The organism is Streptomyces sp. NC-S4, from assembly GCF_054353315.1.
Genome location: NZ_CM135937.1, coordinates 6,282,336 through 6,340,006 on the forward strand (window position 1 = coordinate 6,282,336; position 57,671 = coordinate 6,340,006).

Here is a 57,671-nt window from a genome sequence, read left to right on the forward strand (position 1 = left end):
AAACGGTGCGGACGGCGCGGACGGCGGGTGTGATGCCACGGCGGCGGGCGTGGCCGCTGCCGCTGCCGAGGGCGATCCGGTCGCGCTGGCGGCCTTCGACCGGGCGGGCCGCGCGCTGGCCGCCGCCATCGCGGCCACGGCGACCCTCGTGGAGACGGACATCGCGGTCATCGGCGGCGGAGTGGCCGCCGCCGGGGACACCCTCTTCGCCCCGATCCGCAGCCATCTCGCGGCCTACGCCACGCTCTCGTTCGTCAGGGACATCCAGGTGGTGCCGGCGATGCTGGGAACCCATGCGGGGCTGATCGGCGCGGCCGCGGCGGCGACCATGCTGCTGCCTTCGGAGCCGTCCCCTTCGTGAACCACGGGACGCCCCGGGGTTCGAAGGCTCAGGGTTTGACGGACCGGTAGTAGCGGCGCGCGCCCTCGTGCAGGTCCAGGGGGTCGGTGTAGATCGCCGTCCGCAGGTCCACGAGCTGCGCCGCGTGCACCTGGCTCCCGACGAGGTCACGGCTGAGGATCACCGTCCGCGTGAGCTGCTCGGTGAGCTGCGGGTCGGTCCCCGCCGTGGTCACCAGCAGGTTCGGCACGGCCAGGGTCGACACCGAGCTGGTGTTGCGCGCCCGTGTGTAGGCGTCCTGGGGCATCACGGCCGTCCGGTAGTAGCGCGCCGGGTTGCCGCTCTCCTGCAGCTGGTCCAACAGGTCGCCGAGCGGCACGAGCCGGATGTCGAAGCGCTCCGACAGCTCGCGCACGGCGTTCGTCGGCAGGCCGCCGGACCAGAAGAACGCGTCGATCCGGCCGGCCTCCAGCTCGCCCGGCATGGTGTCGATGCCGATGGACACCGGTGTGACGTCCAGCACCGGGTCGATCTTGGCCGCCCTCAGCAGCCGCTCCGACACCAGCCGTACGCCGGACCCCGGCTGGCCGATCGCGACCCGCTTGCCCTTGAGGTCACGGGCCGACTGCACCGGGGAGCCGGCCGGGACCACCAGCTGCACGTAGTCGTCGTAGAGCCGTGCGACCCCGCGCAGCCGGTCCGCGCCGGGCTTCCCGTCGAGCTGGTACTTGGCGACCGCGTCCGCCGTCGCCACCGTGAAGTCCGCCTCGCCGGTGGCCAGCCGCTTCAGGTTCTCCTGCGAGCCCTCGCTGGTCTCCAGCCGCACGTCGATCCCGGGCATGTCCCGCCCGAGCGCCTGCTCCAGCAGCTGCCCGTACCGGTGGTAGACCCCGGTCCGCGCGCCCGTGCTGAAGGTCAGCTCACCCTCCAGATCCGGCTCCCCGAAGGGCTTCAGCCACCACGTCAGGACGCCGAGCACGGCGAGTACGGCCACCAGGACCCGCAGGGCATGGCGCCTGCTGATCCGGGGCGGTACGAGAGGCATGGCCGCGATCCTGCCACTCGTCCGCCGTCCTGTCACGGCGCGGGCCGTCCCGGGGCTCCGGACCGGAGCCTTCCGAGCAGCTTGCGCGCGGCCGGCCCGGACGGTCCGTCCGTGCGCCAGGCCAGTGCGACCCTTCCGGTCAGCTCCGGATCGGTGATCCGCAGCGCGCACAGTCTGCCGCTGCCGCTGCCGCTGCCGCTGCCGCTGCCGCTGCCGCTGCCGCTGCCCGTGTCCGGGCCGCTGCCGCTGCCGCTGCCCGTGTCCGGGCCGCTGCCGCTGCCGCTGCCCGTGTCCGCGCCGCTGCCCGCGCCGACGCCGACCCCCGGCCCGGCCGCCGACTCCGCCCCGGACGGCACCACCGCCACCCCCAGGCCCCGCGCGGCCAGCCGGACCAGCACGGCGGGCGCCGCCGCCTCGAAGTCCACCCGCGGCGCGAAGCCCGCCTGCGCGCACGCCCGCTCCAGCACCCCGCGCAGCCCGGTCCCGCGGGGCAGGCCGATCAGGGCCCGCCCGCGCAGGGCGGTCAGCGGGATCCTGCCGTTCACGGCCGCCGCCACCAGCGGATCGTCCGCCCGCACCGCGGCGACCAGGGGTTCGTCGAGCACCACCTGGCAGGAGACGCCCGGCGGCGGCTCCCCCGCGAGGCCGACCACCGCCAGGTCCAGCTCCCCGCGCAGCAGCGACGCCAGCATCCGCTCCGAGGTGTCCTCGGAGAGCGCGATCTCCACCCCGGGGTGCTCGTCGTGGAAGGCCCCGAGCACCTCCACCACGTCGAACCCGTCCACCGCCGCCCCCGCCGCCCCCGGGACCAGCCCGAGGGCCACCCGCCCCCGCAGCAGGCCGGAGAACTCCTCGGCCGTCCGCCGCACGCCCTCCACCGCCGCCAGCGCGGCCCGCGCGTACGAGAGCACCGCCCGGCCCGCCTCCGTCGGGGTCACCCGCCGCCCGGACCGGTCGAGCAGCCGCTGCCCGAGCTCGCGTTCCAGCTGCGCGACCTGTGCGCTCACCCCGGGTTGTGACACGTGCAGCCGCGCCCCCGCCCGTGTGAAGCCGCCCTCTTCCACCACGGCCACGAAATAGCGCAGCTGAGCCAGTTCCATAAGTCTGGATTCTAGATCTCAGAAGTACCCACTCTTGGACTTATGCCAAGTGCCGCCCCGACCCTGGAGCCATGAGCCGATCCGCCTCCTCCGCCCCCGCGCACCGCCGGACGATCGCCGCGGCCGTCGCCGCCGAACGCCGCGAGCTGGCCGACGTACTGGACGCCCTCGCCCCTGACCGGTGGGACGCCCCCTCCCTCTGCGCCGGCTGGCGCGTCCGCGAGGTCGCCGCCCACCTGTCCCTGGGCTTCCGCACCACCCTTCCCGGGTTCGCCGCCGAACTGCTGCGGGCCCGCGGCAGCCTGCACCGGATGACCGACCGCACGGCCCGCCGCGACGCCGCCGCCTTCACCCCGCGCGAGCTCGCCGAGCTGCTCCGCGAGCACGCCGGCCATCCCTGGAAACCACCCGCCGGCGGCCCCACCGGAGCCCTCGCCCACGACGTGGTCCACGGCCTCGACATCACCGTCGCCCTCGGCCACCCGCGCCGCGTCCCCGAGGACCGGCTGCGGCTCCTCCTCGACGCGGCCGGTCCCCGGTCCCTGCGCTTCTTCGGCGCGGACCTGACCGGTGTCCGGCTGTGCGCGCAGGACCTGGACTGGTCCTACGGCGAGGGAACCCCCGTGTACGGGGAAGCCCAGGACCTGCTGCTCCTCCTCTTCGGCCGCCGCCTTCCCCCGGGTCGGCTGAACGGGGGACCGGAGGGCCACCGGGTACCGCCTACCCTTGTTGCATGACCAGCAGCGACCGGAGCCAGGCAGTGGACGTGAAGCGAAGCTACGAGGTGCGCACCTACGGGTGCCAGATGAACGTGCACGACTCGGAGCGGCTCTCCGGTCTGCTGGAGGACGCCGGCTACGTCCGGGCGCCCGAAGGCGCCGACGGCGACGCCGACGTCGTGGTCTTCAACACCTGCGCGGTCCGCGAGAACGCCGACAACAAGCTGTACGGCAACCTCGGCCGACTCGCCCCGATGAAGACCAAGCGCCCCGGCATGCAGATCGCCGTCGGCGGCTGCCTCGCCCAGAAGGACCGCGACACGATCGTCAAGCGGGCTCCCTGGGTCGACGTCGTCTTCGGTACGCACAACATCGGCAAGCTGCCCGTGCTGCTGGAGCGCGCCCGCATCCAGGAGGAAGCGCAGGTCGAGATCGCCGAGTCGCTGGAGGCCTTCCCCTCCACGCTGCCGACCCGCCGCGAGTCCGCCTACGCCGCCTGGGTCTCGATCTCCGTCGGCTGCAACAACACCTGCACCTTCTGCATCGTTCCGGCCCTGCGCGGCAAGGAGGAGGACCGCCGCCCCGGCGACATCCTCGCCGAGGTGGAGGCCCTGGTCGCCGAGGGCGTCTCGGAGATCACCCTGCTCGGCCAGAACGTGAACGCGTACGGCTCGGACCTGGGCGACCGCGAGGCCTTCAGCAAGCTGCTGCGCGCCTGCGGCCAGATCGAGGGCCTGGAGCGGGTCCGCTTCACCTCCCCGCACCCGCGCGACTTCACCGACGACGTGATCGCGGCGATGGCCGAGACCCCGAACGTGATGCCGCAGCTGCACATGCCGATGCAGTCCGGATCGGACACGATCCTGCGGGCGATGCGCCGCTCGTACCGGCAGGAGCGCTTCCTCGGCATCATCGAGAAGGTCCGCGCCGCGATCCCGCACGCCGCGATCTCCACCGACATCATCGTGGGCTTCCCCGGCGAGACTGAGGAGGACTTCCAGCAGACGATGCACGCGGTGCGCGAGGCCCGGTTCGCGAACGCCTTCACCTTCCAGTACTCCAAGCGGCCCGGCACCCCCGCCGCCGACATGGACGGGCAGATCCCCAAGGAGGTCGTCCAGGAGCGGTACATGCGCCTGGTCGCCCTCCAGGAGGAGATCTCCTGGGACGAGAACAAGAAGCAGGTCGGCCGCACGCTGGAGGTCATGGTCGCGGAGGGCGAGGGCCGCAAGGACGGCGCCACGCACCGCCTCTCCGGCCGCGCGCCCGACAACCGCCTGGTCCACTTCACGAAGCCGGAGGCGGAGGTCCGCCCCGGTGACGTGGTCACCGTGGACATCACCTACGCGGCCCCGCACCACCTGCTGGCCGAGGGCCCGACGCTGACCGTGCGCCGCACGCGCGCCGGCGACGCCTGGGAGAAGCGCAACGCCGCCCCCGCCCAGCCGGCGGGCGTCATGCTCGGAATCCCGAAGCTGGGCGTCCCGGCGCCCCTGCCGGCCGTCACCTCCGGCTGCTCGGTGCCCGCCTCCTCCTGAGCGGCACGGGTCCCCCGCCGACGGCTAGGCTGCGGATCATGCTCGTAGCCGCCGCTGTCTGTCCCGCCCCGCCCCTGCTCGTGCCGGAGGTCGCCGCGGGGGCCGCCGCCGAACTCGGCGACGCCCGCACCGCCTGCTCCGACGCGCTGGCGGTGCTCGCCGCGTCCCGGCCCGACCTGCTGGTCGTGGTCGGGGCCGCCGCCGAGGGCGGCGGATACGACCAGGGCACCCCCGGAAGCTTCGCCGGGTTCGGCGTGGACCTGACCGTCACCCTGGGGCCCGACCTGGGCGAACCGCCGAGCGGCCATGCCACCGGGACCACCCTCCCGACCTCTCTCGCGGTGGCCGGCTGGCTCCTCGGCCAGGCCCGCTGGGCGGCCGCCCCGGTCGCCGGAGTGGCCGTCGCCGCGGACCTCGCCCCGAGCGGCTGCGGGCTCCTCGGCGCGGACCTGGGCGGTTCCGCCGAACGCGTGGCCATGCTGGTTCTGGGGGACGGCAGTGCCTGCCGCACCCTCAAGGCCCCCGGTTACCTCGACGAGCGCGCCGCCGCCTTCGACGCGGAGGCCGCCCGCGCGCTGGGCGCCGCCGACGTGGCCGCGCTGGCCGGGATCGACGCCGCTCTCGCGGCCGAGCTCCAGGCCGCCGGGCGGGCCCCCTGGCAGGTGCTGGCCGGCGCCGCCGGGGGCGCGCAGCTGTCCGGGCGCCTGCTGTACGAGGACGCCCCGTACGGCGTGGGGTACTTCGTCGCCGCCTGGTCGTAGCCGCCCGGAACGGCGAAGGGGCGCGGGACCGGCAGCAGCCGGTCCCGCGCCCCTTTCCCGGACCGCGTCAGGAGGCGGCCGGCGGCGTCGGCCCGCCGGGAGCGTCCTTGTGCGCGATCTTCCCCAGGGCGTCCTTCGCCTTGCCCGTTCCGCTCGTGATCTGGCCGCTGTACTTGCCCTTGGTCTTGGAGTCCATGGCCTTGGCGACCTTGTCCAGACTCTCGCCGATCCTGCCCTCGTGCTGCAGGGCGAGATCGCCGACCTTGTCCTTCGCCGGAGCGAGCTTGGCCTTGAGATTGTCCAGCAGGCCCATGGGTCACCTTCCGTTGGCGGTCGCTACGTGCGGGCGCCCTCGCCGGTCTCGCTGTCCGCGGCCACCGGGGCCGCCAGCTGCTTCGGAATCTCCACGACTCCCGCCTCCGGAGACTTCTCGGCAACAGGCTCGGCCTCCTCGGCCGCACCGGACTCCGCCGTCAGGTCCTCCGCCGCGACCACCTCGGTCACAACTTCGTCCTTACGGCGAAAAAACCGATCAAAAACGCCCATGTCTACTCCCGTAACGTTACTCGTGTGAGTGAAGTTCCGCGTCGACCGGACCGGCCTGCGCCGGGCGTACGCAGGGCGTATGCCCGGCCGGAACCTCGCCAGGGCAACGACCCCGACCTCACCCCGTCACGCCACTCGATCGGGTACATGGCCGCGCCTTGACCAGGGGCTGAGAGACTGGGGCGGTGAGGAAAGCAGCCCCCGCCCCGCGGGTCATCGCCGTAGTAGGTCCCACCGCGGCAGGAAAGTCCGACCTGGGCGTCGCCCTGGCCCGCCATTTCGACGGCGAAGTCGTCAACGCCGACTCCATGCAGCTGTACCGGGGGATGGACATCGGCACCGCCAAACTGACGACGGAGGAGCGCGGCGGTGTCCCGCACCACCTGCTCGACATCTGGGACGTCACCGACACGGCCAATGTCGCCGACTACCAGCGGCTGGCCCGCCTGGAGATCGACAAACTGCTCGCCGAGGGCCGCACCCCCGTCCTCGTCGGCGGATCCGGCCTGTACGTGCGCGGCGCCCTGGACGTGATGGAGTTCCCCGGCACCGACCCCGAGGTGCGGGCCCGCCTGGAGGAGGAGCTGGCCCTGCGCGGCTCCGGCGCCCTGCACGCCCGGCTCGCCGCCGCCGACCCGGCCGCCGCGCAGGCCATCCTGCCCAGCAACGGCCGCCGCATCGTCCGCGCGCTCGAAGTGATCGAGATCACCGGCCGCCCCTTCACCGCCAATCTGCCCGGTCACGATTCCGTCTACGACACCGTGCAGATCGGCGTCGACGTGGCCCGCCCGGAGCTCGACGAGCGCATCGCGCTGCGGGTCGACCGGATGTGGGAGGCCGGTCTGGTGGACGAGGTCCGCGCGCTGGAGGCCCGCGGGCTGCGCGACGGAATCACCGCCTCCAGGGCGCTGGGCTACCAGCAGGTCCTGGCCGCGCTCGCCGGTGAGTGCACCGAGGACGAGGCCCGGGCCGAGACCGTCCGGGCGACCAAGCGGTTCGCCCGCCGCCAGGACTCCTGGTTCCGCCGCGACCCGCGCGTGCACTGGCTCAGCGGGGCCGTCGCCGACCGGGGGGAACTCCCCGGACTCGCGCAGTCGTTGGTCGAACGAGCGGTCACAGCCTGATCACGTGATGGCATCGGGACGCCTCACGCGCCAGTAGCGGGGCCGAGGGCGTGCCATCATCAAACTCGAGCAGGTGCGATCACCTGCGATGAACGGCAGCGCACTGAGTCCGAGTGGGGAGGGCGCGTGGCAATGGAGGCCGGCCCTCGCGACACCGGGCAGGACGACACCCGGAGGGAAGCGGACCCGATGCTTCTGGACGGGACCGACGGGACGGACGGGCCCGCAGGGCTCGGGCTGCCCGCCGATCCGGCGCGACTGACCCCGGACGGTCCGGACACCCCGGACTCCGCCGAGGCGGAGGCCGCCGCCGGGCCCGAGTTCGAGGTGGAACTGCGCCCGCAGCGCCGCCTGCGCCTGTGGCAGATCGCCCCCATCGCGATGCTCGCCGCGACCGGTTCGCTGATGTTCGCCTTCCCGCTCGCCTTCGAGTTCGGCGACGGCGGTGCGGTGGTCGCCATGCTCGGCTTCCTGATCAGCTGCTGCGCCGGAGGCTGGGGAATGATGGCCGCCCGGCGGGTCGGCTACACGTGGCCCGGTCTCCCGGTCCGCGGGAGCGGCCGCCGACCGGACTGGCGCATGGCCGCGCTGTACGCCGTCGTCGCGCTGGCCGTCGTAGGCCTCGCCGTGTACCGGGTCGCCAGGCTCCGCTGACCGCCCGGCCGGTTCCGCCCCTCGGACGGTGCGGCCCCTCTGAGCTGGGGCTCGGTACCATGGGCGGGTGACGCAGACCACCCTCTCCTTCCTCAAGGGCCACGGCACCGAGAACGACTTCGTGATCGTCCCGGACCCGGACAACGCCATCGAGCTGCCCGCGTCCGCCGTCGCGAAGCTGTGCGACCGGCGCGCCGGGATCGGCGCGGACGGCGTCCTGCACGTCGTCCGGTCCGCCGCGCACCCCGAGGCCGCTCACCTGGCCGACGAGGCGGAGTGGTTCATGGACTACCGCAACAGCGACGGCTCCATCGCCGAGATGTGCGGCAACGGCGTGCGCGTCTTCGCCCGCTACCTCCAGTACGCCGGACACGTCGAGCCCGGCGACCTGGCCGTCGCCACCCGTGGAGGCGTCAAGCGGGTGCACCTCGACAAGACGGGCGACGTCACCGTCTCCATGGGCCGCGCCGAGCTGCCCGCCGGCGAGGTCACGGTCAGCGTCGACGCCCGCAGCTGGACCGCGCGGAACGTGAACATGGGCAACCCGCACGCGGTGGCCTTCGTCGAGAGCCTCGACCACGCGGGGAACCTGTTCGCCGCGCCCGCGTTCAGCCCCGCGTCCGCCTACCCGGCCGGGGTCAACGTCGAGTTCGTCGTCGACCGCGGCCCCCGGCACGTCGCCATGCGCGTCCACGAGCGCGGATCCGGCGAGACCCGCTCCTGCGGAACCGGCGCCTGCGCCGTCGCCGTGGCCGCCATCCGCCGCGACGGCGTTGACCCGGCCGCCACCGGCGAACCGGTCGCGTACACCGTCGACCTCCCCGGCGGTACCCTGATCATCACCGAACACCCCGACGGGCAGATCGACATGACCGGACCGGCCGTGATCGTGGCTGCAGGGGAGTTCGACGGGTCCTGGCTCGCCGAAACGGCTTTCGCCTGAAGCTTCCCTCTAACGGGTGATCCGTTTCACGCTGAGCGAGAGGTGGACTGCGCCACGTGGTGGGGTCGGTAACATCAGGCACCGGCCCTGAGGGCTCACCCCATGCCCACCACCGCCGGTCGAAGCCGCCGGAGGTGCCCATGAGTGCAGAGGCCACGAACCCCGAAGCACACCCCGAAGCGCGCCCTGAGCTCCGCAGACGGGGGCGGACCAGGCTCGATCTGCGCCGGCTCGGGCGCGCGGCCCTGCTCGGGCCGACGTCACGGGACCGGCTTCCGGACGCGATCGGCCACGTTGCCGAGGCGCACCGCGCCCACCACCCGGACGCCGATTTGTCCATTCTGCGCCGCGCGTACCTCCTCGCGGAGACCTCGCACCGCGGCCAGATGCGAAAAAGTGGTGAGCCGTACATCACACATCCACTCGCCGTCACCCTGATCCTCGCCGAACTCGGCGCCGAGACCACGACCTTGACGGCCTCTCTGCTCCACGACACGGTCGAGGACACCGACGTGACCCTCGAACAGGTCCGGGCGGAGTTCGGTGACGAGGTGTGCTTCATCGTCGACGGCGTCACCAAGGTGGAGAAGATCGACTACGGCGCCGCCGCCGAGCCCGAGACCTTCCGCAAGATGCTCGTCGCCACCGGCAACGACGTCCGCGTCATGTCCATCAAACTCGCCGACCGGCTGCACAACATGCGCACCCTGGGCGTGATGCGCCCCGAGAAGCAGGCCCGCATCGCCAAGGTCACCCGCGACGTCCTGATCCCGCTGGCCGAACGGCTCGGCGTCCAGGCCCTCAAGACCGAGCTGGAAGACCTCGTCTTCGCGATCCTGCACCCCGAGGAGTACGAGAGCACCCGCGCGCTCATCGCCGCCCACGCGGGGGAACGCGACCCGCTGCCCGCCATCGCCGACTCCGTGCGCGGTGTCCTGCGCGACGCCGGCATCGCCGCCGAAGTGGAGGTCCGGCCGCGGCACTTCGTCTCCGTGCACCGCATCTCCCGCACGCGCGGAGAACTGCGCGGCTCCGACTTCGGCCGCATCCTCGTCCTCGTCGGCGAGAACGCCGACTGCTACGCGGTGCTCGGCGAGCTGCACACCTGCTTCACGCCGGTCGTCTCGGAGTTCAAGGACTTCATCGCCACCCCGAAGTTCAACCTCTACCAGTCGCTGCACACCGCCTTCGCCACGCCCGAGGGCTACGTGGCCGAGGTCATCGTGCGGACCCGGCAGATGCACCGGGTCGCCGAGGCCGGCGTGGTCGCCCTCGGCAATCCGTACGCCACCGCGACGCCCGACGCCGCCGCCACCGATCCGGACGAGGAGCGCGTGGACCCCACGCGGCCCGGCTGGCTGTCCCGGCTGCTCGACTGGCAGCAGTCCGCACCCGACCCCGACACCTTCTGGACCGTGCTCCGGGCGGAGCTCGCCCAGGACCGGGAGATCACCGTGTTCCGGGCCGACGGGGGCACGCTGGGCCTGCCGGCCGGGGCCAGCTGTATCGACGCCGCCTACGCGCAGCACGGCGAGGCGGCCCACGGCTGTATCGGCGCCCGCGTCAACGGGCGCCTCACCTCCCTGTCCTCCTCCCTGTCCGACGGGGACACCGTCCAGCTGCTGCTCGCACAGGACGCCTCCTCCGGACCCGCAGCCGAGTGGCTGGACCACGCGCGGACCCCCGCCGCCCGGATCGCCATCAGCAGCTGGCTCGAATCCCATCCCGACCGGGCCCTGGCCACCACCTCGGCCGCCCGGGCGCCGCTCTCGGTGGTCGGGGCCCGCGGCGGCGGGGCCAACGCCGTCGCCGACCTGCCGGACGCCACCGTGCGGCTGGCCGGGTGCTGCACCCCGGTACCGCCGGACGCCGTCGCCGGGTTCCTGGTCCGCGGCGGTGCCGTCACCGTGCACCGCATCCACTGCGCGGCGGTGGCGCAGATGCGCGCCGTGGGGCGCACCTCCGTCGCCGTGCACTGGCGGGCCACGGCGGACTGCCGGGTCACCCTGCGCGCTGAATCGTTCGGCCGCCCGCACCTGCTGGCCGACCTGACCGAGGCCATCGCCCGCGAGGGGGTCGAGGTGGTTTCCGCGACCGTGGAGCCGCCGGTCGAGCAGCGGGTCCGGCACAGCTACACCCTGCAGCTGCCCGACGCGGCCGGGCTGCCCGCGCTGATGCGGGCGATGCGGGACGTGCCGGGCGTGTACGACGTCAGCCGGGTGTAGACGCCGCCCGGGCGCGGGCGTAGGCCGGAACGGCTCCGGAAGGTCCCGTTCGGGTGGAACCGTCGCGCGCCGTGCACGGCCGTGCGGTGGGCGCTGGTAAGCGGTAGTGGATGCAGCTCTCCTCCCCGCGCCTGCGCGCCGCCCTGCTCGCCGCGGCCTCCCTCACCCTCGTCGCCGCCGTCCTGCCCCCGCCGACGCCGCTGGGCATCGGCGACCGGCTCTTCCCGGAGCTCGGGAACCCCGGGTACGACGTGCTCTCGTACGACCTGTCCTTCGACTACAAGGACAACCTGAGCCCGCTCGACGCGGTCACCGTCATCGACGCCCGCGCCCTGGAGCGGCTGGAGCGCATCAATCTGGACTTCACCCACGGCAAGGTGGCGTCCGCCGAGGTCAACGGGGAGCCGGCGCGGTTCGAGAGCGTGGCGGAGGACCTGGTCCTCACCCCCGCGCGCCCGGTGGCGCAGAACATGCCGCTGCGCATCACCGTCCGGCACACCAGCGATCCGCGCGGCCGCGGCGACGGCGGCTGGGTGCCCACGGCGGACGGCTTGGCCATGGCCAACCAGGCCGACGCGGCGCACCGCGTCTTCCCCTGCAACGACCACCCCGCCGACAAGGCGTTCTTCACCTTCCGGATCACCGCCCCGGCCGGTCTCACGGCCGTCGCCAACGGGGAGCCGGTGGCCCCGGCGCTGCGGCTCGGCCCCACGACGACCTGGACGTACCGGACCCGGCACCCGATGGCCACCGAGCTGGCCCAGGTCTCGGTGGGCAGCTCCGAGGTCGTGCACGGCACCGGACCGCACGGACTGCCGCTGCGCGACGTGGTGCCCGCGGCCGACCGGCAGCGGCTCGACCCCTGGCTCAAGAAGACCGCCGGCCACATCGAGTGGATGGAGGAGCGGGTCGGCCGCTACCCCTTCGAGAACTACGGGGTGCTGATCGCGCGGGCCACCACCGGCTTCGAGCTGGAGACGCAGACCCTCTCGCTCTTCGAGAGCAACCTGTTCGCGGGCGAGGGCTACCCCGACTGGTACGTCGAGTCGGTGATGGTCCACGAGCTCGCCCACCAGTGGTTCGGCGACAGCGTCACCCCGCGGACCTGGTCCGACCTGTGGCTCAACGAGGGACACGCCACCTGGTACGAGGCCCTGTACGCGGACGGGCTCGGCAAGTACTCCCTGGAGCGGCGCATGCGCGAGGCGTACCAGCGCTCCGACCAGTGGCGGGCGGCGGGCGGCCCGCCGGCCGCCCCGAAGGCCGCCGCACCCGGCCAGAAGATCGGGCTGTTCCGGCCGGTGGTCTACGACGGGTCCGCGCTGATCCTCTACGCCCTGCGGCAGGAGATCGGCACCGAGGCCTTCGAGAGGATCGAGCGGCGCTGGGTCGCGGACAACCGGGACGGGATCGCGGGGACGTCCGACTTCGTACGGCTGGCCTCGCAGGAGGCGGGCCGCGACCTCGCGGCCTTCCTGGAGCCCTGGCTGTACGGGGCCACGACCCCGCCGATGCCGGGGCACCCGGAGTGGAGCGGCACGGCGGCCCCGGGCACGGCGGGCAAGACGGGCAAGGCGGGCTCCGGCAAGGCGGGCTCCGGTGGGGCCGCGGCGGACGGGAACGCCCGATAAAAGGGTGTGACCGGCGAGGAACGGGCATGTCACCATCGACGGGGCCGTGCGGGGAATCCCCCGGCGGTGTGACACGTTGGACGTGACAGTTAACGTCACAGTCAACGTGACACTGCTATTCGAAACGACGTAAGGATCCAATGACCTCCTCTTCTTCCCCTTCCCAGGACGCGCGGGACGCACAGGACGTGCGGGACCCGCAGAGCTTCACCGAGAGCCTTCGGGCCGATGCCCTGATGGAAGAGGACGTCGCCTGGAGCCACGAGATCGACGGAGACCGGGACGGCGAGCAGTTCGAACGCTCGGAGCGCGCGGCCCTGCGCCGCGTGGCCGGCCTCTCCACCGAGCTCGAAGACGTCACCGAGGTCGAGTACCGGCAGCTGCGCCTGGAGCGCGTCGTCCTCGTCGGTGTCTGGACCTCCGGCACGGTGCAGGACGCGGAGAACTCCCTCGCGGAGCTCGCCGCCCTCGCCGAGACGGCGGGTGCGCTCGTGCTCGACGGTGTGATCCAGCGCCGTGACAAGCCCGACCCGGCCACCTTCATCGGCTCGGGCAAGGCGCGCGAGCTGCGTGACATCGTCATGGAGAGCGGCGCCGACACCGTCGTGTGCGACGGCGAGCTCAGCCCCGGCCAGCTCATCGCCCTCGAGGACGTCGTCAAGGTGAAGGTGGTCGACCGGACCGCCCTGATCCTCGACATCTTCGCCCAGCACGCCAAGTCCCGAGAGGGCAAGGCGCAGGTTGCGCTCGCGCAGATGCAGTACATGCTGCCGCGACTGCGCGGCTGGGGTGCCTCGCTGTCCCGGCAGATGGGTGGCGGCGGCGGTGGCGGCATGGCCACCCGAGGCCCCGGTGAGACCAAGATCGAGACCGACCGGCGACGGATCCGCGAGAAGATGGCGAAGATGCGCCGGGAGATCGCGGAGATGAAGACCGGCCGTGACATCAAGCGGCAGGAACGGCGCCGCAACAAGGTGCCCTCGGTCGCCATCGCCGGATACACCAACGCGGGCAAGTCCTCGCTGCTCAACCGCCTCACGGGCGCGGGCGTACTGGTGGAGAACGCACTGTTCGCCACCCTCGACCCGACCGTGCGCCGGGCCGAGACGCCGAGCGGCCGGGTCTACACCCTGGCCGACACGGTCGGCTTCGTCCGGCACCTGCCCCACCACCTGGTCGAGGCGTTCCGCTCCACGATGGAGGAGGTCGGGGACTCCGACCTGATCCTGCACATCGTGGACGGCTCGCACCCGGCTCCGGAGGAGCAGCTGGCGGCGGTGCGCGAGGTGATCCGCGAGGTCGGCGCGGTGAACGTGCCGGAGATCGTGGTGATCAACAAGGCCGACGCCGCGGATCCGCTCGTCCTGCAGCGGCTGCTGCGGATCGAGCGGCACTCGATCGCCGTTTCGGCGCGGACGGGCATGGGCATCGAGGAACTCCTCGCGCTCATCGACTCCGAGCTGCCGCGGCCCGAGGTCGAGGTGGAGGCCCTGGTGCCGTACACGCGCGGCTCGCTGGTCGCCAAGGCGCACGCCGAGGGCGAGGTGATCTCCGAGGAGCACACCCCGGACGGCACCCTGCTCAAGGCGCGGGTCCACCAGGAACTGGCGGCGGACCTGGCGCCGTACGCGCTCGCGAAGCGCTGAGCCTGCCGGACGGCTCGACGGTCTGACGGTTTGACGGCTGAGGCCCCCTGCACGTGCAGGGGGCCTCAGCCGTTTCGGTCGAACCGGGTCCGGGGCTGCCCGGACCCGCTCGGACGACCGGACTACTTGAACTTGCGGCTGACGGCGTCGAAGATGCCCTTCGCCTCCGGGCCCAGCCGGGGTCCGGCCAGCCAGCCCGCCTTGGCCGGGCCGATCGAGGTGTTCGACACCAGCGCCGGCTTGCCGTCCGAGCCCGCCGAGACCCAGCCGCCACCGGAGGAGCCGCCGGTCATCGTGCAGCCGATGCGGTACATCACCGGGTCGTTCGCGTTCAGGGACAGCCGGCCCGGCCGGTCCGTGCACTGGAAGGCGCGCTGGCCGTCGAACGGAGCCGCAGCCGGGTAGCCCGTCGCCGTGATGCTCGCGACCTTCGGCACGGCCTGCGCGTTGAACTCCACCGGGAGCGCCGAACCGACCGTCTCCTCCAGGGACTTGGTGCTGCCCTTCTCGGGCGCCACGTGCAGTACCGCGAAGTCGTACGGGGCACCCGCGCCGCCGGTCGGACCGCCGCTGGCGATCCACTGGTCGGAGGTCTGCGCCCAGTCGCTCCACCACACGCCGAACGGGGCCACCGTCTCGCGGGGCGCGCCCTTGAGCTGAGCCGCCGGCTTGCCGCCGTTGTTGTAGGACGGGACGAAGGCGATGTTGCGGTACCAGCCGCCGGCCTTGCCCGCGTGGACGCAGTGACCCGCGGTCCAGACCATGTTCGACTTGCCGGGGTGCGCCGGGTCCTTGACCACGGTCGCCGAGCAGACCATCGAGCCCTCGGGGCCGTCGAAGAACACCTTGCCGGAGGACGGAACGCTCGTGTGGTAGGGCGGGGCGGCCTGCTTGGCCGCCACCGGTGCCGGGGTCGGGTCGGTGACGCCCTGGTCCTTGCCCGCGTCGGGGTCGACGGCCGGACGCTGCGGCTGCTCGGCGTCACGCATGCGGTCCGGGTCCCACAGGCCCTCGATGACCGGGTTGATGTAGTCGCCCGCCTCGCGGAGCCAGTCCTCCTTCTTCCAGTTCTTCCACTCACCCCCCTTCCACTTCTCCAGGTCTATCCCGTGTTCCTTGAGCTTGTCCTTGAGCTGGTCAGGGATCTTGATCCCGTCCTGGCCCGGCAGGCTCGCGGCCACGGTCGGCTTGGCGTCGCCGCCGGCCTCCCCCTCGCCTGGGCCGCAGGCAGCCGCGGTCAGCGCGAGCGTGGCCGCGCACAGAATCGCGGTGACCGGTCGGTTGGGTCGCATGTCGTTCGTCCCCCTGGGAGTTCGAGGAGTGGAGTGCAGCCCCCCACTATGCCGCTGTCGCCGAGGACGACACAGGCCGGGGCCGCGGTTCCTGGCGCTCTTCCCGTGCGGCACAAGGATCTTGAGTCAACCCGTGATCCCTTGCCGTCACCGTCGTTGGTACGTACGGGGGATGGGGGAGCAGCGTTCATGTTCGAGACGCAATCCGGAAGAGCAATCAGTGCGGGAGGACCGACACTCGTGGCTGTCACCGAGCCGGCCGCGGCGGCGGCCGCGACAGGGATCCCGCCCCAAGTGCCGTCGCAGGTAGGCCGGGGACCGGATCCGGAGGGCACGGGCGGCCCAGGCGGCCCGGGTGGTCCGGACGACCGGGGCGCGGGCGGTGGGCCCGAGGGCTCCGTCGCTCCGGAAGGGATCCTGGGCAGGCAGGCGCAGCGGGAGTCCGCCGCCCGGACGTACGCGCGCTCGCTGCCCATCGTCCCGGTGCGGGCCCGCGGCCTCACCATCGAGGGCGCCGACGGACGGCGTTACCTCGACTGCCTCTCCGGCGCGGGCTCGCTCGCCCTCGGACATAACCACCCGGTGGTGCTCGAAGCCATCCGGGGCGTCCTCGACTCGGGGGCTCCGCTGCACGTGCTGGACCTCGCGACCCCGGTCAAGGACGCCTTCACCACCGAGCTGTTCGCGAACCTGCCGCCCGGGCTGGCCGCCGACGCGCGCATCCAGTTCTGCGGTCCGGCCGGTACGGACGCCGTGGAGGCCGCCCTCAAACTGGTGCGCACCGCGACCGGACGTCCCGGGCTGCTCGCCTTCACCGGGGCCTACCACGGCATGACCGCCGGGGCCCTGGACGCCTCGGGCGGCGCCCCCGGGGTACGGGTGACCCGGCTGCCGTACCCGCAGGACCTCCGCTGCCCGTTCGGCGTCGGCGGCCCCGAAGGCGCCGAGCTCTCCGCACGCTGGACGGAGAACCTGCTGGACGACCCGAAGGGCGGCGTGCCCGCCCCCGCCGGCATGATCGTCGAGCCCGTGCAGGGCGAGGGCGGGGTGATCCCCGCCCCGGACGGCTGGCTGCGCCGGATGCGGGAGATCACCGCGGCGCGGGGGATCCCGCTGATCGCCGACGAGGTGCAGACGGGCGTGGGCCGGACCGGTGCCTTCTGGGGGGTCGACCACGCCGGGGTGGTGCCCGACGTCATGGTCCTCTCCAAGGCGATCGGCGGCAGCCTGCCGCTCGCGGTGATCGTGTACCGGGCCGGACTGGACGTCTGGGCTCCCGGCGCGCACGCGGGCACCTTCCGCGGCAACCAGCTCGCCATGGCCGCCGGTACCGCCACGCTCGCCTTCGTCCGCGAGAACCGGCTCGCCGAGCGCGCCGCCGCCCTGGGGCAACGGATGCTGGCGGCCCTGCACGGCCTGGCCTGCGGCCATCCCTGCATCGGAGAGGTACGGGGCCGGGGCCTGATGATCGGCGTCGAACTCGTCGACCCCGACACCGGGGCCGCCGCGCCGTCCCTCGCCGCCGCCGTCCGCCAGGAGTGCCTGGACCGCGGCCTGATCGTCGAACTCGGCGGCCGCCACGGCGCCGTGGTGCGCCTCCTTCCCCCGCTGACCCTGACCGACGAGCAGGCCGCGGCGGTCCTCGACCGCCTGGCCGACGCCATCCCGGCCGCCGCCCGCCGGACCCACTGACCCGCACCCCGAGGACCCGCGATGCCCGACCCGCACCAATCCACCCCGATCACGCAGACCCAGCCGCTGTCCGCCGACCGGCCCGCCCCACCGACGGGACCGGTCCACGCCCAGCCGCAGCCGCTCCCGGGCCACGAGGAGACCGACGCCCCGGGCCGGCCGTCCCCGGCGTCCGGCACCGCGACGCCGGTACGTGAGTCCGCCGGGCCGCCGTCCCCGACGCCCCGGCCCGACGCGCCCGAAGCCCGGGGTCCGGAGCTCGCGGTCAGCCCGTCGGCCCGGCCCGTACCCACCGAGGACGCACCGACCCCGTCCCCGGCCGACGCGCCACCCCACGCCGACGGGGCCACGGCCGAGCACCCGCAGCCGGGATCGGCGGGCGCGCCGGAAGCACCGGCCGAGCCGCCCTCCCCGGCGGCCGCGGCTGCCACCGGGACCGGGACCGGTACGGGAACCGGCGCCGGCGCAGGCGCCGGGGCCACGGCCACGGTGCCGCGGCAGAAGGACGGCACACCCCGGCCCCGCACCGGATGGACGAGCCCTCTCCGGCTGGAGCCGACCACACTGCCCGACCTCCTCAACCACCCCGACCCGGCCGTTGCCGCCGAGTCCGCGGCGGTGGAGAACCTGCTCCGCTGCTGGGTCCGCGAATCCGGCGTCGGCCGCCCCGACGGCCCCGCCGGAACCCCGCTGCGCATCCCCCTTCCCGCCTCCGGTACCGCCCTGCTCGTCCCCGTCCGCCACTGGTCCCACACCGGCTGGCACCGATTCGGTGCGGTCCGGCTCGAAGGCACGACCGCGTCCGCGCCCTCCCTCGACGCCGTCACCATCGCCGCGCTCGTCGCCCGCGAGGGCACGAGCGGCGGCCGGGGCGCCGCCGACCTCGTCGGCCGGGTCGCCGACTCGGTGCGCCGCACCGCCGAGTTCATCGCCGACCGGCGGGAACGCCCCACCGCCCCCGCCCCCGTCGGCGGGGACCGGTTCCTCACCGCCGAACAGGCACTCCTCCTCGGTCACCCCCTCCAGCCCGACCCGAAGAGCCGCGAAGGACTCTCCGAGGCCGAGGTACGCCGCTACTCACCCGAACTCCACGGCTCCTTCCCCCTGCACTGGTTCGCGGTCGAACCCGCTGCTCTCGCGACCGAGTCGGCATGGACCGAGAGCGGCCGCCCCGTCTCCGCCCCACAGCTCCTCGGCAGACTCGCCCCCGGACTCCCGCTGCCGGGCGGCACCACCCCCCTTCCCCTGCACCCCTGGCAGGCCCGCGACCTGCTCCAGCGCCCCGCCGTCACCGCCCTCCGCGACGCGGGACTCCTGCACGACCTGGGCCCCCACGGCGAGCCCTGGTACCCCACCTCCTCCGTCCGCACCGTCCACCGCCCGGGCGCCCCCGCGATGCTCAAGCTCTCCCTGGGCCTGCGCATCACCAACTCCCGCCGCGAGAACCTCCGCAAGGAACTCCACCGCGGCGTCGAGGTGCACCGGCTGCTCCGCACCGGCCTCGCCGAGCAGTGGCAGGCCTCCCACCCCGCCTTCGACATCGTCCGCGACCCCGCCTGGGTCGCCGTGGACGCCCCGGACGGAACCCCCGTGCCCGGACTCGACGCCCTGCTGCGCCACAACCCCTTCCGTGCGGGCGACGACCCCGTCTGCATCGCCGCACTCACCGCTCCCCGCCCGTGGCCCGGCCGGACCACCATGAGCTCCCGCCTCGCCGAACTCGTCACCGGCCTCGCCACCGCCACGGGCCACACCACGTCCGCCGTCGCCGCCGAGTGGTTCCTGCGCTACCTCGACCACGTGGTGCTGCCGGTCCTCGCCTTCGATGCGCTCGCCGGCATCGCCCTCGAAGCGCACCAGCAGAACACCCTGGTGCTCCTCGACCCGGCCGGCTGGCCGATCGGTGGCCGCTACCGCGACAACCAGGGCTACTACTTCCGCGAATCCCGCCGCGCGGAACTGGAGCACCGGCTCCCCGGCATCGGAAGCGCCAGCGACACCTTCGTCTCCGACGCCGTCACCGACGAACGCTTCGCCTACTACCTCGGCATCAACAACGTGCTCGGCCTCATCGGCGCCTTCGGATCCCAGCGGCTCGCGGACGAACGGGTCCTGCTCGCCGCCTTCCGCCGCTTCCTCGCCAAGGCCGCGGGTCTCGGCCCGCTCCCCGCCCGGCTGCTCGACTCGCCCACCCTGCGGTGCAAGGCGAACCTGCTCACCCGCCTGGGCGGTCTCGACGAGCTGGTCGGCCCCGTCGACACCCAGTCCGTCTACGTCACCATCACCAACCCCCTTCACGATTGACGCGTCGGCGCCGACGCGGAGAAGAGCCCCGATGCCCTCCACCGACACCACAGCCCCGGCCCCGGCCGCCCGATCCGCCCACGACGCCCGCACCGCCACCGGCGTCGTCGAAGTCGCCGACGGAAGGCGCGCACAACGCCTCAATGCGGAACTGCTGCCCCTGCTCGCCGAGGCCGACCTGCTCGATTCCCCCGCCATCTGGGGCAGCGTCACCACACCCGCCGGAGTCTTCCGCCTCGAACCCGTGCGGCCCGGCCGGGACCTGGAGCTGCTCACCGGCTGGATGAACGACCCCGAGGTGGCCGCCTACTGGGAGCTCGCGGGCCCCGCCGCGATCACCGCCACGCACCTGCGGGCCCAGCTCGACGGCGACGGCCGCAGCATCCCGTGCCTGGGCCTCCTCGACGGCACGCCGATGAGCTACTGGGAGATCTACCGGGCCGACCTCGACCCGCTCTCCGGGCACTACCCGGCGCGCCCCCACGACACCGGTATCCACCTGCTCATCGGAGACGGCGCGAACCGCGGCCGCGGGCTGGGAACAGCTCTGCTGCGTGCCGTCGCCGACCTGGTCCTCGGCAACCGCCCCCGCTGCACACGCGTCGTCGCGGAACCGGACATCCGCAACACCCCCTCCGTATCAGCCTTCCTGAACTCCGGCTTCCGCTGCTCCGCGGAAATCGACCTTCCCGAGAAGCGGGCCGCCCTGATGATCCGGGAGCGGGTGCTGCGCAATCTCCTCTGAGTGCCGCCCCGCAAACCCCGACCGTCGTCGGCAGCTTTGCACCTCTCCCTTCGATAACTCTGCGTAGCGAAGCAAAGTTCCCGACCTCCGAGGAGTCACGTGCCGAACTTCCCCGCAGCCCCCGACGCGGCCGAACCCGCCATGCCACCGTCCCCCCAGCACCCCTGCACACCGCCCGAACTCAACTCCGCGACCTGGGACTTCGCCGGTCGCCGACTGCTCGCCAAGATGCTCGCCGAGTTCGCCTACGAGGAGATCATCCATCCGGTCCCCGCGCCGGCCGCCGCCGGGGACGCCTGGACCCTGACCCTCGACGACGGCAGCAGCCTCGGCTTCCGCGCCCGCCGCCGTTCGTACGGCAGCTGGCACGTCACCCCGGACACGATCACGCTGACCCCGGGCGACCTCGGGAGCCCGACCGCGTTCGGGGACCCGTACGCCTTCCTCGTCCGGGCCCGCACCCTCCTCGGGCTCGACGGCCCCACCCTCGGTCACCTCGTCCGCGAGCTCAGTGCCACCCTCACCGCCGACGCCCGGCTCGACCACACCGCACTCACCGCCGACGTCCTCGCCGACCTGGACTACGCCACCCTCGAAGGCCATCAGACCGGCCATCCCTGGCTCGTCCCCAACAAGGGCCGCATCGGACTCTCCGCCTCCGACGCCGCGGCCTGGGCCCCCGAGGCCCGCACCCGCCAGCGGCTGCCCTGGCTCGCCGCCCACACCTCGCTCGCCGCCTACCGCGGAACCGCCAGCCTGGAGGACCCCGCCCGCCTCTACGCCGCCGAGCTCGACCCCGTCACCCGGGCCGCCTTCGACCGGTCGCTGCGCGACCGCGGCCTCGACCCGCTCCACTACCTCTACCTGCCGGTCCATCCCTGGCAGTGGGACGAGGTCGTCCTCCCCCTCTTCGCCCCGGCGCTCGCCTCCGGCGCCCTGGTACCGCTCCCCGCCGATCCCGACGTGCGCCTCCCGCAGCAGTCCGTCCGCACCTTCCTCAACCTCAGCCGGCCCGACCGGCACAGCGTCAAACTCCCGCTCTCCGTCTTCAACACCATGGTCTGGCGCGGACTGCCCTGCGACCTCGCGCTCGCGGCCCCCGCCGTCACCGCCTGGATCCACTCGCTCCGCGACGGCGACCCCTTCCTCCGCGACGAGTGCCGGGTCGTCCTGCTCGGCGAGGTCGCCTCCGTCACCGTCCGTCACCCCGTCTACGACGCGCTCCCCGAGGTCCCGTACCAGTACAAGGAGCTCCTCGGCGCCATCTGGCGCGAGCCCTTGACCGGCCTGCTGGCACCCGGCGAGCGAGCCCGCACGCTCGCCTCCCTCCTCCACACCGACCCCCGGGGCCGGTCCTTCACCGCCGAGCTCGTCGCCCGGTCCGGGCTGACCCCCACCGTCTGGCTGCAGCACCTCTTCGCCGCCCTCCTGCCCCCGCTGCTGCGCTTCCTCTACCGCTACGGCACCGTCTTCTCCCCGCACGGCGAGAACGCCATCGTGATCTTCGACGAGCGGGACGTCCCCGTCCGGCTCGCCGTCAAGGACTTCGTGGACGACGTCAACATCACCGACGAACCGCTGCCCGAGCTCGCGTCCCTGCCCGGCGAGGTCCGGGCGGTCCTGCTGACCGAGCCCGCCGACTTCCTGCCCCAGTTCATCCACTCCGGCCTGTTCGTCGGCGTCTTCCGCTACCTCTCGGCCCTGTGCGAGGACGGCCTCGGCGTCCCGGAGGGCGAGTTCTGGTCCCTCGTACGGGCGGAGATCCTGCGCCACCAGGCCCGCTTCCCGGAGCTCAAGGACCGCTACGAGCTCTTCGACCTGCTCGGCGAGCGCATCGGACGGCTCTGCCTCAACCGGAACCGGCTCTACGAAGACGGCTACCGGGACCGCCCCGACCGCCCGCACGCCGTACAGCACGGCACCGTCCCCAACCCCTTGTACCGGCCATGATTCCTCGCCGGTGCGCCCGCTGTCGGTGCGGCCCCGTAGGGTTGGCAGTGCTATGACGAAGCCCTCCCTCCCCGACCTGCTGCACGCCGCCGTCTCCGCCGTCGGCGGCACGGAGCGGCCCGGCCAGGTGGCCATGGCCGAAGCCGTCGCCGAAGCGATCGACGACAACTCCCACCGGCTGATCCAGGCCGGTACCGGCACCGGTAAGTCCCTCGGCTACCTGGTGCCGGCCCTCGCGCACGGCGAGCGCGTGGTCGTCGCCACGGCGACCCTCGCGCTCCAGCGGCAGCTCGTCGAGCGCGATCTGCCCCGGACGGTGGAGGCACTGCATCCGCAGCTGCGCCGCCGCCCCCAGTTCGCCATGCTCAAGGGCCGGTCCAACTACCTGTGTCTGCACCGCCTGCACGAGGGCGCTCCGCAGGACGAGGAGGACGGGCTCTTCGACCAGTTCGAGGCGGCCGCGCCCACCAGCAAGCTCGGCCAGGACCTGCTGCGCATGCGCGACTGGGCCGACGAGACCGAGACCGGCGACCGCGACGATCTGACCCCGGGTGTTTCGGACAAGGCCTGGTCCCAGATCTCCGTCTCCTCCCGCGAGTGCCTGGGCGCGACGAAGTGCGCGTACGGCGCCGAGTGCTTCGCGGAGGCCGCGCGTGAGCGGGCCAAGCTCGCGGACGTGGTCGTCACCAACCACGCACTGCTCGCCATCGACGCCATCGAGGGCGCCCCCGTGCTGCCGCAGCACGAGGTGCTGATCGTGGACGAGGCCCACGAGCTGGTCTCCCGGGTGACCGGGGTCGCCACCGGCGAGCTCACCCCGGGTCAGGTCAACCGGGCCGTGAAGCGTGCCTCCAAGCTGGTCGACGAGAAGATCGCCGACTCCCTGCAGACCGCCTCGGAGACCTTCGAGCGCGTCATGGAGCTGGCGCTCCCCGGTCGGCTGGAGCAGATCCCCGAGGACCTCGGCTACGCGCTGATGTCGCTGCGGGACGCCTCGCGCAATGTGATCTCGGCGATCGGCGCGACCCGGGACAAGTCCGTCCACGACGAGGACGCGGTGCGCAAGCAGGCGCTGGCCGCGGTGGAGAGCATCCACGGGGTGGCGGAGCGGATCACCAACGGCTCCGAGTACGACGTCGTCTGGTACGAGCGCCACGACCGCTTCGGCGCCACCCTCCGGGTCGCGCCCCTGTCGGTGTCCGGTCTGCTGCGCGAGAAGCTGTTCGAGGACCGCTCCGTGGTCCTGACCTCCGCCACCCTCAAGCTGGGCGGCGACTTCAACGGGGTCGCGGCCTCCCTGGGCCTGTCCCCCGAGGGGGTCGAGGGCGACGACGTGCCCGTCTGGCGCGGCCTCGACGTCGGCTCGCCTTTCGACTACCCCAAGCAGGGCATCCTCTACGTCGCCAAGCACCTGGCCACGCCGGGCCGCGAGGGGACCCGCGGCGACATGATGGACGAGCTCGCCGAGCTGATCGAGGCGGCCGGCGGCCGCACCCTCGGTCTCTTCTCGTCCATGCGTGGTGCCAAGGCGGCCGCCGAAGAGCTGCGCGGCCGGCTCGACAACCCGATCCTGCTCCAGGGCGAGGAAACCCTCGGCGAGCTGATCAAGTCCTTCGCCGCCGACCCGAAGACCTGCCTGTTCGGGACGCTGTCGCTGTGGCAGGGCGTGGACGTGCCGGGTCCCAGCTGCCAGCTCGTGGTCATGGACCGGATCCCCTTCCCGCGTCCCGACGACCCGCTGATGAGCGCCCGCCAGAAGTCGGTCGAGGAACACGGGGGCAACGGCTTCATGGCCGTCGCGGCCACACATGCCGCGCTGCTGATGGCGCAGGGCGCGGGCCGTCTCGTACGGGCCTCGGGCGACCGGGGTGTCGTCGCGGTCCTGGACCCGCGGCTGGCGACGGCCCGGTACGGGAGCTTCCTGCGGGCCACGCTGCCGGACTTCTGGTACACCACGGACCGCAACCAGGCCCGCCGCTCGCTCGCCGCGATCGACGCTGCCGCCCAGGCTGACGGCAAGTGATTCTCCGCTAGAGCGGTGGTGGCTTTGCCGTGGAGAACGGAGCAACCCCCGGAACCGGCGCAGTGGGTCCCGGGGGCTGAATGGGGGCGGCGGGGTCAGACCCGACGCAGTACCGCGACAACCTTGCCGAGGATCGTCGCCTCGTCGCCGGGAATCGGCTGGTAGGCGGCGTTGTGCGGGAGGAGCCAGACGTGGCCGTCCTCGCGCTTGAAGCGCTTGACGGTGGCCTCGCCGTCGAGCATCGCGGCGACGATGTCGCCGTTCTCCGCGACCGGCTGGCGACGGACCGTGACCCAGTCTCCGTCGCAGATGGCGGCCTCGATCATCGAGTCGCCGACGACCTTGAGGACGAAGAGCTCACCATCGCCGACCAGCTGGCGCGGGAGCGGGAAGACGTCCTCCACCGACTCCTCGGCGAGGATCGGACCGCCGGCCGCGATCCGGCCGACCAGGGGAACGTAGGAGGCGGCGGGCTTGCCGGTGGTGTCCGTGGGCTGCGAGCTGGGCTGGTCGGAGCCGCGGACCTCGTAGGCCCGGGGACGGTGCGGGTCACGACGCAGGAAGCCCTTGCGCTCCAGGGCCATCAGCTGGTGTGCGACCGACGAGGTGCTCGAGAGGCCGACCGCCTGGCCGATCTCCCGCATCGACGGCGGGTAGCCCCGCCGCTGCACGGAGTCGCGAATGACCTCGATGACCCTCCGCTGCCGGTCTGTGAGCCCGGAGCTGTCGGCGCGGATGCCTGGAGGTCGACCTGGCAGCGACCGTGCGGGGCGTACTGCGGGCTCCGCCTCCGGGTTCAGGTTTGCGTCGTTCATGGCATGCACCGGCTCGAGTCGGCTCTGGGAGCGGTTCTGGGCGGTAATGGCGGCACTGTCTGCGGTGGTGGTCACGTCGGCCCCTCTCGAAATGTTCTCCCTAGCTGGACAACGGTAGTAGCTTTCGAAAGGTTGCGCCAAACACACGTTCGAGTGAAAAATCGCAGATCGTCCTGCGTGGACATATCAAGGGGTGTATGGACGATCGGTTCGCCGAACGCGGGTTCGGCTCGGCATTCGCCGCCTACGGTACCCTTCCCGGTCGGATCGCCGCCTTTCGGGACCGCGCCCAGTCTGGCACCGCAAGGCCTCGTGTCCGCCCATCGGACGCCGCGACACGCGAAGGCGCGCAAATCCGCCACAACCCAAGATCTAGTGGTTGGATGAGCGCTGCCACCCAGAGGTTGTGGTCCTCGGGTCTTCCGGGGGCTCCGGCATCGCATATGCTGGTGGCTGCTTCACGAGCCCCCGACGGAGTCCAGCTCCGTCGTCGAGGGGCTCCGTGGGGTGATTCGGTCGTGCCAAAAGGGAGGGTGAGGGAACCATGCACTGCCCCTTCTGCAGGCACCCCGACAGCCGCGTTGTCGACAGCCGCACCACGGACGACGGCACGTCGATCCGCAGGCGCCGTCAGTGCCCCGACTGCTCCCGTCGTTTCACGACGGTGGAGACGGCCTCGCTGATGGTGATCAAGCGCAGCGGGGTGACCGAACCCTTCAGCCGCACCAAGGTCATCTCTGGCGTGCGCAAGGCGTGCCAGGGGCGGCCGGTCACCGAGGACGCCCTCGCCAAGCTCGGCCAGCGGGTCGAGGAAGCGCTGCGCGCCACCGGGAGTGCCGAGCTGACCACCCACGACGTGGGTCTGGCCATACTCGGCCCGTTGCAGGAACTCGACCTGGTCGCGTACCTGCGCTTCGCTTCCGTTTACAAAGCTTTCGACACCCTTGAAGACTTCGAGACCGCCATCGCGGAACTCCGCGTGTCGCGGTCTCATCCCGAAGAGTGCGAGCTCGGTGGGACCGCCCAGGTCCCCGTGCCCGCCTCCGCCGCCGACTGACCGGACCATCCGCACCGCGGCGCTCACGCGTCGTGACGCGGCCGGTCGGCCAGGCGAAGAGACGTAGATACACGACACAGCACTGTGCCGCGGAATAGCGATGGCACTTTAGGGCGTTTTTGCCCGCATATGGGAGGAAGCGGCATGACAGAGACGGCGAGCGGCTCGGCACGTGGTTCCCGCGCCAAGGGGACCAAGGCTGCCAAGGGCGGCCTGCGTATCGAGCGCATCCACACCACTCCGGGCGTGCACCCCTACGACGAGGTGAGCTGGGAGCGCCGTGACGTCGTCATGACCAACTGGCGCGACGGCTCGGTCAACTTCGAGCAGCGTGGTGTCGAGTTCCCCGACTTCTGGTCGGTGAACGCGGTCAACATCGTCACCAGCAAGTACTTCCGTGGTGCGGTCGGTACCCCGCAGCGCGAGACCGGTCTGAAGCAGCTGATCGACCGGATCGTGAAGACGTACACGAAGGCCGGCGAGGACTTCGACTACTTCTCGTCGCCCGCCGACGCGGAGATCTTCGAGCACGAGCTGACCTACGCCCTCCTGCACCAGATCTTCAGCTTCAACTCCCCGGTGTGGTTCAACGTCGGTACGCCCCAGCCGCAGCAGGTCTCCGCCTGCTTCATCCTGGCCGTCGACGACTCCATGGAGTCGATCCTCGACTGGTACAAGGAAGAGGGCATGATCTTCAAGGGCGGCTCCGGCGCCGGCCTGAACCTCTCCCGCATCCGCTCCTCCAAGGAGCTCCTCTCCTCCGGCGGCAACGCCTCCGGCCCGGTCTCCTTCATGCGCGGCGCCGACGCGTCCGCCGGAACGATCAAGTCGGGCGGCGCCACCCGCCGCGCGGCCAAGATGGTCGTCCTGGACGTGGACCACCCGGACGTCGAGGCCTTCATCGAGACGAAGGTGAAGGAGGAGGAGAAGATCCGCGCCCTGCGCGACGCGGGCTTCGACATGGACCTGGGCGGCGACGACATCACGTCCGTCCAGTACCAGAACGCCAACAACTCCGTCCGCGTGAACGACGAGTTCATGACGGCCGTCGAGAACGGCACCGAGTTCGGCCTGCGTGCCCGTATGACCGGCGAGGTCATCGAGAAGGTCGACGCCAAGGCGCTCTTCCGCAAGCTCGCCGAGGCCGCGTGGGCCTGTGCCGACCCGGGCATCCAGTACGACGGTGTGATCAACAACTGGCACACCTGCCCCGAGTCCGGTCGCATCACCGCGTCCAACCCGTGCAGCGAGTACATGCACCTGGACAACACGTCCTGCAACCTCGCCTCGCTCAACCTGATGAAGTTCCTGAACGACGACGGCAAGGGCAACCAGTCCTTCGACGCCGAGCGCTTCGCCAAGGTCGTCGAGCTCGTCATCACCGCGATGGACATCTCGATCTGCTTCGCGGACTTCCCGACGCAGAAGATCGGCGACAACACCCGCGCCTTCCGCCAGCTGGGCATCGGCTACGCCAACCTCGGCGCCCTGCTGATGGCCACCGGCCACGCGTACGACTCCGACGGCGGCCGCACCCTCGCCGCGTCGATCACCTCGCTGATGACCGGTACCGCGTACAAGCGGTCCGCCGAGCTGGCCGCCATCGTCGGCCCGTACGACGGCTACGCCCGCAACGCCGAGTCGCACAAGCGCGTCATGAAGCAGCACGCCGACGCCAACGCCGTCGCGCCGCGCACCGACGACCTGGACAACAGCATCTGGGCCGCGGCCACCGAGGCCTGGCAGGACGTGCTGCGCCTCGGCGAGAAGAACGGCTTCCGCAACTCCCAGGCCTCCGTCCTCGCGCCGACCGGCACCATCGGTCTCGCGATGTCCTGCGACACCACCGGTGTCGAGCCGGACCTGGCCCTGGTCAAGTTCAAGAAGCTCGTCGGCGGCGGCTCGATGCAGATCGTCAACGGCACCGTTCCGCAGGCCCTGCGCCGCCTGGGTTACCAGGAGGAGCAGATCGAGGCGATCGTCACCCACATCGCCGAGCACGGCGTGGTCGTCGACGCCCCGGGCCTGAAGACCGAGCACTACGAGGTCTTCGACTGCGCCATGGGCGAGCGCGCCATCTCCGCGATGGGCCACGTCCGCATGATGGCCGCGATCCAGCCGTGGATCTCCGGCGCGATCTCGAAGACGGTCAACATGCCGGAGACGGCGACCGTCGAGGAGATCGAGGAGATCTACTTCGAGGCGTGGAAGATGGGCGTCAAGGCGCTCGCGATCTACCGCGACAACTGCAAGGTCGGCCAGCCCCTCTCCGCCAAGAAGAAGGAGGAGGAGAAGGAGGAGGTCACCGTCAAGACGGAGGAGACCATCCGCGCCGCCGTCGAGAAGGTCATCGAGTACCGTCCCGTCCGCAAGCGCCTCCCCAAGGGCCGCCCGGGCATCACCACCTCCTTCACGGTCGGTGGCGCCGAAGGCTACATGACGGCGAACTCCTACCCGGACGACGGCCTGGGCGAGGTCTTCCTGAAGATGTCCAAGCAGGGCTCGACCCTCGCGGGCATGATGGACGCCTTCTCGATCGCCGTCTCGGTCGGTCTGCAGTACGGCGTTCCGCTGGAGACCTACGTCTCGAAGTTCACGAACATGCGCTTCGAGCCGGCCGGCATGACGGACGACCCGGACGTGCGGATGGCGCAGTCGATCGTCGACTACATCTTCCGCCGCCTGGCGCTGGACTTCCTGCCCTTCGAGACCCGCTCGGCCCTCGGCATCCACACCGCCGAGGAGCGTCAGCGGCACCTGGACACCGGCTCCTACGAGCCGCTCGAGGACGAGCTGGACACCGAGTCCCTGATGCAGGCGACCCCGCTGGCCGCGGTGCCGTCGGCCCCCAAGCCGGTCGCGGCCGTTCCCGTCCCGGCCCCGAAGACGGCGCACAGCAACGCCGAACTGGTCGAGATGCAGCTCGGCGTCTCCGCCGACGCCCCGCTCTGCTTCTCCTGCGGTACGAAGATGCAGCGCGCCGGCTCCTGCTACATCTGCGAGGGCTGCGGCTCGACGAGCGGCTGCAGCTGATCATGACGCCCTGTCGGGCGTGAGTGAGCTGTTCAGGTGGGGTGTTCGCGGTGACGCGGACACCCCACCGCGCGTTCGGTCACCCGGCGTGCTCGGCCGCCCCGATGACCTGTCGCAGGGTTCGGCGGGCCTGCGCCAGTTCCTCCGCCCGCCGGTCGAGGTGGGTGAGCTGTGCGCGCAGCTTGTCGAGCACTCCCGGGCACGGGCGCAGCGAGCCGTCCGCGAGGGCGCAGGGCAGTACCTGCCGGATCAGGCTGGTGGACAGCCCGGCGGCCAGCAGGGCGCGGATCTGACCGACCGTGTACTCGGCGGCATCGTCGTAGTCGCGGTATCCATTGGCCCGACGGGTCGAGGTGAGCAGGCCGACGCGTTCGTAGTACCGCAGCAGTCGCTCGCTCGTCCCGGTCCGTTTGGCCAGTCGGCCGATCAGCATTGCTTCCCCCGGAGCTTGACCTTGCCATCGTGTCAACCCTCAACGATGGGACAGGCGGCCGCATTCCGCTGCCCGTACCGGTCCTGACCAGGAGAATCCGTTGATCATCGATGCGCACAGCCATGTCCACGATCCCGTGCACCGCCACATCGCCCTGCTGGACGAGGCAGGAGTGGACCGTGCGGTGCTCTTCAGTACCCGGCCGCACCCGGAGCGGGCCACCGATCTGGCCTCCTTCCGGCGCGAGATGGGTGTGCTCGAGGAGACGGTCTCCGGAGGTGCCGGCGGTGCGGACGGCCATCGGGCCGCGGGGGAGGAGCTCGCCGCGGCGTGCGCGGCGTATCCCGATCGCTTCATCGGCTTCGGCAAGGTCCGGCTGGATCGGTCGGCCGAGCGGATCGCGGCGGATGTCGAACAGGAGGTCGTCGGCCGGGGGTTCCGGGGCGTCGGTGAGCTGACCCCGCCGCCGGAGCGGGCCGGTCTGATCGAGCCCGTCCTGCGAGCGGCCTCCGATCACGGTGGGTTGCCGGTGGTCGTGCACGGGTCCGCACCGACCACGGCGGGAGATCTCGCCACACTGGCAGGACTCGCGCGCCGCCACCCCACCGTCCCCCTCGTGATCAGCCAACTCGGCGGGCTGAACTGGCTGACCGCCATCGAGCTGGCCCGGGAGACCCCGAACCTGTACCTGGAACTGTCGACGGTCGGCGTCGTCTTCGCGGTACGGCTGGCGATCGACGAAGTGCCCGACCGCACGTTCTTCGGCTCGGACGCGCCGTACGGCGATCCGTTGCTGGCGCGGGCCACCGTCGAACGGGTCACCGGGCCGGGCCTGCTGCGCGATCGCGTTCTGGGAGGCACCCTCGCCGAACTGCTCGGTCTGTGACCGCCGGGACGCGTACCGGAGCGGGCGGGTCAGTGGGGGATGCGACGGGACGGCCGGGTGACCAGTTCCTCGCGGAACTCTGCGATCCGGGAATGGACCTGGCGCATCAGATGGGTGTCCTCGATGCGGTCCAGGTAGAGGCAGTGCGCGGCCAGCCCCGGCAGGTCGAAGGCGAAGCACAGGGACATCAGCGGGTTCACGAAGAGCTCGCTGCCCCGCGTGCGGCTGGTGAACTGCACGTCACCGAAGGAACCCCGGACAGCTGCGGCGATCGAGCCGTTCACGATGCTGGGCATGTCCGGAGTCTGCTCCTGGGAATGCGCCACCGCGTCCAGGAAGAGCGCTCCCTCCCTGGTGGCGCGCGGTATGGAGAACGCGCCGAGGTAGGCGCCCGCGCGCTCCAGCGCCGCGATGTTCTCCAGCACCAGGCCGTGACTGACCCCGTGGTACGCGTCCACACCGAAGCCCACCGACACGACGAGGCGTTCGGGTACGTCCGCCAGCGCGGCCAGTGCCGCGACGCTGGTGAGGTCCTCCTCCGGGGTGCCGAGGCCCGCTTCGTCGCCCCGCATCAGGATGTCCGTACCACCGTCGACCAGGACGATCGCGTCGATGCGGTGGAGACCGACGAGCTCGCGGTAGGCGGCGCGCAGCGGCTGCACCCCGGTCTGCGGGAAGGCGTACACGGTGGCCGGGTAGCCGTGCGCCTCCAGCCACCGGGCCAGGGTCCGCTCGGGGAAGTAGGACAGGTGGGGCGCCGAGTCGGGGGTGACGGCGGCCAGGTCGGGGGCCACCCACGCCTCGGAGGGCAGTCCGGCGAGCGCGCTGAAGGAGAGGTTCGCCAGGTGGACCCGCTTGCCCTGGTGCATGAGGGACAGGGCCACGGGGAGGCCGGCGTAGATGTCGAAGCCGCCGCCCGCACCGGCGACCAGGATGTTCTCGGCATCGGCGAGGCGGTCGAACAGCGGGTTGGAGTGCAGGGCCGTCATGCCGATCATTGTGCGGGGCGCGTACGGCAGTGCGCCCGGGGATTTCACGGCGGTGCGATGGCCGACGAGGCGGGGAAACGGGGAGATGGTCAGTCATGTGGAGCGGTGACGAGCTGGACCTGGACGCGTATCTGGAGCGGATCGGATATCGGGGGGACCGGGGACCGTCCGGGGAACTCCGGCCGGACCTCGGCACGTTGTACGCAGTGCACCACGCCCATACCGCCGCCATCAGCTTCGAGAGCCTGGACGTCCTGCTCGGCCGCCCCGTCGCGCTGGACCTCAAGTCGATCGAGGACAAGCTCGTGCACGGCCGCCGCGGAGGCTACTGCTACGAGCAGAATTCGCTGCTGGCCGCCGCCCTGGAGCGGATCGGCTTCGAGGTCTCCGGGCGCGGTGCCCGCAACCGCACCCGCGGGGACTCCGTCCTCGCGGTGACGCACGCCGTCCTCGTCGTCACCGTGGAGGGTGAACCGTGGCTGTGCGACGCCGGGTTCGGGTTCCAGGGCCCTCTGGAGCCGGTGCCGCTGGGGCGGCCGGGCGGCGAGGTGCGGCAGGGCGAGTGGACGTACCGCGTCCGCGAGGAGGCGGACGGCGTCCTCGTGCTGTGCCTGCTGCGCGGCGAGACGTGGCGGGACCTGTACGCCTTCTCCCCGCAGCGCTACCACCCCGTCGACTACGTCGTACTCAACCACTACAGCTCCGGCCACCCCTCCTCTTCCTTCGCCGGGCGGCTGATCGTCCAACGCCCGGGCGACGGCGTCCGCCGGGCGCTCGTCGGGCGGGAACTCACCCGGCTGCACCCCGACGGCCGGGCGGAGCAGGAGATCGTCGGCCCGGACGGGCTGCTCGACGTGCTCGACCGGGAGTTCGGAATTCGGCTGCCCGATCGGGACGCGGCAGAACTGGTGCGGATCCACCGCGCCGAGGACTGACCGGGGCCGCGCCTGGCCCGTACGATGGCGCAGTGCTGGTCAAGTGGATTCGCTGCACGGTGACGGACCGACGCGGGTTCGAGCGCGGGCAGCGAAAATGGGCGGGGCTGCCGGGTGAGCCGGGATTCCGGGGGCAGGGCGGCGGCTGGAGCCGGGGCCGGCAGGGGGTCGCGCATGTCTTCGCGTTCTGGGAGAGCCGGTCCTTCTACGACTCCTTCATGGCCCGCTCGCACGACCGGCTGGCCGCCTCCCAGAACGGCACCTACACCGATCTGCGGGTCACCCTCTTCGACCACCGCTTCGACGTGAAGACCGGCTTCGAGCCGCGCTTCACCGACGCCGACGTCGTACGGGTCGCGCACACGCGGGTCCGGGAGGGCCGTGTCGACCACTTCGCCCTCATGCAGGAGAAGGTGTGGAACCCGGCGATGGCCGGCTCGCCCGGAATGGTCCGCGGCCTCTTCGGGGAGGCCCCGGGCCGGGAGTTCCTGGTCCTCTCGATGTGGCACGCCGCCGCCGAACACGGCAAGTACCGGCAGGAACGCGTCGAGCGGCTCTCCCTGCGCGCCCAGATCCAGGCCGATGTGGAGGCCCTCACCGGCGATGTCGTCGACCTCGAACCCTCCTGGACGGTATGACCGTACGATGACCTCGGGGGGCCGACCGGCGTGCCCGGTCGGCGGGCCGCCCGGTGTCCGAATAGGGTCATGGGATGGTTCGACCACGGCGCATCGTCCTTGTCCGGCACGGGGAATCGGAGGGGAACGCCGACGACTCCGTGTACGAGAGGAAGCCCGACCACGCCCTGCGGCTGACCCCCACCGGGCGCGAGCAGGCGGCGGAGGCGGGCGTCCGGCTGCGCGAGCTCTTCGGCACCGAGACGATCAGCGCGTACGTCTCGCCGTACCGCCGCACCCTGCAGACCTTCCGGGAGCTGCGGCTGGACCCGACGCGCGTGCGGATGCGCGAGGAGCCGCGCCTGCGCGAGCAGGACTGGGGGAACTGGCAGGACCAGAACGACGTACGGCTGCAGAAGGCGTACCGGGACGCGTACGGACACTTCTTCTACCGGTTCGCGCAGGGCGAGTCCGGGGCCGACGTGTACGACAGGGTCGGGTCCTTCCTGGAAAGCCTCTACCGCAGTTTCGAGGCACCCGACCATCCCGAGAACGTGCTGCTGGTGACGCACGGGCTGACGATGCGGCTGTTCTGCATGCGCTGGTTCCACTGGTCCGTGGCCGAATTCGAGGCCCTGTCCAATCCCGGCAACGGCGAATTCCGCGTGCTCCTGCTCGGCCCGGACCGCCGGTACCGGCTGGACCGCCCGTTTGAGCGGTGGACCACACCCGAGCCTTATGACCTGGACGGCTAGAGTGGCCCGCGATGACGCCTGATTCCACTCCCGAACGGCGCTACGCGCGCGCCATGGCCAGCCTCCGAGGGCTGGCGCTGGGTGACGCCCTGGGCTCCCAGTACTTCGTCCCCGTGAACTACCCACTGCTCAAGCGGCGCGAGCTGCCCACCGGTGCCGAGGCATGGCAGTGGACCGACGACACCGAGATGGCCTGCTCGGTGGTGGCCGTGCTGGCCGGGCACGGGCGGATCGACCAGGACGCGCTCGCGAGTTCCTTCGCCCACCACCACGACTTCGATCGTGGTTACGGGCCTGCAGTGAACCGGATGCTGCGTCTGGTGCGGGAGGGGCAGGACTGGCGCACGCTGGCCGCCGAACTGTTCAACGGGCAGGGCTCGTGGGGCAACGGCGCCGCGATGCGCATCGCGCCCCTGGGTGCCTGGTACGCCGACGACCCGGAGCAGGCCACCCACCAGGCGGAGATCTCCGCCTACACCACCCACCAGCACCGCGAGGCCGTGTGCGGGGCGATGGCCGTCGCCGCGGCGGCGGCACTGGCCGCGGGCGCCGACGGCCCGCCGAAGGCCTCCGACCTGCTGGACGGGGTGATCGCACTGGTGCCGCGCAGCGCCGTGGGCGCGGGGCTGCGGCGCGCGCGGGACATGCTCGACTACGGCGACGCCACCACCGTCGCGGCCGTCCTGGGCTGCGGGCGGCGTACGAGCGCGCACGACACCGTGCCGTTCGCCCTGTGGTCGGCGGCGCGGGCGCTGGACGACTACGAGAGGGCTTTCTGGACCACCGCGCAGGTGGGCGGCGACGTCGACACGACCTGCGCGATCGTCGGCGGGGTGCTGGGCGCGCGCGGGGACGCCGTGCTGCCGGCCGCGTGGCTGGCGCGTACCGAGGCGCTGCCGGCCTGGCTCCCGGAGGTCGCCGCGGGCTGACGCCCGTGGACCGGTCCGGCGGACGCGGGGGAGTCGGCGCGCAGCGGTACCGCCTCCCCGGCGCGTGCGGAGCGTTCGACGCGTCCCGCGCCTCGGGGGCGTGACCAGCTCCTTCGGGGAGTCCGGCGCGCGGTGAAACATCCCGATCCGATTGTCACGGTCCTGCCACAGCACTCTTTTGATCCTGTTCAAAACTGCATCGCACCGGCCTACCCTGTCCGCATCGCCGCCCCGACCTGAACTCCGGGGCGGCCGACAGGGGAGGGAACCCGATGTCAGAGAACACCGCCGGGGCGGACGACGCCCGGACCGACGACGTGGCCAACGCAGAGGCCACGGGCGTGGATTCACCCGCGCGGCCCGCCCCGGCCGGCGGCAGACACACCGGCGCGGGTGGCCCACCGCCGGGGGCATGGGCCGGCCCGGCGCCCGCGAACCCCTGGCAGGTGCAGCAGCGCTCGGCCACGCCCTCCTGGGCCACACTGGTGCGCCCCGCCGAGGCCGCCCCCATCCGGACCGCGACCCTCGTCGCCGTCCTCGCCTCCGGTCTCGCCACCGCGCTGCTGCTCGGCGACGGCATGGGCCCCGGCCTGCTGCTCGCGGTGGTGCCCGCCGTCGTCGCGGCGTACGTCGCCGCCCGCGCGGCCCGCCGCAGCGCCCGCCCGTGGACCATCGCCTGGGTGATCGGCTGCCTCGCCCTGCTCGCCGTACCGGCCCTGCGCGACTCAGCCTGGCCGGCCACGCTTGCGATCCTGTCCGCCGTCCTGCTGGGCGCGCTCGCCCTGCACGGGAGCCGCACCTGGCCGGGCGTCCTGCTCAGCCCGCTCGGCTTCCTCGACGCCGCGGTGTCCGGGATCGGCTGGCTGCTGACCGGGCTGCGCTCACGAGGCGGGGTCAGCAAGGACCGCTGGCTGCCCGTCGCGAAGGCGACCGGTGTGGCCGCCGTCCTGCTGCTGCTCTTCGGCGCGCTGTTCGCCTCCGCCGACGCGGCCTTCGCCGATCTGCTGGGCGACCTGCTGCCCGACGTGTCGGTCGAGGACGGGCCCGTCCGGTTCATCCTCTTCCTCCTCGGCGCCGTCCTCGCGCTCGCCGCGGCCCGCACCGCCGCGGCCCCGCTGCGCTGGGACCGGATCAAGGTGGCCCCGGGCAAGCCGCGCTCCCGCGTCGAATGGGCCCTTCCGCTCATCGTGCTCAACCTGCTCTTCGCCGGCTTCAACGCCGTGCAGCTGGCCGTCCTGTTCGGCGGCTACGACAAGGTCCTGCGCAGCACCGGCCTCACCTACGCCGAGTACGCCCGCCAGGGTTTCTGGCAGCTGCTCTGGGCCACCCTGCTCACCCTCGCCGTGATCGCGCTCGCCCTGCGCTGGGCTCCGCGTTCCGGAACGGGCGACCGCCGCTTCGTACGCATCGTCCTCGGGGTGCTGTGCGCGCTGACGCTGGTCGTCGTCGCCTCCGCACTGCGCCGGATGGACCTCTATGTGGAGGCGTACGGGCTGACCAGGCTGCGTGTGTCGGTGGCCGCGATGGAGCTGTGGCTCGGGCTGGTCATCGTACTGATCATGGCGGCCGGGGTGTTCGGCGGACACTGGTTGGCGCGCGCGTTCGCGGGCAGCGCGGCGGCGGCCGTCCTGGCCTTCGGACTGCTCTCCCCGGACGGGATGGTCGCCGAGCGGAACGTGGCCCGCTTCGAGGCGGACGCGAAGATCGACCTCTCCTACTTCCAGTCCCTGTCGGCGGACGCCGTTCCCGCCCTGGACCGGCTGCCCGAGCCGCAGCGCTCCTGCGCCCTGCGCGGGATCAACGACGAGATGGCCAAGGCCGGGGACGTCCCCTGGTACGCGATGAGCCTGGGTGAGTACCAGGCCCGGCAGATCCTGCGCGACCGTCCGGTGACCGCCTCGTACGAGGTCTGTTCGCGCCTGGGTGCCTTCGGCAGCCGCGTCGAGTACTAGAGGTACGGGGCCGGGGCCGGGGCCGGGCGCGGGGAGCGATTCCCGAGCCCGGCCCCGGCCCTCCACGGAAGACCTCGTTCAGGCGGCCGGACCGGCCTTCGCGGCGGCGCCGGCCAGGGCTTCCAGGTCGCTCTTGCGCACCCGGATCACCAGCAGGGCGGTGGCCAGGGCCAGGCCCGCCATGGCGACGGCGGCGTAGAACGCGGTGGAGATGCCGTGGGCGAGCACCAGATCGCCCCAGGGGTCGGGCAGGAACCCGGTCTCCTTGAAGGCGGCGATCTGCTCGGGGTCCGCCTGCGCCATGAAGGACGGGACCTGCTTCGTGGCCTCGTCACGACTGGCCGTGCCGAAGACCGTGACCAGGATGGACAGGCCGAGCGAGCCGCCGACCTGCTGGCTGGCGTTGAGCAGCCCCGAGGCCGCGCCCGCCTCCTTCGGCGCCACGCCGGAGACGGCGGTGAGGGTGAGCGTCACGAAGTTGAGGCCCATGCCGAAGCCGAACAGCAGCATCGGCCCGAGCACTCCGGAGACGTAGGAGCTGTCGGTCCGGATGAAGGTCAGCCAGGCCAGCCCGGTTCCGGTGAGCGCGGACCCGATGACCATGAAGGGTTTGGGACCGAAGCGCGGCAGGAGGCGCTGCGAGAGGCCGGCGGCGGTGATGATGGCGACCGTCACGGGCAGGAAGCCGAGTCCCGACCGGATCGGGGAGAAGCCCAGTACGTTCTGCACGAACTGGACGATGAAGAAGAACATGCCGAACATCGCGGCGGCGAGGCCGAGCATGATCACGTAGGTGCCGGTGCGGTTGCGGTCGGCGAACATGCGCAGCGGGACGATGGGCTCACGGGCCCGCGACTCGATGACGACGAAGAGCGCGAGCAGGACCAGGGCCGCGGCGAAGGACCCGAGGGTGACCGCGTCGCGCCAGCCCTTCTCGGCGGCGCTGATGAACCCGTACACGAGCGAGGCCATGCCGCCGGTGGAAGTGAGGGCTCCGGCGATGTCGAAGCGGCCGGGGTGGCGCTCGGACTCGGTGATGTAGAGCGGGGTGAGGACCGCGATCAGCACGCCGATCGGCACGTTGACGAAGAGCACCCAGCGCCAGTCGAGCCACTCGGTCAGCATTCCGCCGGCCAGCAGGCCGATCGCGCCGCCGCCCGCGGAGACGGCGGCGAACACCCCGAACGCCCGGTTCCGCTCGGGGCCTTCGGGGAAGGTCGTGGTGATCAGGGCGAGCGATGTCGGCGAGGCGATCGCGCCGCCGACCCCCTGCAGGGCGCGGGCCGCGAGCAGCTGCCAGGGCTCCTGGGCGAAGCCGCCGAGGAGGGAGGCCAGGGTGAAGAGCAGGATTCCGGCCAGGAACGTGCGGCGCCGGCCCAGGATGTCGCCCGCCCGGCCGCCGAGCAGCAGCAGGCCGCCGAAGGTGAGGGTGTAGGCGCTGAGCACCCACGAGAGGTCGGTGGTCGTGAAATCGAGGGCGCTCTGGATGTGCGGGAGCGCGATGTTCACGATGGTCGCGTCGAGGACGACCATGAGCTGGCACGCGGCGATGACGGCGAGCGCGACTCCTGGGCGCCCCTCCCGGCGTGCCGCGCCCGGTATCCGGGGTGCGGCGAGTTGAGAGCTTGTCACTGAGGATCCCCCCAAAGTGAAATAGTGAACGCATTCGTTCACTGCGGGTCCACGGTAGGAGCCGCGCCTTAGTGAACGCAAGCGTTCACTAAGGCTGAAAATATGTGCGTCGAACGCGCAAGCCGCTCGGAGGTGGGGAGATCATGGGTTCGCGCTGGTCAGCGACGTCGCCGGGGCGCAGGCGGGGTCCGGAGCTCGAACGGGCGATTCTCGACGCCGCGTTGGAGCAGCTGAGCACGGTCGGCTGGAACGCGCTCACCATGGAGGGTGTCGCGTCCGGCGCGCACACCGGCAAGGCCGCGCTCTACCGCCGCTGGCCGTCGAAGGCGGACCTGGTCGTCGACGCGCTGCGCAGCGGCCTCCCGCGGATCGGTGACATTCCCGACTGTGGTTCGATCCGCGAGGACCTCTACCTGCTGTGTGTGGGCACGCGGGACGTCATGCACTCGCGTGCCGGTCAGGCGCTCCGGTCGGTGCTTCACGAATGCGATCACGTGCATGCTGATCGGTTCCACGGGGTCATCTGGTCGGGTCTCCACGAGCCGGCCCAGCGTCTGATCAGGGAGCTTGTGGAACGCGGAATCGAGCGGGGCGACGTGCGACCGGACGCGACTGGTCCGTTTGTCGTGGATGTCATTCCGGCGATGCTGATGTACCGCGCCAAGGTGTGCGGAAGCGAATGGGAGGATGCGGACATCGCGGCGCTGATCGACGAGGTGATGGTGCCGCTGCTCAGGGTGTGAGACGTGGCGGGGGCGGTGCGGGGTGCGCGGAGCGGGCTTCGCGCCCGATCCCGGGCGGGTCGGACCGGGGCGGGGGTGTGCAGTGGGCCCGGGGCGGCGTAACCTTGCTGGCGCCATGCCGTACGAAGCACCCACCCACACCGTCGAGCGCTCCCTCCGTGCAACCACCGGCGCCAAGGTCATCGCCGGGGTCGACGAAGTCGGACGAGGGGCCTGGGCCGGACCCGTCACCGTGTGTGCGGCGATCACCGGCCTGCGCCGGCCGCCCGCCGGGCTCACCGACTCCAAACTGCTCACCCCCAAGCGGCGCGACGCCCTGCTCGATGTCCTGGAGGACTGGGTCACCGCGTACGCGCTCGGGCACTCCTCGCCCGAGGAGATCGACGAACTGGGGATGACCGCCGCCCTCCGACTGGCGGCGGAGCGCGCGCTGGAGGCACTGCCGGTGCGGCCCGACGCGGTGATACTCGACGGTAAGCACGACTATCTCGGCCCGCCCTGGCGGGTCCGTACGGTGATCAAGGGCGACCAGTCCTGCATCGCCGTCGCCGCGGCCTCGGTCATCGCCAAGGTCCGCCGCGACCGCATGATGGCCGAACTCGGTGAACGGGGCGGTGGAATCGAGGACTTCGCCTTCGCCGCCAACGCCGGATACCCCTCGCCCGTGCACCGGGCGGCGCTGGAGGAGCTGGGGCCCACCCCCTACCACCGGCTCTCGTGGTCGTACCTCGACGCGCTGCCCCGGTGGCGCCATCTCAAGAAGGTGCGCCGCAGCGAGGAGTCGACGGAGCTGGAAAACGGAGGCCAACTCGGCTTCGATTTCTGATCGCACGTGTGTGCCACCGACCGGTACGTTTCGTACCGGTGTCTGATAGATATCAACTCATGCCTCTCACCCCCGCCATCGAGGAGCCTCAGATTCACGAGAGTGCCCAGGGTCCCCGCGTCACGCCGGCCGCGAGCCGTACCGCGCAGACCCCCCGCCCTGTACCTGGTCCGCGTCCCGCCGCCGTTCCGCGGCCCGGCCGCCCCGGTCCCGCCAGGCCCGCACCGCCCGCGCAGCGTGCGCCGCAGGCCACCCCCGGACCCGTTCCCGCAGCCCCTGCCCCCACCGCACCGTCCGTCTCCGCGGCGGTGCCGCAGATCCAGCTGATCCCGGCGTCCGCCGAGGGTGCGCTGGACGCGGCCGAAGAGGCCGTCGACCTGCTGCTCGACACCGGGCGCGCGCCCGGTGACATCCTGGTGCTCACCAGTGGCGACCCGCACCCGTGGGCCGCGCACGAGCTGTCCTTCGGCGAGGCCGCGTACTGGGCCCTGCACGACGCCGGGGACGACGTCTTCTATGCGGACGCGGCGCAGGTCCAGCGCGCCGCCGGCCGTCCTGTCGTGGTCTTCGCGGCCAACGGCGGAGCGGTCGACACCATCGCGGGCGCCCTGCCGGTCGCGCTCACCCGGGCGGGTGCGCTGCTGATCGTGTGCGGTGACCCGCAGCAGATCAACTCCGTGCTGGGTGCGGGCGTCTGACGCCCTGTACCCCAGCACGGGCGAGGGGCGGGGCGGGCCACGGGCCGGCCCCGCTGAAGCCCGTGCCGGGGCCCGACGCGGAGCCCGAGGCCTGATCCGCCGTACGCCCGTTCCCGGGTGTACGGCCGTGAGGCATGCCCGCACGCAGCTCGGGTGCCGTGCGGTCGTACGGGTGGCAGCCGCACAGGGGTCGGCGGCGCCGGCCGTACCCGTGGGGCCCTGTGCGGATCAGCGCGCCGCGGTCCGCCGCAGGGCCTCGACCGCGCCGCCCCCGGTGTGCAGGGGCAGCGGGGAGAATTCGGCCACGGTGTCGCCCAGGCGCTGCGGCAGCGAGTCGGAACTCGGGCGGCGACCCCCACGGCCCTCGCCCACCACCTGCCAGCCCGCGTGGGTCAGCGTGATGTACGCGCCGCAGCGCAGGCCGTGCAGGGTGCAGGCATCCCGCAGCCCCCACATCCACGCCCCGTCCTCCTCGGTCCACCGCTCGTCGCCCTCGCGGCAGTAGAGCAGCACCGCCGTCCGCACCGGAGTCCGTCTGCGCAGGTCGTGGGGGAGGACCCGGCGCAGCCGGGACAGCAGGGCGTTGCGGTACTCCCAGCCGTCGGCCGAGGCCGAACGCTGCACGAAGGAGGCGCTCGCCACGAGCTGTTCCTCCGGGCCGAGGACGGCGATGACCGCGGTCGAGGGCACGGGGCTGTGCCGGGAGTGCAGTCCGCTGACGACCTCGCGCGGATTGCGGAGCAGCGGAATGCCCGCCGCCGTCCATTCCGCGGGTTCCAGCAGCCTGCCGTGCCGGCTTGTGCCGCCGGCGGCTGATGCCAGGGACGAGGTCGGGGGCGGCGCGAATCCGAAGGTCACGGTCCTCCCTTCGGGTACACGCCCGCGGACGGGCACGGTGGAGTCAGGGCGCGCCGCAGCGCGGCCCAGGAGGGTGCCGAGGAGCCGAGCGGGAGCACTCCAATTCTCGCGTGGCTTCTGAGGATGCGGCAACGAGCAATTGACGCCGCCGACCGGAATTCGCCGGTATGCCGTTCATATCCTTGCCCCGCCACGCCGAAGATGACGCATTCGGCTAGCCCTGAAGCGCCAGCACCAGCGGGAACACCTCTTTCGCGCCTGCCCGCCGCAGCAGCCGGGCGGCCACCGCGATGGTCCACCCGCTCTCCGCGCGGTCGTCGACGAGCAGCACCGGGCCCGTCGACTGCGCCAGCGCATCGGCCAGTGCCGGGGGCACGGTGAGGGCCTCGTGCAATCCGCGCACCCGCTGCGCGCTGTTCGAGGACAACGATCCGAACTCCGGGGCCCGGTCCGTGTAGGCGAGCGTGCCGAGCAGCGGCATCCGCCCGATCTCCGCGATCCGCTCGGCCAGCGAACCGATCAGCCGGGGGTGGCTGCGCGAGGGCAGGGCGACCACGCCCACCGGCCGGGCCGGCGCGTCCGGCGCCCCCGAGGCCCAGCCGCCGGGGCCCCGGGCCCAGTCGGCGAGCACCGCGACCACCGCCTGCGCGACGTCGTCCGGAACCGGCTGGTCAGGTGCCTGTGGGGCCAGCATCGGGCGCAGCCGGTTGCCCCATCCGATGTCGGACAGCCGGCCCAGCGCCCGGCCCGTCGAGGCCTGCTCCCCGGCGGGGATGCGTCCCTTGAGGTCGACGCCGACCGCCGCGAGCCCGGTCGGCCACATCTTGCGCGGTTCCAGCTCCACGCCCGGGCGGCCGAGTTCACCGCGCGCGGTGTCGAGCGCGGCGGTGGAGACCTCCGCGGTGAACCGGGCGCCGGCGCAGTTGTCGCAGCGGCCGCAGGGCGCCGCTTCCTCGTCGTCGAGCTGGCGGCGCAGGAACTCCATCCGGCATCCGGTGGCCGCGGCGTAGTCGCGCATGGCCTGCTGTTCCGCGGCTCGCTGGCGGGCGACCCAGGCGTAGCGCTCGGCATCGTAGGCCCAGGGTTCGCCCGTCGAGGTCCAGCCGCCCTTGACGCGGTGCACGGCGCCGTCGACATCGAGCACCTTGAGCATGGTCTCCAGCCGGGTGCGGCGCAGATCGACCAGCGGCTCCATGGCGGGCAGCGACAGCGGCCGGCCGGCCTGGGCCAGGACGTCGAGCGTGCGGCGCACCTGCTCCTCCGGCGGGAAGGCCACCGAGGCGAAGTACTGCCAGATCGCCTCGTCCTCCCGGCCGGGCAGCAGCAGGACCTCCGCGTGCTCCACGCCGCGGCCCGCGCGGCCGACCTGCTGGTAGTAGGCGATGGGGGAGGAGGGCGAGCCGAGGTGCACCACGAAGCCCAGGTCGGGCTTGTCGAAGCCCATCCCGAGGGCGGAGGTGGCCACGAGCGCCTTGACCCGGTTCGCCTGGAGGTCGTCCTCGGCCTGCTGGCGGTCGGCGTTCTCCGTCTTGCCGGTGTACGAGGCCACCGTGTGCCCCCGGTGGCGCAGGTAGGCGGTGACCTCCTCGGCGGCCGCCACGGTCAGCGTGTAGATGATCCCGGAGCCGGGCAGGTCCCCGAGGTGGTCGGCGAGCCAGGCCAGCCGGTGCGCCGCGTCCGGCAGGGTCATCACGGCCAGGCTCAGACTCTCGCGGTCCAGCGGGCCGCGCAGCACCAGGGCGTCCGTACCGGCCCCGGTGCCGAGCTGTTCGGCGACGTCGGCGGTCACACGGGCATTGGCCGTGGCGGTCGTGGCGAGCACCGGGACCCCCGGCGGCAGGTCGGCCAGCATGGTGCGCAGCCGGCGGTAGTCGGGGCGGAAGTCGTGGCCCCAGTCGGAGATGCAGTGCGCCTCGTCGACCACGAGCAGTCCGGTGGCGGCGGAGAGCTTGGGGAGGACCTGGTCACGGAAATCGGGGTTGTTGAGCCGCTCCGGGCTCACCAGCAGCACATCGACCTCACCCGCCGCCACCTCTGCCTGGATCGACTCCCATTCCTCGGGGTTGGCGGAGTTGATGGTCCGGGCGCGGATCCCGGCCCGGGCCGCCGCCTCGACCTGATTGCGCATCAGCGCGAGGAGCGGGGAGACGATCACGGTGGGGCCGGCGCCGTTCGCCCGCAGCAGTGAAGTGGCGACGAAGTACACCGCGGACTTGCCCCAGCCGGTGCGCTGCACCACCAGCGCCCGCCGCTTGTGCGCCACGAGGGCCTCGATCGCCCGCCACTGGTCCTCGCGCAGCCTGGCGGCACCCGTGGGGTCGCCCACGAGACGGGCTAGTACGGAGTCGGCCGAGGACCTCAGGTCTGCGTTCATACCCCCATGCAACCCGATGCCTCCGACATCGCGCCAATGCCGCTCCGGGCCTGTGGACAACGGTGGCGGGAGTTATCCACAGGGCTTTCGGGATCGGATCATGCGCGGGACCTTCATGGCATGACGAACAACCACGAATCACGCACCCCGTCCGACCGGCCCTCCCTCAGCCCGGCCGGAGCAGCCACCGGGCCCCAGATCACCCTGCGCAGCCCGGCCGAACTGGCCGACGCGCTGCCCTACATGCTCGGCTTCCATCCGACCGACTCCCTCGTCATGGTCGCCGTGCACGGCGAGGGCGGGCGTTTCGGCGGCAGGCTCCGCGTCGGCATTCCCAGCTCGCCCGCGGAATGGGAGGACACCGCCCGGCAGGTCGCCGAATGCCTGATCAGGGGCAGCGAACGGCGCGGAGGCAAGCCCGACGGCATCGTCGTCTACCTCTGCCAGGAGCCGGGAGAGGAGGAGAGCGGCCGACAGGTGATGACCCGGCTGCGGCCGCTCGCCCAGGGGATCCGGCTGGCCTGCGGCGCACTGGACGTGCCCGTACTGGAAGCCCTCTGCCTGTCCGCGGCACGGTTCTGGTCCTACGTGTGCCCCGACGAGCGGTGCTGCCCGGCCGAGGGCGGCCGGCTGGCCGCTGTCGGCACCTCGGTGCTGGCGGCGACGGCCACCTTCGCCGGGCTCCAGGTCCGGGGCTCCCTCAAGGAGATCGAGGGCAGGATGGCACCGCTGCGCGGGACCGTGGCCGAGGAGGCGGAAGTGGCCCTCGACAGGGCGGCCGCCGCCCTGATGCCCAGGATCCTCGACGGGGCCACCCGCGAGGAGGTCGGCGCCGAGACCATCGCCCTGGCGCGGACCCTGATGCGGCGCCTGACCCTGGCCCCGCCCGTCGAGGGCGGCCCCCACGCCGACGACTGGGACGACGCGCTCCTCGGCCACGACGAGGCCGCCTCACTGATTCTCGGACTCCAGGACCGCGAGATCCGGGACATCGCGGCGGAATGGATGGAGGACGAGGACGCGGCCCCGGCCCTGCGGTTGTGGCGGGCCCTGGCCCGGCGCTGCGTCGGGGCCTACGGCGAGCACGCCGCGGCCCCGCTCACCCTCGCCGGCTGGGTCTCGTGGTCCACGGGGGACGAGCCGACCGCCCGGATCGCCTTCGGCCTGGCCCTGCGGGCGGACGCCGAGTACCGCTTCGCCCAGCTGCTCCACCACGCGTGCAACGAGGGGATCGACCCCGAGGGGCTGCGCCAGTGCCTGCGGGAGGAGCGGCGCCGCCGGGAGCCCGGGCGCGGGCGTCCCTCGGGCGGTACCCGCCCTCCCGGCCGACGGGGCCGGACGTCCCCCCGCCGCGGGTTCCGCCGTACGGCGCGGAGCGAACGCCGTGCCGCGCGGAGCGAGCAGTGAGCACGCGCGGGCGCACGCCGTCCGGGGGCCCGGTGCGACTGCTCCGGTACGCCCTGGGCCCACCCCGGCGGCAACGGCTTCACCCCGGGCACACCCGGACGGCGCCCGGGCCCGTGACCCGGGCGGGGGCGGGGGCGTTCAGCTGGGGGGTGGTGTGCCCCCGGCCGCGCCGCCGCCCAGCCGAACCGACCGGAGCGCAGACAAGGCGACACATGTCCCTCCCCGCACCTCCCCGCCCACCCGTCGTGCCCGCCGCCCGCAGGGCCGAACTGCCGCCCGTGCACGGCGCCGTCATGTGCGTCGCCGCGCCCTGCCTGGTCATCTCCCCGGAGCACGGCCAGCTGACCGGGCGGGGGATCGACGGGATCTACCGGTCCGGGCGCCGCCTGCTCTCCCGCTGCGTCCTGCGCGTCGGCGGGAGGGACCCGGTCGCCGTGCAGGGGCGCAGCCTCGCCGCCGACCGGGCCGTCTTCACCGCGACCGTGCGCACCGGAACCGAGCCCGGCCCCGACCCCGACATCGGTGTGGAGAGGGTCCGGCACGCGGACGGCACCGAGCGGATCACCCTGCGCAGTTTCACGGCCCGGCCGGTACGCCTGCCCGTGGAGGTGCTGCTCGGTACCGATCTGGCGGAGCTGGCCGCCGTGGCCGCCGGCCGGGCCGGACCGGACCTGCCCGCCGGGGTGCACGCCGCCGGGCTGCGCTGGAGCACCGGCGAGGCGCAGGCGGTGATCGCCGCAGACCCGCCACCGGACGACGCCCTGGCTTCGGCGGGGCTGCTGCGCTGGCAGCTCGAACTGGCTCCCGGTGAATCGCGCACCATCGAGCTGCGGACCACACAGCACCGGGTGGTGCGGGCCCCTGCCGGGCAGGTGGCGAACCCACTGGCCGACGCCCGGGCCGAGGGGGACGACCCGAGGGCCGAGGCGTGGTTCCGGACCAGCGTCCAGGACCTGGGCGCGCTGCTCCTGCGGGACCCCGAGGAACCGGGTGACGCCTTCGCCGCGGCGGGCGCGCCCTGGCGGCTGGGCCTGGCCCCGGCGGAATCGCTCTGGGCCGCCCGGATGGCGCTGCCGCTCGGAACCGGTCTCGCCGCGGCCACCCTGCGCACGCTTGCCCGGACCCAGGCCGAGGAGCGGGGACCCGGCCTCGGGAAGATCCCGGGCCCGCTGCGCGGAGCGGGCGCGCAGCTCCCACCCGGGTGCACCGGCACCGAGGCGACCCTGGCTTTCCCCGCGGTGTTGGCCGAGGCCCGGCTCTGGGGCATGCCCGAAGAGGACGTGGCCCGGCTGCTGCCGGCCGCCGAGGGGTGCCTGAACTGGCTGCGCGGCGCGCTGGGGGAGGACGGCTTCCTGGCCGATCCCGATCCGGGCCCGCGGCGCTGCGAGACCCAGGCCCACGTCCATCGGGCCGCGGTGCTCGGCGCCGATCTGCTCGCCGCCTGCGGCCGGCCCGGAGCCGAGGAGTGGCGGGAGCGGGCGGTCGGGCTGCGGGAGCGGTTCCGGGCCCGGTTCTGGATCGACGGCCCCGACGGCGGCCGGCCCGCTTCGGCCCTCCACCCAGACGGGAGGCCGCTGCCACGGCTCACGGGAGCCGCCGCCCACCTGCTCGACACCGGACTGCTCAGCGGCGGCCGGGTCGCCCCGGGACTCCTGGACCGACCCCGCGCCGAGCAGCTGGCCCGGCTGCTCGGCGCCCCCGCCATGGATTGCGGATGGGGGCTGCGCAGCATGGCCGTCAAGGAGCCCGGGTACAACCCGTTCGGCCACCGCTCGGGCGCCGTGCGGGCGTACGAGAGCGCGGTGGCCGTGGCGGGCCTGGCCCAGGCCGGCTTCGAGAAGGAGGCCGCGGGCCTGCTCGGAGGCCTCCTGGACGCGGCGGAGGCCTTCGGGTACCGGCTGCCGGAGATGTTCGCGGCCGAGCAGCGCACCGCGGGCAGCGCCCCCGTGCCGCACCCGGCGGCCTGCCGCCCGGCCGCCGTGGCCGCGGCGGCCGGGATCCACGCGCTGACCGCCCTCGCCGGGATCCGCCCCGACGCCCCCGCGGGCACGGTCGCCCTCGCACCCCTCCCCGGAGCCCCCCTGGGCGGGCTCAGGTTCTCGGGCCTGCGGGTGGCGGGGGAGTCCTTCACCGTCCGGATCAGCCGGCTCGGCCTCGGCATGGTGGAGGAGGCGGCCGATGCGCTCCAGTTGGGTGGCTGAGCACGCTCACCCCGTTCGGACCGGAACGTCCGGCCGATCGGAGGCCTCCGGTCCTCGGTGCACCGTCTTCAAGGTCACCAAAGCGCTGTTTATCGTCAGGCAGACGACTATGATCGCGGCATGTCGCCCTACGACCCGTCGGCCTATCCGCCCTTCGCCGTCACCGTCGACCTGGTCGTGCTCACCGTGCGGCGCCACGCGCTCTGCGCGCTGGTCGTCCGCAGAGGTGAGCAGCCGTTCCAGGGGAGCTGGGCGCTGCCCGGAGGATTCGTCCGCGGGGACGAGGACCTGGCGGGGGCCGCCGCCAGGGAGCTCTCCGAGGAGACCGGTCTGTGCGCGCACGACCCCGCCCTGCCCGGCGCGGGCAACGGGGCGCACCTGGAACAGCTGGCCACCTACGGTGATCCGAAGCGGGATCCGCGGATGCGCGTCGTCAGCGTGGCGCACCTGGTGCTGGCTCCGGACCTCCCTGCGCCGCGTGCCGGGGGAGACGCCAACAGCGCCCGCTGGGCCCCGGTCGACGAGGTGCTCGCCGACACCGACGAGGCCTCCACCGGGCTCGCCTTCGACCACGCCCGGATCCTCGCCGACGGTGTGGAGCGGGCCCGCTCGAAGATCGAGTACTCCTCGCTGGCCACCGCCTTCTGCCCGCCGGAGTTCACGGTCGGCGAGCTGCGCCGGGTCTACGAGGCGGTCTGGGGTGTGTCCCTCGACCCGCGCAACTTCCACCGCAAGGTCACCGGCACTCCCGGATTCCTGGTGCCGGCCGGAGGTACGACGACCCGTCAGGGCGGGCGTCCGGCCCAGCTGTTCCGCGCGGGCGGAGCCACTCTCCTCAACCCGCCGATGCTGCGTCCGGAAGTCTGACACCGCGGCCCACGAGGCGCCGTGGGCAGTGGCGGGACCGCCGTGCCCGATCCCGGTACCGGATGCGGAGGACCCGCCGTGCGTGCGGGGCCCGGCGGCCGTATCGGCATTCCATCGGACCGGTTGCGCTGAATATCGGACATATCGCGTTATCTTGCTTGCGGTACCCACCCTGCCGCTGAGCGGTCTCACCCCCCGCGAGAGAAGCGATGCTCCAGGCCATCGGACTCACCAGCAAACCCCGCCCAGACGCCCCGCCCCTCGTGGACGACCTCACCTTCGAGGCCCGCCCGGGGCATGTGACCGCCCTGCTCGGCGAGCCGGGATCGGGCAAGACCACCGCACTGCGGCTCATGCTCGAACTCGAACCGGGCCGTGGCGTCACCTACTTCCGCGGCCGCGCGCTGCACCGGATCCCGCACCCCGGCCGTGAGGTCGGAGTGCTCCTCGGCGACGTTCCCGGCAACCCCGCACGGACCGTCCGCAACCAGCTGCGGATGCTCTGCGCCGCGGCCGGGGTGCCGGCCTCCCGGGCCGACACCATGCTGGAGGTCGTCGGCATCGCGGGACTGCGGGACGAACGGCTCGGCTCGCTGTCGCTCGGCATGGAACGCCGGGTCGCACTGGCCTCGGCCCTGCTCGGCGATCCGTGCACCCTGCTGCTCGACGAGCCCGGCGCCGGACTCTCCCCCCGCGAACGCGGCTGGCTGCACGGACTGCTGCGCGGCCACGCCTCCCTGGGCGGCGCGGTGCTCTTCACCACCGACGACGCCAAGGAGGCCGCCCGCAGCGCCGACCGTGTCGTCAGCATCGAGGCGGGCCGACTCGTCGCCGACCAGGACGCGGCCGATTTCGCCCGGACCAGGCTGCGGCCGCGGGTCGCCGTGCGCACCCCGCACGCGGCCCGGCTGGCCGACGTGCTGGGCCGGGAGGCCCGGGCCGCCCGGCGCTCGGTGGAGATCGTCGCCGAGAGCGGCAGCCGCCTGTCGGTGTACGGCAGCAACTGCGCCGAGGTCGGCGAGGCGGCGTTCCGGCACGGCGTGCTGGTCCACCAGCTCGCCGACGAGACGGGCGACGCCGGCGGGCCGACGGCGCCCGTACCGGCCGCGCGCGCCGCGGCCGGAACGCCTCCGGAGCCCGGTGAGGCCCGCGCCGCGACCGCCGGCGAGGCCGCCCACGAGGTCTCCGGCGAACACCCCCGGCAGGTCCGCCCCGGGCGCCCGGCCTCGGCCGTGCGCCGCGTGGGCGGCCCGCTGCGTCCCCTGCGCTACGAGCTGCTGCGGGTCTTCGGGACCGCCACCCCGGTCCTCACCGCCGCCCTCGTCGTCGCCGTCTCCGTCCTCACCGCCCTGGTGCTGGCCCGGGTCGGGCAGACCCCGCAGAACCGGCTGCTCGCCGCCTGGCCCGAACTGCTGCCGCTGCCGCCCGCCGCCCTGGGCGCGGGCCTGCTCGGCGCCCTGGCCTTCGGCGAGGAGTACCGCTACCCCGCACTCGCCGCCGACCGGGGCACCGTGCCCCGCCGGATGGGGCTGCTCACCGCCAAGCTGGGCACCTGCGCCGCCCTCGCGCTGCTGCTGGGCGCCCTGGCGGTGGCCGCCGACGCCGCCGCCCTCGCGCTGGTCTTCGACAGCGGCCCGCTGCGCACCCCGGTGGAGTGGCTCTCCCCGGCCGTGAGTTGGGCCGGGCTGCTCATCGGCTGTGCCTGGGCCGGGGTTCTGGCCTCCGGCGTCTTCCGGTCCGCCACCGCGGGACTGGCCGCCGTGCTCGCCGTACCGGTGATGGTGGTTCCGCTGGTGCGCAAGGCGCTGGAAGGTTCGTCCGCGTACCCGTCGGCCGGGCTCGCGTCCCGGCTGCGCGGCCTGACCTGGGGGCAGTGGCCGCCGGAGGTCGACCGCCTGCTGGTGGGGGCCCTCCGAGTGATGGCCCAACCCGTCGGTACCGCACTGGTGTTGTCGCTGATGGTCCTGTTGTGCGCCTATGGGTTCACCGGACTGCGCAGCCGGGTCCGTTGGTGATCGTTCCGGTACGGGAGGAGTCGCGGACGGGACCGTTGCGGTCCGTGTCACGTCAAGCGGACCGCAACTCCCCGCAAAACGTCGGATTCTTTACGATAAGTCGTCAATTGCGTAGGTGGCACCGATCACCCTTTCGTGTGCTTTTCACCAAAGACCTCAAGGGTCGTGGAGGCACGGCCGACAAAGGATTCGTGAGTACCCTTGCGCACACCATGATGACCGCCGCCCGCCATGCCGACTCCGGCCTCGCCGGCTCGGGCGAACTCGACCGCTACCCCTACGCGGAGACCCCCGGCTCCGACCGCGTCGGAGCGCCCCATTGGGACGGTGCCGACGTCGAGTTGAGCCGCGTGGGCCGCCGAGCGGCAGGCAGCCGCGGACGCGGACTGCACGGCCAACTCGTCCAGCAGCTCGGCCAGATGATCGTCTCCGGCGACCTCGGTGCGGACCGCCCGCTGGTCCCCGAGGAGATCGGTCAGCGTTTCGAGGTCTCCCGCACGGTCGTCCGCGAATCGCTGCGGGTCCTGGAGGCCAAGGGCCTCGTCAGCGCCCGCCCCAACGTCGGCACCCGGGTCCGTCCCGTCGCCGACTGGAACCTGCTCGACCCCGACATCATCGAATGGCGCGCCTTCGGCCCGCAGCGCGACGACCAGCGCCGCGAGCTCGGTGAGCTCCGCTGGACCATCGAGCCGCTCGCCGCCCGCCTCGCCGCCGGCCACGGCCGCCCGGACATCCAGCAGCGCCTCTCGGACATGGTCGAGATCATGGGCCACGCCCTCGGACAGGGCGACGCGATCACCTTCGCGCGCGCCGACAACGAATTCCACGCGCTCCTGATCCAGGTCGCCGGGAACCGCATGCTGGAGCACCTCTCCGGCATCGTCTCCGCCGCCCTCCAGGTCTCCGGCAGCCCGGTCACCGCCTGCGACCGCCCGAGCGAGACCTGCGTCGCGCACCACGCACGGATGGTCGAGGCCCTCGCCGCGGGTGACGCGGCGGGCGCCGAGAACGCCATGCGCCAGCTCCTGACGGTTCATCCGGAGGTCGAGCGCGTGGTTCCCGCCCCGCGCGAGCACTGACGGGCGGACGCGCGGGGGCGCGGGGGTGCGGAACGTGTCGCCGGGCCCGGTCGGGTCCGGCGACACCGGCGTGAAATCCCTTTCGCGGTGGTTCGGTGTGCGTGGAGCACCGGGTATGACCACAGGAGCGGCACTCGTGCGTACGGGGTGTGACTCGGGCCACGAAGATTGGGCGTAACGCTCTGCGAGGTCACGCGATGACGTAAGAGGTGATGGCCGACGGAGGGAAGACAGCAGCCCTTGGGGGGTGCTGTGCAGCTCCCCGGCCCCTGCCCGCGCCGCCGGCCCATCCCCGGTCGGTGGTCGTCGGCTCCGGTCCAGCACCACCAGGCCGGGGTCGGAAGCCGTTCCCATCGTTCCGAGAGGTTGTTCGTGTCGGCCAGCACATCCCGTACGCTCCCGCCGGAGATCGCCGATTCCGAGTCTGTGATGGCGCTCATCGAGCGGGGCAAGGCCGAGGGGCAGATCGCCGGCGATGACGTGCGTCGGGCCTTCGAGGCTGACCAGATTCCTGCGACCCAGTGGAAGAATGTTCTGCGCAGCCTCAACCAGATCCTCGAGGAAGAGGGTGTGACGCTGATGGTCAGTGCCGCGGAGTCGCCCAAGCGCACCACCCGCAAGAGCGTCGCAGCCAAGAGCCCGGCCAAGCGGACGGCCACCGAGACCGTCAAGAAGACGGCGGCCAGGACGACGGCAGCGCAGCCCGCGGCCACCGCGGCCCCGGCGGCCGGGACGACGGACCCGGAGATCGTGGACGCGCTCGCGGGAGAGCCCGGAACGGAGCCCGCCGCCAAGAAGACGGCGGCGAAGAAGACGGCGGCCAAGAAGGCCGCGCCCGCCAGGAAGACGGCCGCCAAGAAGACGGTGGCGAAGAAGACCGCCGCCAAGAAGGACGCGGACGAGGCGGGCGAGGACGAGAGCGCGGACGAGGGTCCCGACGCCGTCAAGGCCGAGGCCGAGGAAGAGGAGGAGGGCGGGGAGAACAAGGGCTTCGTCATCTCCGACGACGAGGACGACGCACCCGCCCAGCAGGTCGTGGTCGCCGGCGCCACCGCCGACCCGGTCAAGGACTACCTCAAGCAGATCGGCAAGGTCCCCCTCCTCAACGCCGAGCAGGAGGTCGAGCTCGCCAAGCGCATCGAGGCGGGTCTGTTCGCCGAGGACAAGCTCGCGAACTCCGACAAGCTGGCACCCAAGCTCAAGCGCGAGCTGGAGATCATCGCCGAGGACGGCCGCCGGGCGAAGAACCACCTGCTGGAGGCCAACCTCCGCCTCGTGGTCTCCCTCGCCAAGCGCTACACCGGCCGCGGCATGCTCTTCCTGGACCTGATCCAGGAGGGCAACCTGGGTCTGATCCGCGCGGTCGAGAAGTTCGACTACACCAAGGGCTACAAGTTCTCCACCTATGCGACCTGGTGGATCCGGCAGGCGATCACGCGCGCCATGGCCGACCAGGCCCGCACCATCCGCATCCCGGTGCACATGGTCGAGGTCATCAACAAGCTCGCCCGCGTGCAGCGCCAGATGCTCCAGGACCTGGGCCGCGAGCCCACCCCGGAGGAGCTGGCCAAGGAACTCGACATGACCCCCGAGAAGGTCATCGAGGTCCAGAAGTACGGCCGTGAGCCGATCTCCCTGCACACGCCGCTCGGCGAGGACGGCGACAGCGAGTTCGGTGACCTCATCGAGGACTCCGAGGCGGTCGTCCCCGCCGATGCCGTGAGCTTCACGCTGCTGCAGGAGCAGCTGCACTCGGTGCTCGACACCCTGAGCGAGCGCGAGGCCGGCGTGGTCTCGATGCGCTTCGGCCTCACGGACGGCCAGCCCAAGACCCTCGACGAGATCGGCAAGGTCTACGGGGTCACGCGTGAGCGGATCCGCCAGATCGAGTCGAAGACGATGTCGAAGCTCCGGCACCCGTCCCGCTCGCAGGTGCTGCGCGACTACCTGGACTGACCGGGCGGCTTCCGGCGGCGCCGGGAGCCGTCGGAAGCCGATGGGGACGACAGGGCGACGGTGGCCGCGCGGGTGCGCTCGGCCACCGGGCGACCCACTCTGGGTGGAGTCATGCACACTCGGAGTCAGGAGGCCTCATGCGTCGTCCCTTTTCCCGTGCTCTGGCGGGAGTGCTGACCCTGGCGGCGGGAGCGGCCGCGGCGCCGTTCGCCCAGGTGCCGCAGGCGGTCGCGGACAGTGTGGTGATCGGCGGGAAGCCGGTGAAGGTGGCCGACAGCCCCTGGGTCGTCGCCCTCGCCAGCCGTGACCGGTTCGGGGGTACGCGGGGCGGGCAGTTCTGCGGAGGCGTGGTCGTGTCCCCGACCAGGGTGCTGACCGCGGCGCACTGCCTGGGCAGCCAGGTGCTGGGCGGCCCGGTCGAATCCGTGGCCGACTTCCGGGTGATCGCCGGGCGCACCGAGCTCCGGGCGGCCGAGGGCCGGGAGATCGCCGTGCGCGGGGCGAGGGTGAATCCGGCCTACGACCCGACGAGCAATGCCGGGGACCTCGCGGTTCTGGAGCTGGCCGAGTCGGTACCGGCCCACTTCGTGCTGCCGATGGCGGCGGCGGGGCATCCCGCCTACGCGGCCGGGACCGGGGCGGCGGTCTACGGCTGGGGTGACACGAGCGGCTTCGGTGACTACGCGTACGGGCTGCGCGCCGCCGGCGTGACGGTGCTGGCGGACGAGGTCTGCGAGCGCGCCTACCCCGGGGACGCGGACGGGCAGTACCGCGCGCAGTCCATGGTGTGCGCGGGGGACAGCGGCGGCGGCAAGGACGCCTGCCAGGGGGACAGCGGCGGACCGCTGGTGGCGCAGGGGCGGCTCATCGGGCTGGTCTCGTGGGGCCGGGGCTGCGGGCGCGCCGACAGTCCGGGGGTCTACACGCGCGTCGCCCCGTTGGTCGACTTCGTGCTGGCCCCGGAGACGGGTGCGCAGCCCGGGGAGGTCCAGGACGTCGGGTGGGGTGCCCACGGGGCCCCACGGCCGCACGCAGGGCCCGTACAGGGGCATCGCGCGCCCTAGCCGCGGGGTCGTGGACGTGAGGACGGGCGGCACCCCTGGGTCTCAGGGGTGCCGCCCGTCGACCGGCCTGGCCGGTCCTGGCTCGTCGGATGCGAGGTGCAGGCCTGTGTCAGCGGTCCTCGGGTTCGGCATGGGCAGCCGGAGCGGACGTGAGCCGCTCGGTCTCATCCTGTATTTCCGCGGCGATCTTCTTGAGTTCCGGCTCGAACTTGCGCCCGTGGTGGGCGCAGAAGAGCAGTTCACCGCCGCTCAGCAGGACGACGCGCAGATATGCCTGGGCGCCGCAACGGTCGCATCGGTCAGCGGCCGTCAGCGGGGTCGCGGGTGTCAGAACAGTAGTCACGTCGCCTCTTCTCTAGCTCGACGAGCTGTCGTACCAGGGTCAACATCCAACCAGGCCGAAAACGTTCCCGCTCGCGGCTTTTCCTCGAAACTTCCTTCCGAAGCTGGCCGGCTGTTGCCGGTTGGCGGCGAAGGAGCCGTATTGCGTTGCTTTACGGTTTCGCGTTGTCACTCGTGCGCTTGTTGCAGTTCCATCCTCCCCCGGCGTGAGTGCCAGGTTGTTCATGAGGACGTGCCCGAACCCTAAATGGTTCATGCGCGGAAGGGAACGTGATGTTTCCTTCACCCGCGCGGGGGATCGAACACCCGTGCGGATCTGGACTAGGGTGAGGAATGCGCGAGGGTGGCGTTGCATCGGCTCTACCTGGCCTCGGTACCCTTCGAGCGGCACCCGAGCCACCCCTGCGCCCGACCGGGCCAGAAAAGAAATTCAGCGAGGAGCGAACTGCGTGACCGCCGACACGTCCGTGCCTTCCAGCGCGCTGCTGTCCGGAGCAGACCGGGACGGTTCCAACTACACCGCGCGGCACCTGCTCGTCCTCGAAGGGCTGGAGGCCGTCCGCAAGCGCCCCGGCATGTATATCGGCTCCACCGACAGCCGGGGCCTCATGCACTGCCTGTGGGAGATCATCGACAATTCCGTCGACGAGGCCCTGGGCGGCTACTGCGACCACATCGAGGTGATCCTCCACGAGGACGCCTCCGTCGAGGTCCGGGACAACGGCCGCGGCATCCCCGTGGACGTCGAGCCCAAGACCGGCCTGTCCGGCGTCGAGGTCGTCATGACCAAGCTGCACGCCGGCGGCAAGTTCGGCGGCGGCTCCTACGCGGCCTCCGGCGGCCTGCACGGCGTCGGCGCCTCCGTCGTCAACGCCCTCTCCGCCCGCCTCGACGTCGAGGTCGACCGCAACAGCGCGACCCACGCCATCAGCTTCCGGCGCGGCGTCCCGGGAATGTTCACCGAGCAGGGCCCCGACAGCCCCTTCGACCCCGCCAACGGCCTGCGCAAGGCCAAGCGGATCGCGAAGGGGAAGACCGGCACCCGGATCCGCTACTGGGCCGACCGCCAGATCTTCCTCAAGGACGCCCGGCTCAACCTGGAGACGCTCTACCAGCGCGCCCGCCAGACCGCCTTCCTCGTCCCCGGCCTGACCCTGGTCGTCCGGGACGAGCGCGGCATCGACGGGGCCGGCAAGACCGAGGAGACCTTCCGCTTCGACGGCGGCATCAGCGAGTTCTGCGAGTACCTCGCCCAGGACAAGGCCGTCTGCGACGTGCTGCGGCTGACCGGTTCGGGCACCTTCAAGGAGACCGTCCCGGTCCTCGACGACCGCGGTCACATGACCCCCACCGAGGTCACCCGCGAGCTCGGCGTGGACATCGCCCTGCGCTGGGGCACGGGGTACGAGACGGGCGTCAAGTCCTTCGTGAACATCATCGCCACCCCCAAGGGCGGCACGCACGTCACCGGATTCGAACGCTCCGTGACCAAGACCGTCAACGAGGTGCTGCGCTCCGCCAAGCTGCTGCGCGTCGCCGAGGACGACGTGGTCAAGGACGACGCGATGGAGGGCATGACGGCCGTCGTCACCGTCCGCCTCGCAGAGCCGCAGTTCGAGGGCCAGACCAAGGAGGTGCTCGGCACCTCCGCGGCGACCCGGATCGTCGCCGCCGTGGTCGCCAAGGAGCTCAAGGCCTTCCTGACCTCCACCAAGCGCGACGACAAGCAGCAGGCCCGCGCCGTGATGGAGAAGATCGTCGCGGCGGCCCGGACCCGGATCGCGGCCCGTCAGCACAAGGAGGCGCAGCGTCGCAAGACCGCGCTGGAGACCTCCTCGCTCCCCGCCAAGCTGGCCGACTGCCGCAGCGACGACGTGGACCGCAGCGAGCTCTTCATCGTCGAGGGCGACTCCGCCCTCGGCACCGCGAAGCTCGCCCGCAACTCGGAGTTCCAGGCGCTCCTGCCCATCCGCGGCAAGATCCTCAACGTCCAGAAGTCCTCGATCTCGGACATGCTCAAGAACGCCGAGTGCGGGGCGATCATCCAGGTCATAGGAGCCGGCTCGGGCCGGACCTTCGACATCGACGCCGCCCGGTACGGCAAGATCGTGCTGCTCGTGGACGCCGACGTCGACGGCGCACACATCCGCTGCCTGCTGCTCACGCTCTTCCAGCGGTACATGCGCCCGATGGTCGAGGCCGGGCGGGTCTTCGCGGCCGTGCCGCCGCTGCACCGGATCGAACTGGTCCAGCCGAAGAAGGGCCAGGACAAGTACGTCTACACGTACTCGGACAACGAGCTGCGCCAGACCCTGCTGGAGTACCAGCGCAAGAACATCCGGTACAAGGACTCGATCCAGCGCTACAAGGGTCTCGGCGAGATGGACGCGGACCAGCTGGCGGAGACCACCATGGACCCCCGTCACCGCACCCTGCGCCGGATCAACATCGGCGACCTGGACTCGGCCGAGCAGGTCTTCGACCTGCTCATGGGCAACGAGGTGGCCCCCCGCAAGGAGTTCATCACGAGCTCCGCGGCGACCCTGGACCGCTCGCGCATCGACGCCTGATCCAGGGGCCGCCGACCCCGGCGGAGACCCTCACCGAACGCGCCACGGCACACCGGCGCTCTTCGCTCCATCACCTGTTGGAGTGAAGAGCGCCGGTACACCAGTCCGGAAAGCCCCATTCCGCACATCCTTGTGGGCACGCGGCCACTGCGGCGGCGGACAAGGAGAGTTCGGTGGACAAGCACGAAGGTCGTGATACCGGAACGATCCGGCTGGACGACCCCTGGTACGACGCACTGGCCGTCGGGTGGGGCGAGGGTGAGGAAACGTCCCAGCCGGTCCCGGCCCCCGGTGGCGGACACCCCGCGCCCGGCGCATCCGACATCTACCTCGAAGTGCAGCGCAGCGCCGCCTTCCAGG

47 protein-coding genes (2 of these 47 cut by a window edge) are annotated in these 57,671 nt (G+C 72.4%); 35 read left to right on the forward strand and 12 right to left on the reverse strand.

All coding sequences use genetic code 11. The features are described from left to right. Positions 1-361 carry the final stretch of an ROK family protein gene (locus tag ACXNSR_RS28425; RefSeq protein WP_458643418.1) on the forward strand. 689 nt of this gene lie to the left of the window's left edge, so the window shows 361 of its 1,050 coding nt (coding positions 690-1,050); its start codon lies off the left edge, out of view; the stop codon is at positions 359-361. Positions 362-389: 28 nt separating this feature from the next. Here ACXNSR_RS28425 and ACXNSR_RS28430 read toward each other — a convergent pair whose 3' ends face one another. Both ACXNSR_RS28430 and ACXNSR_RS28435 read right to left on the reverse strand, forming a co-directional pair. Then, positions 390-1,385: a TAXI family TRAP transporter solute-binding subunit gene (locus ACXNSR_RS28430; protein ID WP_458638208.1), complete on the reverse strand. Its 996-nt coding sequence runs from the start codon at positions 1,383-1,385 to the stop codon at positions 390-392. Between the two features lie 32 nt (positions 1,386-1,417). Beyond that, complete coding sequence (locus ACXNSR_RS28435; protein ID WP_458638209.1) at positions 1,418-2,485, reverse strand: LysR family transcriptional regulator; 1,068 nt, start codon at positions 2,483-2,485, stop codon at positions 1,418-1,420. Positions 2,486-2,556: 71 nt separating this feature from the next. Here ACXNSR_RS28435 and ACXNSR_RS28440 point away from each other — a divergent pair, with 71 nt between their 5' ends. Genes ACXNSR_RS28440 through ACXNSR_RS28450 form a run of 3 tightly spaced genes read left to right on the forward strand, consistent with a single transcriptional unit; the run spans position 2,557 to position 5,503 of the window. Further along, positions 2,557-3,222, forward strand: coding sequence for a maleylpyruvate isomerase family mycothiol-dependent enzyme (locus ACXNSR_RS28440; RefSeq protein ID WP_458638210.1), 666 nt, complete (start codon positions 2,557-2,559; stop codon positions 3,220-3,222). After that, on the forward strand, positions 3,219-4,742 hold the full coding sequence (gene miaB / locus ACXNSR_RS28445; protein WP_458638211.1) for a tRNA (N6-isopentenyl adenosine(37)-C2)-methylthiotransferase MiaB: 1,524 nt from the start codon (positions 3,219-3,221) through the stop codon (positions 4,740-4,742). Before ACXNSR_RS28440 ends, miaB begins: the two co-directional genes overlap by 4 nt. Before the next feature lie 38 nt (positions 4,743-4,780). Next, on the forward strand, positions 4,781-5,503 hold the full coding sequence (locus ACXNSR_RS28450) for a class III extradiol ring-cleavage dioxygenase family protein (protein ID WP_458638212.1): 723 nt from the start codon (positions 4,781-4,783) through the stop codon (positions 5,501-5,503). A 67-nt stretch (positions 5,504-5,570) separates the two neighbouring features. On the opposite strand, the gene ACXNSR_RS28455 is transcribed toward ACXNSR_RS28450, so the two are convergent. Next, positions 5,571-5,816 carry an antitoxin gene (locus tag ACXNSR_RS28455; RefSeq protein WP_327737775.1) on the reverse strand — a complete coding sequence of 82 codons (246 nt, stop codon included), beginning with the start codon at positions 5,814-5,816 and terminating at the stop codon, positions 5,571-5,573. Positions 5,817-5,839: 23 nt separating this feature from the next. Then, positions 5,840-6,007 (reverse strand): gliding motility protein, encoded by a 168-nt coding sequence (locus ACXNSR_RS28460; RefSeq protein WP_458638213.1) that lies wholly within the window; start codon positions 6,005-6,007, stop codon positions 5,840-5,842. A 227-nt stretch (positions 6,008-6,234) separates the two neighbouring features. Between ACXNSR_RS28460 and miaA the strand changes: the two genes are divergently transcribed. From miaA to hflX, 6 genes are all read left to right on the forward strand, one after another. Continuing rightward, positions 6,235-7,173, forward strand: coding sequence for a tRNA (adenosine(37)-N6)-dimethylallyltransferase MiaA (miaA, locus tag ACXNSR_RS28465; RefSeq protein ID WP_458638214.1), 939 nt, complete (start codon positions 6,235-6,237; stop codon positions 7,171-7,173). A 132-nt stretch (positions 7,174-7,305) separates the two neighbouring features. Continuing rightward, positions 7,306-7,827, forward strand: a complete 522-nt coding sequence (locus tag ACXNSR_RS28470; protein WP_458643419.1) for a hypothetical protein — start codon at positions 7,306-7,308, stop codon at positions 7,825-7,827. A gap of 67 nt (positions 7,828-7,894) precedes the next feature. Further along, positions 7,895-8,770: a diaminopimelate epimerase gene (dapF, locus tag ACXNSR_RS28475; protein WP_458638215.1), complete on the forward strand. Its 876-nt coding sequence runs from the start codon at positions 7,895-7,897 to the stop codon at positions 8,768-8,770. A 140-nt stretch (positions 8,771-8,910) separates the two neighbouring features. After that, positions 8,911-10,995 carry a RelA/SpoT family protein gene (locus ACXNSR_RS28480; protein WP_458638216.1) on the forward strand — a complete coding sequence of 695 codons (2,085 nt, stop codon included), beginning with the start codon at positions 8,911-8,913 and terminating at the stop codon, positions 10,993-10,995. A gap of 110 nt (positions 10,996-11,105) precedes the next feature. Continuing rightward, positions 11,106-12,626 (forward strand): M1 family metallopeptidase, encoded by a 1,521-nt coding sequence (locus ACXNSR_RS28485; protein WP_458638217.1) that lies wholly within the window; start codon positions 11,106-11,108, stop codon positions 12,624-12,626. A gap of 140 nt (positions 12,627-12,766) precedes the next feature. Next, positions 12,767-14,272 carry a GTPase HflX gene (hflX, locus tag ACXNSR_RS28490; protein WP_458638218.1) on the forward strand — a complete coding sequence of 502 codons (1,506 nt, stop codon included), beginning with the start codon at positions 12,767-12,769 and terminating at the stop codon, positions 14,270-14,272. Positions 14,273-14,394: 122 nt separating this feature from the next. Here hflX and ACXNSR_RS28495 read toward each other — a convergent pair whose 3' ends face one another. Further along, positions 14,395-15,564, reverse strand: coding sequence for a trypsin-like serine peptidase (locus ACXNSR_RS28495; protein WP_458638219.1), 1,170 nt, complete (start codon positions 15,562-15,564; stop codon positions 14,395-14,397). A 189-nt stretch (positions 15,565-15,753) separates the two neighbouring features. On the opposite strand from ACXNSR_RS28495, the gene ACXNSR_RS28500 reads away from it, so the two are divergent. The 5 genes from ACXNSR_RS28500 (at position 15,754) to ACXNSR_RS28520 (ending at position 24,278) form a co-directional block, all read left to right on the forward strand. Further along, entirely contained in the window at positions 15,754-17,256 is a 1,503-nt protein-coding gene (locus ACXNSR_RS28500; protein ID WP_458638220.1) for a diaminobutyrate--2-oxoglutarate transaminase family protein, read from the forward strand. Positions 17,257-17,277: 21 nt separating this feature from the next. After that, positions 17,278-19,560 carry an IucA/IucC family protein gene (locus ACXNSR_RS28505; RefSeq protein ID WP_458638221.1) on the forward strand — a complete coding sequence of 761 codons (2,283 nt, stop codon included), beginning with the start codon at positions 17,278-17,280 and terminating at the stop codon, positions 19,558-19,560. Between the two features lie 31 nt (positions 19,561-19,591). Beyond that, positions 19,592-20,305 (forward strand): GNAT family N-acetyltransferase, encoded by a 714-nt coding sequence (locus ACXNSR_RS28510; RefSeq protein ID WP_458638222.1) that lies wholly within the window; start codon positions 19,592-19,594, stop codon positions 20,303-20,305. 99 nt (positions 20,306-20,404) lie between these two features. Beyond that, positions 20,405-22,255 carry an IucA/IucC family protein gene (locus tag ACXNSR_RS28515; RefSeq protein ID WP_458638223.1) on the forward strand — a complete coding sequence of 617 codons (1,851 nt, stop codon included), beginning with the start codon at positions 20,405-20,407 and terminating at the stop codon, positions 22,253-22,255. Between the two features lie 52 nt (positions 22,256-22,307). Beyond that, positions 22,308-24,278, forward strand: coding sequence for an ATP-dependent DNA helicase (locus tag ACXNSR_RS28520; protein WP_458638224.1), 1,971 nt, complete (start codon positions 22,308-22,310; stop codon positions 24,276-24,278). 95 nt (positions 24,279-24,373) lie between these two features. Here the strand turns inward: ACXNSR_RS28520 and lexA are convergent, their stop codons facing one another. After that, positions 24,374-25,168, reverse strand: a complete 795-nt coding sequence (lexA, locus tag ACXNSR_RS28525) for a transcriptional repressor LexA (protein WP_458638225.1) — start codon at positions 25,166-25,168, stop codon at positions 24,374-24,376. A gap of 469 nt (positions 25,169-25,637) precedes the next feature. Here lexA and nrdR point away from each other — a divergent pair, with 469 nt between their 5' ends. Both nrdR and ACXNSR_RS28535 read left to right on the forward strand, forming a co-directional pair. Further along, on the forward strand, positions 25,638-26,150 hold the full coding sequence (nrdR, locus tag ACXNSR_RS28530) for a transcriptional regulator NrdR (protein ID WP_030008840.1): 513 nt from the start codon (positions 25,638-25,640) through the stop codon (positions 26,148-26,150). A 144-nt stretch (positions 26,151-26,294) separates the two neighbouring features. Next, positions 26,295-29,183 (forward strand): vitamin B12-dependent ribonucleotide reductase, encoded by a 2,889-nt coding sequence (locus ACXNSR_RS28535; protein ID WP_458638226.1) that lies wholly within the window; start codon positions 26,295-26,297, stop codon positions 29,181-29,183. Between the two features lie 79 nt (positions 29,184-29,262). Here ACXNSR_RS28535 and ACXNSR_RS28540 read toward each other — a convergent pair whose 3' ends face one another. Then, the gene (locus tag ACXNSR_RS28540; RefSeq protein ID WP_458638227.1) at positions 29,263-29,616 is read right to left on the reverse strand and encodes a MerR family transcriptional regulator; all 354 of its coding nucleotides are present in this window, start codon (positions 29,614-29,616) and stop codon (positions 29,263-29,265) included. A gap of 100 nt (positions 29,617-29,716) precedes the next feature. On the opposite strand from ACXNSR_RS28540, the gene ACXNSR_RS28545 reads away from it, so the two are divergent. Continuing rightward, the gene (locus ACXNSR_RS28545; RefSeq protein ID WP_458638228.1) at positions 29,717-30,502 is read left to right on the forward strand and encodes an amidohydrolase family protein; all 786 of its coding nucleotides are present in this window, start codon (positions 29,717-29,719) and stop codon (positions 30,500-30,502) included. 29 nt (positions 30,503-30,531) lie between these two features. On the opposite strand, the gene ACXNSR_RS28550 is transcribed toward ACXNSR_RS28545, so the two are convergent. Continuing rightward, a complete protein-coding gene (locus tag ACXNSR_RS28550; RefSeq protein ID WP_458638229.1) occupies positions 30,532-31,491 on the reverse strand; it encodes a DUF1152 domain-containing protein in 960 nt (319 codons plus the stop codon). A gap of 95 nt (positions 31,492-31,586) precedes the next feature. On the opposite strand from ACXNSR_RS28550, the gene ACXNSR_RS28555 reads away from it, so the two are divergent. The 5 genes from ACXNSR_RS28555 to ACXNSR_RS28575 all read left to right on the forward strand — a co-directional run bounded on the left by ACXNSR_RS28555 (position 31,587) and on the right by ACXNSR_RS28575 (position 36,679). Then, positions 31,587-32,426, forward strand: a complete 840-nt coding sequence (locus ACXNSR_RS28555) for an arylamine N-acetyltransferase family protein (RefSeq protein WP_458638230.1) — start codon at positions 31,587-31,589, stop codon at positions 32,424-32,426. Positions 32,427-32,458: 32 nt separating this feature from the next. After that, positions 32,459-33,064, forward strand: coding sequence for a YdbC family protein (locus ACXNSR_RS28560; protein WP_030008846.1), 606 nt, complete (start codon positions 32,459-32,461; stop codon positions 33,062-33,064). A gap of 74 nt (positions 33,065-33,138) precedes the next feature. Beyond that, positions 33,139-33,798: a histidine phosphatase family protein gene (locus tag ACXNSR_RS28565; protein WP_458638231.1), complete on the forward strand. Its 660-nt coding sequence runs from the start codon at positions 33,139-33,141 to the stop codon at positions 33,796-33,798. An 11-nt stretch (positions 33,799-33,809) separates the two neighbouring features. After that, positions 33,810-34,727, forward strand: coding sequence for an ADP-ribosylglycohydrolase family protein (locus tag ACXNSR_RS28570; RefSeq protein ID WP_458638232.1), 918 nt, complete (start codon positions 33,810-33,812; stop codon positions 34,725-34,727). A gap of 272 nt (positions 34,728-34,999) precedes the next feature. Then, on the forward strand, positions 35,000-36,679 hold the full coding sequence (locus tag ACXNSR_RS28575; protein ID WP_458638233.1) for a DUF4153 domain-containing protein: 1,680 nt from the start codon (positions 35,000-35,002) through the stop codon (positions 36,677-36,679). 78 nt (positions 36,680-36,757) lie between these two features. Here ACXNSR_RS28575 and ACXNSR_RS28580 read toward each other — a convergent pair whose 3' ends face one another. Then, positions 36,758-38,311 carry an MFS transporter gene (locus tag ACXNSR_RS28580; protein ID WP_458638234.1) on the reverse strand — a complete coding sequence of 518 codons (1,554 nt, stop codon included), beginning with the start codon at positions 38,309-38,311 and terminating at the stop codon, positions 36,758-36,760. Between the two features lie 140 nt (positions 38,312-38,451). On the opposite strand from ACXNSR_RS28580, the gene ACXNSR_RS28585 reads away from it, so the two are divergent. The 3 genes from ACXNSR_RS28585 to ACXNSR_RS28595 all read left to right on the forward strand — a co-directional run bounded on the left by ACXNSR_RS28585 (position 38,452) and on the right by ACXNSR_RS28595 (position 40,578). Next, positions 38,452-39,054, forward strand: a complete 603-nt coding sequence (locus ACXNSR_RS28585) for a TetR/AcrR family transcriptional regulator (protein ID WP_458643420.1) — start codon at positions 38,452-38,454, stop codon at positions 39,052-39,054. A 115-nt stretch (positions 39,055-39,169) separates the two neighbouring features. Continuing rightward, positions 39,170-39,880 carry a ribonuclease HII gene (locus tag ACXNSR_RS28590; protein WP_458638235.1) on the forward strand — a complete coding sequence of 237 codons (711 nt, stop codon included), beginning with the start codon at positions 39,170-39,172 and terminating at the stop codon, positions 39,878-39,880. Positions 39,881-39,939: 59 nt separating this feature from the next. After that, positions 39,940-40,578 (forward strand): hypothetical protein, encoded by a 639-nt coding sequence (locus tag ACXNSR_RS28595; protein WP_458638236.1) that lies wholly within the window; start codon positions 39,940-39,942, stop codon positions 40,576-40,578. A gap of 228 nt (positions 40,579-40,806) precedes the next feature. Here ACXNSR_RS28595 and ACXNSR_RS28600 read toward each other — a convergent pair whose 3' ends face one another. After that, on the reverse strand, positions 40,807-41,436 hold the full coding sequence (locus tag ACXNSR_RS28600; protein ID WP_458638237.1) for a hypothetical protein: 630 nt from the start codon (positions 41,434-41,436) through the stop codon (positions 40,807-40,809). A 214-nt stretch (positions 41,437-41,650) separates the two neighbouring features. Continuing rightward, entirely contained in the window at positions 41,651-43,810 is a 2,160-nt protein-coding gene (locus ACXNSR_RS28605) for a RecQ family ATP-dependent DNA helicase (protein WP_458638238.1), read from the reverse strand. Positions 43,811-43,930: 120 nt separating this feature from the next. Between ACXNSR_RS28605 and ACXNSR_RS28610 the strand changes: the two genes are divergently transcribed. The 7 genes from ACXNSR_RS28610 to ACXNSR_RS28640 all read left to right on the forward strand — a co-directional run bounded on the left by ACXNSR_RS28610 (position 43,931) and on the right by ACXNSR_RS28640 (position 54,399). After that, the gene (locus ACXNSR_RS28610; RefSeq protein WP_458638239.1) at positions 43,931-45,217 is read left to right on the forward strand and encodes a DUF4192 domain-containing protein; all 1,287 of its coding nucleotides are present in this window, start codon (positions 43,931-43,933) and stop codon (positions 45,215-45,217) included. 212 nt (positions 45,218-45,429) lie between these two features. Beyond that, entirely contained in the window at positions 45,430-47,418 is a 1,989-nt protein-coding gene (locus tag ACXNSR_RS28615; protein WP_458638240.1) for a glycogen debranching N-terminal domain-containing protein, read from the forward strand. Positions 47,419-47,538: 120 nt separating this feature from the next. Further along, a complete protein-coding gene (locus ACXNSR_RS28620) occupies positions 47,539-48,285 on the forward strand; it encodes an NUDIX hydrolase (RefSeq protein WP_327382894.1) in 747 nt (248 codons plus the stop codon). Positions 48,286-48,494: 209 nt separating this feature from the next. Next, entirely contained in the window at positions 48,495-50,300 is a 1,806-nt protein-coding gene (locus ACXNSR_RS28625) for an ATP-binding cassette domain-containing protein (protein ID WP_458638241.1), read from the forward strand. Positions 50,301-50,491: 191 nt separating this feature from the next. Then, the gene (locus ACXNSR_RS28630) at positions 50,492-51,379 is read left to right on the forward strand and encodes a FadR/GntR family transcriptional regulator (RefSeq protein ID WP_458638242.1); all 888 of its coding nucleotides are present in this window, start codon (positions 50,492-50,494) and stop codon (positions 51,377-51,379) included. Positions 51,380-51,751: 372 nt separating this feature from the next. After that, a complete protein-coding gene (locus ACXNSR_RS28635) occupies positions 51,752-53,335 on the forward strand; it encodes an RNA polymerase sigma factor (protein WP_458638243.1) in 1,584 nt (527 codons plus the stop codon). 137 nt (positions 53,336-53,472) lie between these two features. Next, the gene (locus ACXNSR_RS28640; protein WP_458638244.1) at positions 53,473-54,399 is read left to right on the forward strand and encodes a serine protease; all 927 of its coding nucleotides are present in this window, start codon (positions 53,473-53,475) and stop codon (positions 54,397-54,399) included. Positions 54,400-54,508: 109 nt separating this feature from the next. On the opposite strand, the gene ACXNSR_RS28645 is transcribed toward ACXNSR_RS28640, so the two are convergent. Further along, positions 54,509-54,742: a DUF7455 domain-containing protein gene (locus ACXNSR_RS28645; protein WP_030028922.1), complete on the reverse strand. Its 234-nt coding sequence runs from the start codon at positions 54,740-54,742 to the stop codon at positions 54,509-54,511. A 448-nt stretch (positions 54,743-55,190) separates the two neighbouring features. Between ACXNSR_RS28645 and ACXNSR_RS28650 the strand changes: the two genes are divergently transcribed. Beyond that, positions 55,191-57,311 (forward strand): DNA gyrase/topoisomerase IV subunit B, encoded by a 2,121-nt coding sequence (locus ACXNSR_RS28650; RefSeq protein WP_458638245.1) that lies wholly within the window; start codon positions 55,191-55,193, stop codon positions 57,309-57,311. 173 nt (positions 57,312-57,484) lie between these two features. Beyond that, positions 57,485-57,671: the start of a DUF485 domain-containing protein gene (locus tag ACXNSR_RS28655; RefSeq protein WP_458638246.1), read on the forward strand. The gene runs 302 nt beyond the window's last position; 187 of the gene's 489 nt are visible here — the first part of the coding sequence; it begins with the start codon at positions 57,485-57,487; its stop codon lies beyond the right edge, outside the window.

Bases quoted from the DNA above. Each gene is read 5' to 3' on its own strand.
- ACXNSR_RS28430 (WP_458638208.1), bottom strand. From the start codon at position 1,385: ATGCCTCTCGTACCGCCCCGGATCAGCAGGCGCCATGCCCTGCGGGTC.
- ACXNSR_RS28435 (WP_458638209.1), bottom strand. From the start codon at position 2,485: ATGGAACTGGCTCAGCTGCGCTATTTCGTGGCCGTGGTGGAAGAGGGC.
- ACXNSR_RS28440 (WP_458638210.1), top strand. From the start codon at position 2,557: ATGAGCCGATCCGCCTCCTCCGCCCCCGCGCACCGCCGGACGATCGCC.
- miaB (WP_458638211.1), top strand. From the start codon at position 3,219: ATGACCAGCAGCGACCGGAGCCAGGCAGTGGACGTGAAGCGAAGCTAC.
- ACXNSR_RS28450 (WP_458638212.1), top strand. From the start codon at position 4,781: ATGCTCGTAGCCGCCGCTGTCTGTCCCGCCCCGCCCCTGCTCGTGCCG.
- ACXNSR_RS28455 (WP_327737775.1), bottom strand. From the start codon at position 5,816: ATGGGCCTGCTGGACAATCTCAAGGCCAAGCTCGCTCCGGCGAAGGAC.
- ACXNSR_RS28470 (WP_458643419.1), top strand. From the start codon at position 7,306: ATGGAGGCCGGCCCTCGCGACACCGGGCAGGACGACACCCGGAGGGAA.
- ACXNSR_RS28480 (WP_458638216.1), top strand. From the start codon at position 8,911: ATGAGTGCAGAGGCCACGAACCCCGAAGCACACCCCGAAGCGCGCCCT.
- ACXNSR_RS28485 (WP_458638217.1), top strand. From the start codon at position 11,106: ATGCAGCTCTCCTCCCCGCGCCTGCGCGCCGCCCTGCTCGCCGCGGCC.
- hflX (WP_458638218.1), top strand. From the start codon at position 12,767: ATGACCTCCTCTTCTTCCCCTTCCCAGGACGCGCGGGACGCACAGGAC.
- ACXNSR_RS28495 (WP_458638219.1), bottom strand. From the start codon at position 15,564: ATGCGACCCAACCGACCGGTCACCGCGATTCTGTGCGCGGCCACGCTC.
- ACXNSR_RS28500 (WP_458638220.1), top strand. From the start codon at position 15,754: ATGTTCGAGACGCAATCCGGAAGAGCAATCAGTGCGGGAGGACCGACA.
- ACXNSR_RS28505 (WP_458638221.1), top strand. From the start codon at position 17,278: ATGCCCGACCCGCACCAATCCACCCCGATCACGCAGACCCAGCCGCTG.
- ACXNSR_RS28510 (WP_458638222.1), top strand. From the start codon at position 19,592: ATGCCCTCCACCGACACCACAGCCCCGGCCCCGGCCGCCCGATCCGCC.
- ACXNSR_RS28520 (WP_458638224.1), top strand. From the start codon at position 22,308: ATGACGAAGCCCTCCCTCCCCGACCTGCTGCACGCCGCCGTCTCCGCC.
- nrdR (WP_030008840.1), top strand. From the start codon at position 25,638: ATGCACTGCCCCTTCTGCAGGCACCCCGACAGCCGCGTTGTCGACAGC.
- ACXNSR_RS28535 (WP_458638226.1), top strand. From the start codon at position 26,295: ATGACAGAGACGGCGAGCGGCTCGGCACGTGGTTCCCGCGCCAAGGGG.
- ACXNSR_RS28540 (WP_458638227.1), bottom strand. From the start codon at position 29,616: ATGCTGATCGGCCGACTGGCCAAACGGACCGGGACGAGCGAGCGACTG.
- ACXNSR_RS28550 (WP_458638229.1), bottom strand. From the start codon at position 31,491: ATGACGGCCCTGCACTCCAACCCGCTGTTCGACCGCCTCGCCGATGCC.
- ACXNSR_RS28555 (WP_458638230.1), top strand. From the start codon at position 31,587: ATGTGGAGCGGTGACGAGCTGGACCTGGACGCGTATCTGGAGCGGATC.
- ACXNSR_RS28565 (WP_458638231.1), top strand. From the start codon at position 33,139: ATGGTTCGACCACGGCGCATCGTCCTTGTCCGGCACGGGGAATCGGAG.
- ACXNSR_RS28570 (WP_458638232.1), top strand. From the start codon at position 33,810: ATGACGCCTGATTCCACTCCCGAACGGCGCTACGCGCGCGCCATGGCC.
- ACXNSR_RS28575 (WP_458638233.1), top strand. From the start codon at position 35,000: ATGTCAGAGAACACCGCCGGGGCGGACGACGCCCGGACCGACGACGTG.
- ACXNSR_RS28590 (WP_458638235.1), top strand. From the start codon at position 39,170: ATGCCGTACGAAGCACCCACCCACACCGTCGAGCGCTCCCTCCGTGCA.
- ACXNSR_RS28595 (WP_458638236.1), top strand. From the start codon at position 39,940: ATGCCTCTCACCCCCGCCATCGAGGAGCCTCAGATTCACGAGAGTGCC.
- ACXNSR_RS28605 (WP_458638238.1), bottom strand. From the start codon at position 43,810: ATGAACGCAGACCTGAGGTCCTCGGCCGACTCCGTACTAGCCCGTCTC.
- ACXNSR_RS28610 (WP_458638239.1), top strand. From the start codon at position 43,931: ATGACGAACAACCACGAATCACGCACCCCGTCCGACCGGCCCTCCCTC.
- ACXNSR_RS28615 (WP_458638240.1), top strand. From the start codon at position 45,430: ATGTCCCTCCCCGCACCTCCCCGCCCACCCGTCGTGCCCGCCGCCCGC.
- ACXNSR_RS28620 (WP_327382894.1), top strand. From the start codon at position 47,539: ATGTCGCCCTACGACCCGTCGGCCTATCCGCCCTTCGCCGTCACCGTC.
- ACXNSR_RS28625 (WP_458638241.1), top strand. From the start codon at position 48,495: ATGCTCCAGGCCATCGGACTCACCAGCAAACCCCGCCCAGACGCCCCG.
- ACXNSR_RS28640 (WP_458638244.1), top strand. From the start codon at position 53,473: ATGCGTCGTCCCTTTTCCCGTGCTCTGGCGGGAGTGCTGACCCTGGCG.